This is a genomic window from Pseudodesulfovibrio pelocollis (assembly GCF_030282845.1).
GTDB lineage: Bacteria > Desulfobacterota > Desulfovibrionia > Desulfovibrionales > Desulfovibrionaceae > Pseudodesulfovibrio > Pseudodesulfovibrio pelocollis.
The window spans coordinates 1-51,046 of the sequence record NZ_JASTWE010000026.1; the positions used below are offsets into that span (position 1 = coordinate 1).

46 protein-coding genes and 1 tRNA gene are annotated in these 51,046 nt (G+C 65.5%); 25 read left to right on the top strand and 22 right to left on the bottom strand.

Annotated features, from left to right (window positions below):
- Positions 1-72: 72 nt before the first annotated feature.
- The 5 genes from QQS14_RS10170 to QQS14_RS10190 form a co-directional block, all read right to left on the bottom strand.
- Positions 73-1,857: a YgiQ family radical SAM protein gene (locus tag QQS14_RS10170; protein ID WP_285906926.1), complete on the bottom strand. Its 1,785-nt coding sequence runs from the start codon at positions 1,855-1,857 to the stop codon at positions 73-75.
- Between the two features lie 58 nt (positions 1,858-1,915).
- Positions 1,916-2,731 (bottom strand): hypothetical protein, encoded by an 816-nt coding sequence (locus QQS14_RS10175; RefSeq protein ID WP_285906883.1) that lies wholly within the window; start codon positions 2,729-2,731, stop codon positions 1,916-1,918.
- Between the two features lie 36 nt (positions 2,732-2,767).
- Positions 2,768-4,849 carry a DEAD/DEAH box helicase gene (locus tag QQS14_RS10180; protein WP_285906884.1) on the bottom strand — a complete coding sequence of 694 codons (2,082 nt, stop codon included), beginning with the start codon at positions 4,847-4,849 and terminating at the stop codon, positions 2,768-2,770.
- A gap of 141 nt (positions 4,850-4,990) precedes the next feature.
- Entirely contained in the window at positions 4,991-5,758 is a 768-nt protein-coding gene (locus QQS14_RS10185) for an NAD kinase (RefSeq protein WP_285906885.1), read from the bottom strand.
- A 130-nt stretch (positions 5,759-5,888) separates the two neighbouring features.
- Positions 5,889-7,214: a citrate synthase gene (locus QQS14_RS10190; protein ID WP_425607923.1), complete on the bottom strand. Its 1,326-nt coding sequence runs from the start codon at positions 7,212-7,214 to the stop codon at positions 5,889-5,891.
- Positions 7,215-7,650: 436 nt separating this feature from the next.
- Here QQS14_RS10190 and QQS14_RS10195 point away from each other — a divergent pair, with 436 nt between their 5' ends.
- From QQS14_RS10195 to QQS14_RS10210, 4 genes are all read left to right on the top strand, one after another.
- Positions 7,651-8,694 (top strand): 4Fe-4S dicluster domain-containing protein, encoded by a 1,044-nt coding sequence (locus tag QQS14_RS10195; protein WP_285906887.1) that lies wholly within the window; start codon positions 7,651-7,653, stop codon positions 8,692-8,694.
- Entirely contained in the window at positions 8,684-9,145 is a 462-nt protein-coding gene (locus QQS14_RS10200; protein WP_285906888.1) for a 4Fe-4S ferredoxin, read from the top strand. The genes QQS14_RS10195 and QQS14_RS10200 overlap by 11 nt, the downstream gene beginning before the upstream one ends.
- A gap of 102 nt (positions 9,146-9,247) precedes the next feature.
- A complete protein-coding gene (locus QQS14_RS10205) occupies positions 9,248-9,583 on the top strand; it encodes a tRNA-binding protein (RefSeq protein WP_285906889.1) in 336 nt (111 codons plus the stop codon).
- A 210-nt stretch (positions 9,584-9,793) separates the two neighbouring features.
- Positions 9,794-11,299, top strand: coding sequence for a B12-binding domain-containing radical SAM protein (locus QQS14_RS10210; protein ID WP_285906890.1), 1,506 nt, complete (start codon positions 9,794-9,796; stop codon positions 11,297-11,299).
- A 77-nt stretch (positions 11,300-11,376) separates the two neighbouring features.
- On the opposite strand, the gene QQS14_RS10215 is transcribed toward QQS14_RS10210, so the two are convergent.
- The 5 genes from QQS14_RS10215 to QQS14_RS10235 are packed head-to-tail and all read right to left on the bottom strand — an operon-like array spanning position 11,377 to position 16,793.
- The gene (locus QQS14_RS10215; RefSeq protein ID WP_285906891.1) at positions 11,377-11,976 is read right to left on the bottom strand and encodes a nucleotidyltransferase family protein; all 600 of its coding nucleotides are present in this window, start codon (positions 11,974-11,976) and stop codon (positions 11,377-11,379) included.
- Positions 11,973-12,968, bottom strand: coding sequence for an XdhC family protein (locus QQS14_RS10220; RefSeq protein ID WP_285906892.1), 996 nt, complete (start codon positions 12,966-12,968; stop codon positions 11,973-11,975). Before QQS14_RS10220 ends, QQS14_RS10215 begins: the two co-directional genes overlap by 4 nt.
- A gap of 31 nt (positions 12,969-12,999) precedes the next feature.
- Entirely contained in the window at positions 13,000-13,572 is a 573-nt protein-coding gene (locus QQS14_RS10225) for a cysteine hydrolase family protein (RefSeq protein WP_285906893.1), read from the bottom strand.
- 17 nt (positions 13,573-13,589) lie between these two features.
- Positions 13,590-15,557, bottom strand: a complete 1,968-nt coding sequence (locus tag QQS14_RS10230; RefSeq protein ID WP_285906894.1) for a molybdopterin biosynthesis protein — start codon at positions 15,555-15,557, stop codon at positions 13,590-13,592.
- A gap of 36 nt (positions 15,558-15,593) precedes the next feature.
- Positions 15,594-16,793 carry an aminopeptidase gene (locus QQS14_RS10235; RefSeq protein WP_285906895.1) on the bottom strand — a complete coding sequence of 400 codons (1,200 nt, stop codon included), beginning with the start codon at positions 16,791-16,793 and terminating at the stop codon, positions 15,594-15,596.
- A gap of 136 nt (positions 16,794-16,929) precedes the next feature.
- Between QQS14_RS10235 and QQS14_RS10240 the strand changes: the two genes are divergently transcribed.
- From QQS14_RS10240 to QQS14_RS10260, 5 genes are all read left to right on the top strand, one after another.
- On the top strand, positions 16,930-17,241 hold the full coding sequence (locus QQS14_RS10240; protein WP_285906896.1) for a ferredoxin family protein: 312 nt from the start codon (positions 16,930-16,932) through the stop codon (positions 17,239-17,241).
- Between the two features lie 311 nt (positions 17,242-17,552).
- Positions 17,553-18,389 (top strand): YkgJ family cysteine cluster protein, encoded by an 837-nt coding sequence (locus tag QQS14_RS10245; RefSeq protein WP_285906897.1) that lies wholly within the window; start codon positions 17,553-17,555, stop codon positions 18,387-18,389.
- Positions 18,386-18,751, top strand: coding sequence for a hypothetical protein (locus QQS14_RS10250; protein WP_285906898.1), 366 nt, complete (start codon positions 18,386-18,388; stop codon positions 18,749-18,751). Before QQS14_RS10245 ends, QQS14_RS10250 begins: the two co-directional genes overlap by 4 nt.
- A 15-nt stretch (positions 18,752-18,766) precedes the next feature.
- Positions 18,767-19,387, top strand: coding sequence for a tetratricopeptide repeat protein (locus QQS14_RS10255; RefSeq protein ID WP_285906899.1), 621 nt, complete (start codon positions 18,767-18,769; stop codon positions 19,385-19,387).
- A gap of 133 nt (positions 19,388-19,520) precedes the next feature.
- Positions 19,521-20,231, top strand: coding sequence for a DVU0298 family protein (locus QQS14_RS10260; RefSeq protein WP_285906900.1), 711 nt, complete (start codon positions 19,521-19,523; stop codon positions 20,229-20,231).
- Positions 20,232-20,270: 39 nt separating this feature from the next.
- On the opposite strand, the gene QQS14_RS10265 is transcribed toward QQS14_RS10260, so the two are convergent.
- Positions 20,271-20,591: a DsrE family protein gene (locus tag QQS14_RS10265; RefSeq protein WP_285906901.1), complete on the bottom strand. Its 321-nt coding sequence runs from the start codon at positions 20,589-20,591 to the stop codon at positions 20,271-20,273.
- 200 nt (positions 20,592-20,791) lie between these two features.
- Between QQS14_RS10265 and QQS14_RS10270 the strand changes: the two genes are divergently transcribed.
- The 10 genes from QQS14_RS10270 (at position 20,792) to QQS14_RS10315 (ending at position 31,143) form a co-directional block, all read left to right on the top strand.
- Positions 20,792-20,866 (top strand) — tRNA-Val (locus QQS14_RS10270).
- 275 nt (positions 20,867-21,141) lie between these two features.
- Complete coding sequence (thrS, locus tag QQS14_RS10275) at positions 21,142-23,079, top strand: threonine--tRNA ligase (protein ID WP_285906902.1); 1,938 nt, start codon at positions 21,142-21,144, stop codon at positions 23,077-23,079.
- Complete coding sequence (infC, locus tag QQS14_RS10280; RefSeq protein WP_285906927.1) at positions 23,063-23,611, top strand: translation initiation factor IF-3; 549 nt, start codon at positions 23,063-23,065, stop codon at positions 23,609-23,611. Before thrS ends, infC begins: the two co-directional genes overlap by 17 nt.
- A 40-nt stretch (positions 23,612-23,651) precedes the next feature.
- Positions 23,652-23,849, top strand: coding sequence for a 50S ribosomal protein L35 (gene rpmI / locus QQS14_RS10285; protein ID WP_285906903.1), 198 nt, complete (start codon positions 23,652-23,654; stop codon positions 23,847-23,849).
- A gap of 175 nt (positions 23,850-24,024) precedes the next feature.
- Complete coding sequence (rplT, locus tag QQS14_RS10290; RefSeq protein ID WP_285906904.1) at positions 24,025-24,378, top strand: 50S ribosomal protein L20; 354 nt, start codon at positions 24,025-24,027, stop codon at positions 24,376-24,378.
- A 2-nt stretch (positions 24,379-24,380) separates the two neighbouring features.
- Positions 24,381-25,433, top strand: coding sequence for a phenylalanine--tRNA ligase subunit alpha (pheS, locus tag QQS14_RS10295; protein ID WP_285906905.1), 1,053 nt, complete (start codon positions 24,381-24,383; stop codon positions 25,431-25,433).
- A gap of 67 nt (positions 25,434-25,500) precedes the next feature.
- Positions 25,501-27,909 (top strand): phenylalanine--tRNA ligase subunit beta, encoded by a 2,409-nt coding sequence (gene pheT, locus QQS14_RS10300; RefSeq protein WP_285906906.1) that lies wholly within the window; start codon positions 25,501-25,503, stop codon positions 27,907-27,909.
- A 132-nt stretch (positions 27,910-28,041) separates the two neighbouring features.
- On the top strand, positions 28,042-28,350 hold the full coding sequence (locus QQS14_RS10305; RefSeq protein ID WP_285906907.1) for a MerR family transcriptional regulator: 309 nt from the start codon (positions 28,042-28,044) through the stop codon (positions 28,348-28,350).
- 28 nt (positions 28,351-28,378) lie between these two features.
- On the top strand, positions 28,379-30,598 hold the full coding sequence (locus QQS14_RS10310; protein WP_285906908.1) for an AsmA family protein: 2,220 nt from the start codon (positions 28,379-28,381) through the stop codon (positions 30,596-30,598).
- A gap of 125 nt (positions 30,599-30,723) precedes the next feature.
- Positions 30,724-31,143, top strand: coding sequence for an arsenate reductase ArsC (locus tag QQS14_RS10315; RefSeq protein WP_285906909.1), 420 nt, complete (start codon positions 30,724-30,726; stop codon positions 31,141-31,143).
- Between the two features lie 15 nt (positions 31,144-31,158).
- On the opposite strand, the gene QQS14_RS10320 is transcribed toward QQS14_RS10315, so the two are convergent.
- The 7 genes from QQS14_RS10320 to flgB form a co-directional block, all read right to left on the bottom strand.
- Positions 31,159-32,622, bottom strand: a complete 1,464-nt coding sequence (locus tag QQS14_RS10320) for a FliI/YscN family ATPase (RefSeq protein ID WP_285906910.1) — start codon at positions 32,620-32,622, stop codon at positions 31,159-31,161.
- 2 nt (positions 32,623-32,624) lie between these two features.
- Positions 32,625-33,395, bottom strand: a complete 771-nt coding sequence (locus QQS14_RS10325) for a FliH/SctL family protein (RefSeq protein ID WP_285906911.1) — start codon at positions 33,393-33,395, stop codon at positions 32,625-32,627.
- Positions 33,382-34,380, bottom strand: coding sequence for a flagellar motor switch protein FliG (gene fliG / locus QQS14_RS10330; RefSeq protein WP_285906912.1), 999 nt, complete (start codon positions 34,378-34,380; stop codon positions 33,382-33,384). Before fliG ends, QQS14_RS10325 begins: the two co-directional genes overlap by 14 nt.
- 3 nt (positions 34,381-34,383) lie before the next feature.
- On the bottom strand, positions 34,384-35,979 hold the full coding sequence (gene fliF, locus QQS14_RS10335; RefSeq protein ID WP_285906913.1) for a flagellar basal-body MS-ring/collar protein FliF: 1,596 nt from the start codon (positions 35,977-35,979) through the stop codon (positions 34,384-34,386).
- 56 nt (positions 35,980-36,035) lie between these two features.
- Positions 36,036-36,365, bottom strand: coding sequence for a flagellar hook-basal body complex protein FliE (gene fliE / locus QQS14_RS10340; RefSeq protein WP_285906914.1), 330 nt, complete (start codon positions 36,363-36,365; stop codon positions 36,036-36,038).
- A 180-nt stretch (positions 36,366-36,545) separates the two neighbouring features.
- The gene (gene flgC, locus QQS14_RS10345) at positions 36,546-36,983 is read right to left on the bottom strand and encodes a flagellar basal body rod protein FlgC (protein ID WP_285906915.1); all 438 of its coding nucleotides are present in this window, start codon (positions 36,981-36,983) and stop codon (positions 36,546-36,548) included.
- Positions 36,984-37,394, bottom strand: a complete 411-nt coding sequence (flgB, locus tag QQS14_RS10350; protein WP_285906916.1) for a flagellar basal body rod protein FlgB — start codon at positions 37,392-37,394, stop codon at positions 36,984-36,986.
- A 469-nt stretch (positions 37,395-37,863) separates the two neighbouring features.
- Between flgB and QQS14_RS10355 the strand changes: the two genes are divergently transcribed.
- The 3 genes from QQS14_RS10355 (at position 37,864) to hflX (ending at position 41,036) form a co-directional block, all read left to right on the top strand.
- On the top strand, positions 37,864-38,427 hold the full coding sequence (locus QQS14_RS10355) for a tetratricopeptide repeat protein (protein WP_285906917.1): 564 nt from the start codon (positions 37,864-37,866) through the stop codon (positions 38,425-38,427).
- A 162-nt stretch (positions 38,428-38,589) separates the two neighbouring features.
- On the top strand, positions 38,590-39,186 hold the full coding sequence (locus QQS14_RS10360; RefSeq protein ID WP_285906918.1) for an IMP cyclohydrolase: 597 nt from the start codon (positions 38,590-38,592) through the stop codon (positions 39,184-39,186).
- 242 nt (positions 39,187-39,428) lie between these two features.
- The gene (gene hflX / locus QQS14_RS10365; protein ID WP_285906919.1) at positions 39,429-41,036 is read left to right on the top strand and encodes a GTPase HflX; all 1,608 of its coding nucleotides are present in this window, start codon (positions 39,429-39,431) and stop codon (positions 41,034-41,036) included.
- A 47-nt stretch (positions 41,037-41,083) separates the two neighbouring features.
- Here the strand turns inward: hflX and QQS14_RS10370 are convergent, their stop codons facing one another.
- The 3 genes from QQS14_RS10370 to QQS14_RS10380 all read right to left on the bottom strand — a co-directional run bounded on the left by QQS14_RS10370 (position 41,084) and on the right by QQS14_RS10380 (position 44,778).
- Positions 41,084-42,031 carry a cation diffusion facilitator family transporter gene (locus tag QQS14_RS10370; protein WP_285906920.1) on the bottom strand — a complete coding sequence of 316 codons (948 nt, stop codon included), beginning with the start codon at positions 42,029-42,031 and terminating at the stop codon, positions 41,084-41,086.
- A 7-nt stretch (positions 42,032-42,038) separates the two neighbouring features.
- Positions 42,039-42,629, bottom strand: a complete 591-nt coding sequence (plsY, locus tag QQS14_RS10375; RefSeq protein ID WP_285906921.1) for a glycerol-3-phosphate 1-O-acyltransferase PlsY — start codon at positions 42,627-42,629, stop codon at positions 42,039-42,041.
- A gap of 94 nt (positions 42,630-42,723) precedes the next feature.
- On the bottom strand, positions 42,724-44,778 hold the full coding sequence (locus QQS14_RS10380) for a ribonuclease catalytic domain-containing protein (protein WP_285906922.1): 2,055 nt from the start codon (positions 44,776-44,778) through the stop codon (positions 42,724-42,726).
- Between the two features lie 91 nt (positions 44,779-44,869).
- Here QQS14_RS10380 and QQS14_RS10385 point away from each other — a divergent pair, with 91 nt between their 5' ends.
- Positions 44,870-45,163: a SemiSWEET family sugar transporter gene (locus QQS14_RS10385; RefSeq protein WP_285906923.1), complete on the top strand. Its 294-nt coding sequence runs from the start codon at positions 44,870-44,872 to the stop codon at positions 45,161-45,163.
- 59 nt (positions 45,164-45,222) lie between these two features.
- Here QQS14_RS10385 and QQS14_RS10390 read toward each other — a convergent pair whose 3' ends face one another.
- On the bottom strand, positions 45,223-46,497 hold the full coding sequence (locus QQS14_RS10390) for an IMP cyclohydrolase (protein WP_345782795.1): 1,275 nt from the start codon (positions 46,495-46,497) through the stop codon (positions 45,223-45,225).
- 309 nt (positions 46,498-46,806) lie between these two features.
- Between QQS14_RS10390 and QQS14_RS10395 the strand changes: the two genes are divergently transcribed.
- Together QQS14_RS10395 and QQS14_RS10400 are read left to right on the top strand one after the other, a co-directional pair.
- Positions 46,807-48,543, top strand: coding sequence for a methyl-accepting chemotaxis protein (locus QQS14_RS10395; RefSeq protein ID WP_285906924.1), 1,737 nt, complete (start codon positions 46,807-46,809; stop codon positions 48,541-48,543).
- A gap of 167 nt (positions 48,544-48,710) precedes the next feature.
- Complete coding sequence (locus QQS14_RS10400; RefSeq protein ID WP_285906925.1) at positions 48,711-51,023, top strand: bacteriohemerythrin; 2,313 nt, start codon at positions 48,711-48,713, stop codon at positions 51,021-51,023.
- Positions 51,024-51,046: the final 23 nt, after the last annotated feature.

Genomic DNA, 51,046 nt, shown 5'->3' on the forward strand with positions numbered 1-51,046 from the left:
AAATTTAATTGCGGAACGCAACACTAGTTATCTGGCACAGCCCCAAAAAGATTCTGGTGGAACAGGTTGGGATCAGGAATGTTTCCTGCGTGCCGGGCTTCGTTTGTCGCGCGCCGGGGGCTGGCCTGCGGGCATGAGCAGGCCGTGCTGGCGCAGGCGCTGGGCATCGGTCCGGGCCACGGGGATGGGCTGGCCCGCGAGGTCTGTTCCGGCGTGGAACATGGCTGCTGCGGCCGTGCCCGGCAGGGGGATGAAGCACTGCACCTGCTCGGGCTTCCATCCCCGTTCGCGCAGCCAGCGGCCCAGGGCGCGCATATCGTCGTCGGTGCAGCCGGGGAAGGCGCTCATCAGGTAGGGAATGACGTATTGGCGCTTGCCCGCCTTGGCCGATTCCCGGGCAAAGACATCGAGGAACCGCTCGAAGGTGTCAAAGGGCGGCTTGCGCATCAGCCGCAGGACATGGTCGGCCATGTTCTCGGGCGCGACCTTGGCCTGGCCGCCCACATAGGTGCGGATGAGCCGGGCCAGGGGGGCCATGTCGGTCAGGGCCAGGTCCATGCGCCAGCCGCTGGCCACGCGCACGTGCTTGACCCCGGGCAGCCCGGCAACTCCATCAAGGAGGTCGAGGAAGGCGGACTGGCCGACCGTGAAATGGCGGCATATCTTGGGGGTCAGGCAGCTGGCGCGCTGGCAGGCGGACTGGTCTGCGGCGCAGTGCCCGCCCCACATGTTGGCGCTGGGGCCGCCCACATCACTGATGCTGCCGGTGAAGCCGGGCACCCGGGTCACGGCCTCTGCCTCGCGCAGGAGCGAGGCCCGGCTGCGCGAGCGTATCTGCCGCCCCTGGTGCAGGGCCAGGGTGCAGAACGAGCAGCCGCCCGCGCACCCGCGGTGGGTGGTGATGGAGGTCATGATCATGTCCGCGGCCGGGATGCGCTCGGAGTAAGCCGGGTGGGGCAGCCGGGTGAAGGGCAGCCCGGCCAGCTCGTCGAGACCGCGCGTATCCAGCGGCGGGCCGGGCGGGGTGACGATGACCAGCCTGTCGCCGCTTTGCTGCACCGCGATCTCCCGGTTCTGGTGGACCTGCCTTTCCAGCATGACGGTGGCCCGGATCAGGGCCTGGGGATCGGCCTGGATTTCCTCATGGGAGGGCAGCTCCATGACCGGGGCGAAGTCTGGCACATCGCTGCTGGCCCCGGCGGTGACCACGCCGGGAATGCGGGCCAGGAGCGGGCGCAGAGTTTTCAAGTCCATGCCGTCCGCATTTTCGATGGCGCTGGCCAGGGCCACGATGGAATTTTCGGCCATGCCGTAGGTGATGGCCGTGGCCTTGCTGTCGATGAGGATGGAGCGGCGGATCGAGTCGGTCCAGAAGTCGAAGTGGGCGACGCGGCGCAGGGAGGCCTCGATGCCGCCGAGGATCACCGGCAGGCCGCGAAAGGCGCGCTGGACCACGTTGGCGTAGGCGATGCAGGCCCGGTTGGGGCGGTTTCCGGCCTTGCCGCCCGGGGTGTAGGCATCGTCGCTGCGCTTCTTGCGAAAGGCCGTGTAGTGGGCGAGCATGGAGTCCAGCGAACCGGCCGTGACCCCGGCGAAGAGGCGGGGCCTGCCCATGCGGACCACATCGTCGGGCGCGTCCCAGCGGGGCTGGGCCACCACGCCCACCCGGTAGCCGTGGTGCACCAGCCAGCGTCCCAGCAGGGCGGCCCCAAAGGACGGATGGTCCACATAGGCGTCGCCCGTGACCAGCAGGATGTCCAGCTCGTCCCAGCCCAGGCGGTCCATCTCCTGGCGGGTCATGGGCAGCACCGGGGGCTGGGGCAGGGGCTGGCGGCGGGACAAGGCGGCGGGCGTCATGGCGCGATGATGGCCCATGGGCGCGGATTGGTCCATAGAATTCACCACAAGGCCGGGGTCAGGCGTAGCGCGCCCGGACGCGGGCGAAGAGAGCGGGTTTGCGGTCGTACTGGTGGACGATGGCCGGGATGCGGCCGCGCGCGTTGCGCACCAGCCCCTGTGCATCCACAACCGGTTCGCCCTTGGTGGTGGCCAGGGTCAGGACCGGGCCGTCATTGTCGTGCAGGGTCAGGTTCTCCAGCGCGCCAGAGTGGGCCAGCCAGTTGTGGACCAGCAAGGTGTGGACCAGGATGTTGTGGACGCCCTGGTCGTATCCGGCCATGCGCTCGCCAGGGGTGAAGGGCACCAGCCGCCGGGTCATGGCGTCGAGGTAGGCGAGCATGGTCTCGTGGTCGGCCAGCACCGTGCCCGAGCAGGACACGGGCCGGTCCGCCACCGAGGCCAGCGCCTCCTCCCCCAGGTGGCGGCGCACCCAGCGGCTGTTGTGCGGGCAGGTGCCGATGCTGGTGCCCGGGTCTTCGAGCACGCAGTTGAGGCCGCCAGCCCAGGCCGCGCCAAAGGGATCGGCCTGGAAGACGACGTCGCGCACGTCAGTGAGCAGGATGCGCCCATGGCGGGTGGTCGAGGCCAGCAGAAGGTCCCGGTAGAGGAAATAGCGCAGGGCGTTGAGGGGGAGGGCTTCCAGGCCGACGGGCGGCGACACCGGCAGGAGGGTGACGCCGTGGGCCGCCACCCGGTCCGTGTCGCGGGTGGTGGGCGAGACGAAAAGCACGCATGCGCCCCGGAACCCCGACTCCCCGAGGGAAGCCAGGAAGGGGCGCATGTCGCCGTAATGATAGCCTGCGGCCAGACCGAGGATCAGGTCTGCTGGCATGGTGGAGCGGGCTGGTGGGCCAGCGGGTCGGGCCGACTAGGCGCCCGACGAGGGCTTCTTGCGCCTGCGCCGTCTGGGCCTGGGCCGGGACACGGGTTTGGAATCGTCGTCGCCTTGGGGGGCGCGCGTCTCGATGTTTTCCGCCGTTGACCACTGGTCGTGATCCTGCGGGTGGTCGTGCTCCGGCAGATCGTCGCGCTCCTGCGGGCGGTCGCGCTCGGGCTGCTCGCGCATGACTGCGGGCTCGTCTCCGGGCCCGTTTCCGGTTGCGTTCCCGGGTGTGTCCCCAGGTGCGTCGGGCCTGCGCTTGCCGCGCCTCGAACGCCGCGATTTGCCCGGCTTGTCCTCGTCACCAGGAGATTCACCGGGCTGGCGACGGGGTTCTGCTTCACGTCCCTGATCACGCCCTTGATCGCGCCTGTTTTCGCCCTTGTCGCCATTTTCGCCTTCCGGGGCAACCCGTTGGGCCTCGCGCGGTTCACTGCGCTCGGTCCTCTCCTGTGGCGCGGGCTCGCCCTCGTCGCGACGCTCGGCGGGTCTGCGGGGGCGGTCGCGGTCCTGTTCCTGCCTGTCGTCGCGGCGGGTGTTCGTTTCGCGCGCCGGGGCGTCATCGCGGGGGCCGTCCTGATTGCCGCGTCCGCGACGCTTGCCACCCCGCGACGGGCGTTCGTCGTCGCGCTCGTCCTGACGCCTTTGGGCCGGGGCCGGAGCAGGGGCGGATTGCCTGCCGCCAGCGGGCTCGGCCGCGCGCTTGCCGTGCAGGGCGCTCTGGTAGATCTCGTCCAGGAGCATGGCCAGCAGGCCGAGGGATTCCTCGTTGTCCGCATACTTGCGGGCCAGGGACAGGAAGCGGGCGGCGCGTTCGCGCTCCAGATTGGTCAGCTTGCGGAATTTCTTTTCGAGCAGGGCGGTGAGCCGCTCTTCGATGATTTTGGCCACGTCTTCTTCGGTGGGGTCCTTGATCTCGTCGAAATGGATGGAGAAGCGGGTGGCGATGCGCTCAAGCTCCATGCGCTGGATGACGTCCACCAGGGTGATGGCCGTGCCCGTGGCCCCGGCCCGGCCGGTGCGGCCCGCGCGGTGGACATAGGACTCCGGGTCTTCGGGCGGCTCCAGCATGAAGACATGGGACAATTCCGGGATGTCGATGCCGCGCGCGGCCACGTCCGTGGCCACCAGGAAGCGCAGCTTGCCCGCCTTGATCTGGGCCATGAGCGATTCGCGCTTGGCCTGGGTCAGGTCCGAGGTCAGCCCCTCGGCGTCGAAGCCGAACTGGGCGAGGAGGGCGGCGGTGAACTCCACGTTGCGCTTGGTGTTGGAGAAGATGAGGGCCGAGGTGGGGTTCTCAAGCTCGATGAGCTTGATGAGCTTGCGCTCCTTGCCCATGGCCGGAACCTCCACGAACTGGTGGGCGATGGCCGAGATGTTGGCCTCTTCGCTCGACAGGCTGAGGAACTCCGGCTTGTTCATGAATTCCTCGGCCAGACGCAGCACGCTCTGGGGGAAGGTGGCCGAGAACATGTACGCCCCGCGCAGCGAGCGCGGCAGGTAGCGCTTGACCTCGACCATGTCGGGGTAGAAGCCCACCGAGAGCATGCGGTCCGCCTCGTCGAAGATGAGGGCCTTGAGGTGGTCGAGCGTCAGGTTGCGGCGCACGAGGTGGTCGAGGATGCGGCCCGGGGTGCCCACCACGAGGTGCGCGCCATCGCGGAAGGCGTCGAGCTGCTCCTTGTAGCCCACGCCGCCGTAGACCGCGACCACGCCGATGCCCTTCTCGCCGGAGAGCATGCGGGCCTCGTCGGCCACCTGGCGGGCCAGCTCGCGGGTGGGGACCATGACCAGGGCCTGGCACTGGGCCAGGGCCGGGTCGAGTTTTTCGAGCAGCGGGAGCACGAAGGCACCGGTCTTGCCCGAGCCGGTCCTGGCCTGGACCATGACGTCGCGGTCCGCCAGCAGGAAGGGCATGGCCTTTTCCTGCACGGGCATGAGCTTGGTCCACCCGGCGCGGTCGCAGGCCTGGCGCAGGACTGGGGGCAGGGCGTCGAAGGTGATGATGTGCTGGTCCGAGTCGGTCCCGGGTGTTTCGTCTGTCGGTTCTCTGGTGATGTCGTTTTCCATGGTGTCCTGAAGTGTATGGTGTGGACCCCGGCGGCGGATGCGATGATCTGGCCGGGGCGTGAATGGCTCTTTGGCGCGATAAGCATACACCTTTTCGCGTCGTTTGTACAATGGCTCCTGTTGGAGGGGGCCGACGGGCCGTCAGTGGAGAAATTGCTCGTTGAAAATGCGCTCCTCCAGCGAGTGGTCCGGGTCGAAGAGGATGCGGGCGTGCAGCGACGGGTCCTCGCGCACGGTCACATGCGTCACCGCGCGGACCTGCTTGGAGTCTGCCGACGCATCCACCGGACGGTGCACGGGGTTGAGTATCTCGAATTCCACCTCGGCCGTGTGGGGCAGGAGCGCGCCGTTCCAGCGCCGGGGCCGGAAGGGGCTGACCGGGGTCAGGGCCAGGACGTTGGACCCCAGGGGGATGATGGGGCCGTGGGCCGAGAGGTTGTAGGCCGTGCTGCCCGCCGGGGTGGCCACCATGACCCCGTCGCAGACGAGGTTTTCCAGGCGCTGGCGGCCGTTGACCAGCACCCGCACATGGGCCGACTGCTGGGAGCGGCGCAAGAGGGCCACCTCGTTGAAGGCCAGGGCTTCGTGGCGCTGGCCGTCAATGGTGGTGGCGGTCATGCGCAGGGGGCGCAGCTGGTGCGGCTGGGCGTTGCCGAGGCGCTCGCGCAGGTTTTCGCAGTCGAACTCGTTGAGCAGAAAGCCGACAGAGCCCCGGTTCATGCCGTAGATGGGCAGGCCGGTGTGCAGGTATGCGTGCATGGTCCGCAGCAGGAAGCCGTCGCCGCCCAGGGCGATGATCACCTCAGCTTCGGCCACCGGCACCAGGAGCATGGCGGCAGCCAACTGGCGCAGCCCCTCGCGGGCCTTGGGCGAGGCGGACGAAACGCAGGCGATCCTGTCGAATGGCATGGCGATGCTGTTCTCCTCAGGTGAAGACATCCACATGGGTTTTCTGGAAATCCTATACCGCGTGTCATGCCTGGGGCAAGAAAAACCCCGGCCCTGACGGGCCGGGGGTGTGCTCTTGCATTGCCGTGTCCTACCGCTGGTCGATGGGCACGTAGGCGCGCGGGGTCTGGCCGGTGTAGATCTGGCGCGGCCGGTGAATGCGAGTGGTTCCGTCGCTGTGGGCCTCGTACCAGTGGGCTATCCAGCCGGGCATGCGGCCGATGGCGAACATGACCGGGAACATGTTCACCGGGATGCCCAGGGCGCGCAGGATGATGCCGGAGTAGAAGTCCACGTTGGGGTAGAGCTTGCGCTCTATGAAGTACTCGTCGCGCATGGCCGCGTCGGCCAGTTCCAGAGCGATGTCCAGCAGCGGGTCTTCGTAGCCCGTGGATTCGAGCATGTCGTGGGCCGCCTTGCGCAGGATCTTTGCCCGGGGGTCGAAGCTCTTGTAGATGCGGTGGCCAAAACCCATCAGCTTGAGTTCCTTTTTCTTCGCCCGCTCAAGGTATTGGGGGATCGAAGATTCGCCGTCGCGGATCTGTTCGAGCATGGTGACCACGCCCGCGTTGGCACCGCCGTGCAGGCGGCCCCACAGGGCGCAGATGCCCGCCGAGACCGAGGCAAAGAGGTTGGCCTCGGTGGACTGGACCATGCGCACCGTGGAGCAGGAGCAGTTCTGCTCGTGGTCGGCGTGGAGCAGGAAGAAGAGGGAGAGGGCGCGCACCTGTTCGTCCGTGGGGTCGAACTGCTTGTAGGGGATGGAGTGCATCATGTGCAGGAAGTTTCGGCAGTACGACAGCTTGGGGTCGGGATACATGAAGGGCAATCCCTGGCCCTTGCGGAAGGACCAGGCAGCGATGGTGCGCACCTTGGAGATGATCTTGGCTGCGGCGCGCAGGAATTCGTCCTCGGTCTCGATCTCCAGCAGATCCGGGTGGTAGCAGCCCATGGCGTTGATCACTGCCGAGAGGAGGGCCATGGGATGCCCGGCCGAGGGGAATCCGTCGAAGTGGTGGCGCAACCCCTCGTGCAGCAGTTCCTGGTCGCTGAGCAGGTCGCGGAACTGCTGGCGCTGCTCCCGGGTGGGCAGGGCGTCGAAGATGAGCATGTACGCGGTTTCGATGAAGGTGCTGCTGGCGGCCAGTTCCTCGATGGGGTAGCCGCGGTAGCGCAGGATGCCGTTTTCGCCATCCACGAAGGTGATTGCGCTGGAGCAGGCCCCGGTGTTGCCGTAGCCCGGGTCGTAGGTGATGTGGCCGGTCTCCTTTCTCAGGGAGCGGATGTCGATGGCGTGCTCGTTCTCGCTGCCCACGATGACGGGCAGTTCGTAGGTGGTGCCGTCGAGGATGAGGTAGGCGGTCTTGCCCTTGGTGTCCTTGGTCTCTTTCAACATGCGGTTACCTCTGGAAGTCATGAGTGAAGCCCCCCTCCAGGCGTCGGGTGCAAAAGAAAATTCGGCTGTTCGGACCTGGTGTCGAAGGGTTTCTTCGTCGTCCGCCCCCGGATGGCTCCGGGGGTGCGCCAAAGGGCGAGCCCGCCACAAGGTGCGCCCGGAAATTCGGTGATGCCGATCCGGGCGGAGTGGACTCGGTGTCGTGGTATGGGCATGTATAGTCGAGAGATTCCGCCATGTCAAACTCCGATGGGCGATGATTGCACAAAAAAGTCAACACGCGGGGCACGATGCGGGGGCGCACCTGCCTTGCCGGGTCTTTTGCGACACTACGCCGAACCTGGGCGGGACACAATCCCCGACACAGGGGTTGACAAGGACCAATATACCCCTATAGGGTATGTTGCAGGAAGGGAACAGGCGGCCTGCGCAACCAAATATCAGGAGTGCGGCGATCATGAAGAAATCGGGTGCAACCCAATCCGGCCTGAGCCGACGCGGATTTCTCAAGGCCCTGGCCGTGGGCGGGGCGGGTCTGGCCGCGCCCTCGCTGGCCCTGGCCGCGCCGGGTGAGGCTTCGGCCACCCCCGGGGTCGCGGCGGACGCGGAGCTTGTCACGGTCCTCGACCTGTCGCGGTGCATCGGCTGCGGGGCGTGCGTGGAGGCGTGCCGCGAGGCCAACGAGGAAAAGTTTCCCGAGCCGACCAAGCCCTTTCCGGCCATGTCGCCCGCCCGGCGCGCCAAGCCCGAGGACTGGTCCGGGCGGCGCGACATCGACGACAGGCTGACCCCCTACAACTGGCTCTACATCCAGAGCGTCCGGGTGCGCCATGGCGGCGCGGATCACACCGTCCACATCCCTCGCCGCTGCATGCACTGCGTCAACCCGCCCTGCGCCAACCTGTGTCCCTTTGGCGCGGCCAACAAGCAGACCAACGGCCTGACCCTCATCAACGACTCGCTGTGCCTGGGCGGGGCCAAGTGCCGCACGGTCTGTCCCTGGCATGTCCCGCAGCGCCAGTCCGGGGTGGGGCTCTATCTCCACCTCATGCCGCGCTTTGCGGGCAACGGCGTCATGTACAAGTGCGACCGCTGCCATCAGCGCCTCGATCGGGGCGAGGTGCCCGCCTGCATCGAGCAGTGTCCCGAGGAGGTGCAGACCATCGGCCCACGCCGGGAGATGATCGCCAAGGCGCGGGAACTGGCCGAATCGATGAACGGCTTCATGTACGGTTTGGACGAGAACGGCGGCACCAACACCATCTATGTCTCGCCGGTGCCCTTTGAGCTGCTGGACGCGGCCATTGAGCAGGGCAGGGGCCGCCCGCACCTCAAGGGTGTGGCCGATGTCATGGCCGAAGAAAATTCAGCGGCCACGGCCGCGCTCCTTGCCCCGGTGGCGGGCATCGCCGCCGGATTCCTGGGGATCGGGGCAAGGCTGCTCGGTCCGGGCGAAGACGGCCACGCGACTCAGTCCAAGGAGGGTGACGATGCGCGCTAGACCGTATTCCTCATGGATCAGCCGTCTCTTTGTCGTGTCCGTGGCCGGGCTTGCCGTGACCGGCCTGCTCCAGATGCCGCTGGCCGAGCGCTACGCCCTGACCGAGGTGCCGGGGCTGGCCTGGACCGGGGATTTCTTCCTTGTCCACCGGCTGCACTCCTATTTCGCGGCCCTGCTGCTCTTCACGGCCGGGCTGGCCGCCACCAACTGGCTGCGCGCCTGGCGCGACCGGCTGGCGCTGACGCCGCTGGGCGCGGCCCGGGTGGTCATCCTCGGCGGGCTCATGGTCAGCGGCGGCCTGCGAATGTACCGCAATCTGCCTTCGGTGACCCTTGAACCGGCCCTGGTGGTGACCATCGAATGGGTGCATCTCGGGTTGGCCGTGGCGCTGGGGGGCGCGGCCCTGGCGGCCCTGCTGCGCGGCCCCTCGGCCTATGCCCGGCTGCGCTGATTTTCCGTCACACTCCTTCCTCTGTGTGGGGAGCCCGCCAGGGCTCCCCTTTTCGTTGTGTCCTGATGGTGCTATGGTTCGCCAATCATTGCGGAGGAATGCATGAAAACCATAAGCTGGGACGAATTTGAACAGGTGGAGTTGCGGGTGGGGACCATCACCAGGGTCGAGCCGTTTCCCGAGGCGCGAACCCCGGCCTACAAGGTGTGGGTGGATTTCGGCCCGGACATCGGCGAGCGCAAGTCGAGCGCCCAGATCACCCAGCTGTATGCCCCGGAAGAACTGACGGGTCGCCAGATCGTGGCCGTGGTCAACTTCGCGCCCAAGCAGATCGGCCCCATGCGCTCGGAGTGTCTGATCACCGGCTTCTACCGCGACGACGGCGTGGTCCTGGCCGTGCCGGACAAGCCCGTGCCAAACGGCCTGAAGCTGGGGTGAGGGCGGCTTTGGCCGCCGCAGACGTTTTCCGGCACCCGAGGGCAGTCCCCGGAGGCGATTCCCTTTCACCCCGGGATTTCCAGATCGGTGTGTTTTGTCCTGCCGGGGCGGTCTGTTGCGTCAATCTGACCGGGTATTTCATGTTATAATCTTGTGCTTCCCCTTGCGTTCGTCATTGTGGCTTTTATGGTGGAAAAGAGGTCTTCCGCCATGAAAACACTGCTCGTTTATCCCGCCTATCCAGATACCTTTTGGAGTTTCAAGCACGTCTTGCCCTTTGTCTCGAAAAAGGCGGCCTTTCCGCCCCTGGGCTTGCTCACGGTGGCCGCCATGCTCCCGGCCGGTTGGGAGAAACGGCTCGTGGACACCAATGTCGCGCCCCTGAGCGAGGCGGATCTGGCCTGGGCGGACATGGTCATGGTCAGCGCCATGCTGGTCCAGGCGCCCAGCGCGCGCCAGATCATCGGGCGGGCCAGGGAGGCGGGCAAGCTGGTGGTGGCGGGCGGCCCGGCCTTCGGCACCGGGCGCGAGACGTTTCCCGGCGTCGATCACTTCATCGTGGGTGAGGCCGAGGAGATCATGCCCGCCTTTGTGGAAGACCTGCAAAACGGGACGGCCAGGGAAGTGTATCAGTCGGACCGGCGGCCCGATCTGGCGACCACGCCGATTCCCCTCTGGGAGCTGCTGAATTTCAAGGATTACGTGTCCATGTCCGTGCAATATTCGCGTGGCTGCCCCTTTGACTGCGAGTTCTGCGGCATCATGGCCCTCAACGGCAGGCGGTCGCGGGTCAAGAGCCCGGAGCAGATGCTGCGCGAGATGCAGAGCCTGTATGACGCGGGCTGGCGCGACACCGTGTTCGTCGTGGACGACAACTTCATCGGCAACGTGGCCCATGTGAAGCGGCTGCTGCCCCGGCTGGCCCAGTGGCAGCGCGAGCGCGGCTATCCGTACATGCTCATGACCGAGGCGAGCATCAATCTGGCCAATGACCGGGAACTCATGACCATGATGAGCGAGGCCAACTTCCACAAGGTGTTCATCGGCATCGAGACGCCGTCGGTGGACAGCCTGATCGAGTGCGGCAAGAAGCAGAACGTGGCGATGGATTTCGCCAGCGCGGTCAGGGAGATTCACCGTCACGGGATGCAGGTCATGGGCGGGTTCATCGTGGGCTTTGACCATGACACGCCGTCCATCTTCGAGCAGCAGATCCGGTTCATCCAGGAGATCGGCGTGGTCACGGCCATGGTCGGCGTGCTCAACGCCATGCCGCAGACCCGCCTGTGGAGGCGGCTGGAGCAGGAAGGGCGGCTCTTTGGCGAGGCCAGCGGCGAGAACACCGACGCCTGCCTGAACTTCATCCCGGCCATGGGGCGCAAGGCATTGCTCGACGGGTACAAGCAACTGCTCGGCGTCATCTATTCCCCACGAAAATACTACAAGCGGATCAACACGTTCCTGCGCGAATACTGCCCCACCGCCCGGCGGCGGACCGATCCTGTCGAGCTGCTGGCCCTGGTCAAGAGCATGTGGCATGTCGGCGTGGTCTCGCGCGCCCGATTCAACTACTGGAAGCTCATGATCAAGACCATGCTGACCAACCGCAAGGCCTTCCCGGTGGCTGTGGAACTCGCCATCCTCGGCCTGCACTTCGACCGGGTGGCCAAGCGCGTCATGCACACCGACACGACTTGCGACACCATTACGGTCTGAGGGGGATGAGACCGGATCAAAGGACACAGGAAAGGCTGCTCGCGGGAGCGGCCTTTTCACTGTCTCTCCAGCCCCGGTCAGCCCACCTGCGGCAGCAACCGGGCCAGGGCGTCCTGGTAGTCCCCGGGGTGATTCAGATCAAGCACGGTGCCCGGGTCGTCGAGGTCCAGGCTGGTCGCTTCGTGCCGGAGCAGCACGGCGCGCAGGCCGCCCGTGCCGTCGTGGGCCAGGATTTCCGGCAGCAATGACCGGCTGATGAGGGGCGGGTGGCCGCGCTGTCCCCGAAAGCGGGGGCAGAGGACGGCGAACTTGGTGCGTCGGTACTCGTCGGCCAGCCGGGCGATGGTATCCGGCCTGACCAGGGGCATGTCCACCGGGAGCAGGAAGAAGGCGGCCGTTTCGGGGTCCAGGGCGCGCAGGCCGGTCAGCACCGAGGAGAACATGCCCTGCCCGAAGTGCGCGTTGTGGACCGGGGTCGCTCCGGCCCTGGCCGCCTCGGCCGCCACCGCGTCCCGGTCGTTGCCAGTGACCACGATGATCCGGTCAAGGCCGTTGGCCCGGAACAGGCCGACGCAGTGGGACAGGAGCGTGCCCGGGCCAAAGGGAAGCAGGGGCTTGCAGCGTCCCATGCGCGAGGAGTGTCCGGCGGCCGGGATGATGGCGGCCAGCATGGTCATGCCGGTGTTCCGGCCAGCCTTGCCCGGGCGCTGACCAGTTCGGCCCCGATGCTGATGGCGATTTCCTCGGGCGTGCGCGCACCGATGGACAGGCCGATGGGGCAGTGGCAGCGCGCCATGTCGCCATTGGTGAATCCCTCGGCCAGCAGGCTCGCATAGATCGTGTCCCGCTTGGTCCGGCTGCCGATCATGCCCACATACCCGGCCGGGGTGCGCAGCGCCTGGGCGAGCACGGTCCTGTCGTGCAGGTGGCCCCGGGTGACGATGACCACAAAGGCGTTTTCGGTGATGTCCAGGTCTTGGCAGCACCCCTCGAAGGAGGGCAGGACCACGATCCGGTCCGCCTCGGGGAACCGCTGCCCATTGGCGAAGTCCGGCCTGTCGTCGAGGACCACGGTGCGGAATCCGGCCATGGCCCCGATGCGGGCGGTGAACAGCGACACATGCCCGGCCCCGAAGAGGAAGAGGGGCGGTGCGGGGACAAAGGGTTCCACCAGCCGCATGGCGGAGTCGAGCCGCTCCAGGACAACGGCCCTGGCGGGCGGTGCGTCCGCGATGCCGTGGTCCACGGCCCGCAGCGTGGCCGCGCCTTCCAGCCGGGTGATCAGGGCTGCGCGGGTGCCGCTTTGCAGGCTGTGGTCCAGCCGGGCGTAGGCCGTGGCGCAGGAGCCGCCCGGCCCCGCGACCTCCAGCAACACCGAGAGGCCGCCGCCGCAGATCATGTCCGACTCGGCCGCCAGGGGGCCGGTCATGTCCGCGAAGAAGAGCAGGGCCGCGCCGTCTCCGGCATCGAACAGGGCCATTGCCTCGCGCCGGGCCATGGCCTCGACGAGGCCGCCGCCCACGGTGCCGATGGTGGTCCCGTCGGTCCGGACGATCATCTTGGCCCCGGGCGGGCGCGGGGTGGACCCGGCGCTTTCGGCCACAGTCGCCAGGACCACGGTCTCGCCCTGCGATGTCAACTGACGCACGGAGCGAACAAGGGCTTGCATGGCGGTTATTCCTTCTGGGCGTGTTTGCGGATCAAGCCTGCGGGTCAGGATCGCGCCCGGCGTGTCCGGGCTGGAACCGGACCTCATCCGAGGGCATGACCGTGCAGAAGCGGCGGTTAAGCACCGCGTTGTGGTGGGCGACGATGGTCCGGGCCGGGGCCGCGTCCGTGTCGTAGGTGGAGTGGCCGTCGGCCGCCAGGACGCTCGAATAGCCGTGGGCCAGGGCGCTGCGCACCGTGGTGTCCACGCAGATTTCCGTCTGGAGGCCGCAGAAGACGAGCCGCTGTGCGCCGAGCCCCTTGAGCGCCTTGTCGAGGCCCGTGTCGAAGAAGGCGTCATAGGAATATTTCAGGGAGACGGCGTCGCCGGGGTGCGGGGCGATTGCCGGATGAATCCGCCAGTTGTGCGAATCCTTCTCGAACTCGCTGCCCGCATCGCGGGTGGTGTGCTGGATGTAGACCACCGGCACGCCTGCCGTGCGGGCCGCCTTGATCAGCCCCTTGATGACATCAAGGACTTCTTCCCCCCGGTACAACTCGAACCCTGGCGTCTCGAACATGACGTTCTGGACGTCGATGACCACAAGAGCCGTGTTTGCCGACATGGATAGTGCTCCTTTGCTCAGCCCAGGCCCATGCCCGGGCGCATGATCTGGCCGGTGAGGGTGGTTTCGTAGCCACCCTGGGCGTTGATGGCGGCCTTGACCGTGTCCTTGCGGATGGTGGCCAGCAGGGTGACGATGCGTGGGTCTTCCATGTGCGCGGAGGGAATGACCAGATCGTAGCGCTCGTGGGCCAGGGGCACGAAGTCGAGATCGAGGGCCCTGGCCGCTGCAAAGATGCCCAGGCCGCAGGAGGCCGCGCCCGTGAGCACATTGACGGCCACGGCCATGTGCGTGAACTCCTCGTTGTCGTAGCCGGTCACGTCTGTCGGAATGATGCCGGCGGTCTTCAGGTGGTGGTCGAGGAGGATGCGCGTGCCCGCCCCGCGCTGGCGGTTGATGAAGCGCACGTCGTCGCGGGCCAGGTCTTCGACGCCCCGGATGGACAGGGGGTTGCCCTTTGGTACGATAAGCCCCTGGTGGCGGATGGCGAGGTTGACCACGGTGACGTCCAGCCCCTTGAGGTAGCGCTTGATGAAGGGGAAGTTGAAGTCCGCGCTCTCGGGGTCGAAGAGGTGCGCCCCGGCGAACAGGGCCGAGCCCGCCTTGAGGGCGGTCAGGCCGCCCATGCTCCCGGCGTGGCTCGAAACCAGCCGCAGGGGCTCGGCCAGACCCATCAGCTCGTTGGCCAGCAGGTCCAGCGTGTTGTCGTGGCTGCCTACATGGACCAGGACGCGGTCAAGGTCGGCCATGGGCACCAGCAGTTCGGCGGTGACGGATTCGCCCTCGTCCACGCCCTCTGACGCCTCGGGAATGTAGGCCACGGCCTGGGCCCGGGTCATGGTGGTGATCATGCCCGCCCCACGGGCCAGGGGCGCGGCGACAATGCGCCCGTTTTCGCGCTCGCCGATGCGCCCGGCCGCAAGGCGCAGGGCCTCGCGCATGCCGGGCTTGGAGGGGGTCTTACGGGCCAGCACCACCTGGGCGGTGGCGCGCTCGGGTGCGGTCGCGCCCATGAGCCAGGAGAGCACCGGGGCGAGAATCTTCTCATGGCAGACCACGGCGCTGACCGGATAGCCGGGCGCGCCCACCAGCAGGCGGCCGGGGTGGCCGCTGCGCTCATCGGTGACGGCCACCAGGGTGGGCTTGCCGGGCATGACCGAGATGCCGTGGACCAGCACCCGGCCCACGGACTCGAACACGCGCCGGGTGTAATCCTTGCTGCCCGCGCTGGAGCCCGCGCCGACGATGACCGCATGGTTGCCCGCGTTCAGCCCGTCGAGCACGGCCCGGCGCAGGGTTGCCTCGTCGTCCCTTACCGGTGGGGTGAAACTCGCGTTCACGCCCCAGGAGGCCGCATAGGCCATGAACACCTGGGAGTTGGATTCGATGACCTGCCCGGCCCGGGGTTCGGGTCTGTCCTTGAAGTCGAGCACCTCGTCGCCCGTGGGCACGAACACGGCCCGGACCCGCTCGCGCACCTCGACCTCGTAGATGCCCGCTGCGAGCAGGGCGCCGATGTCGCAGGGGGTGAGTTGGCGGAACTGGGGGATGAGCAGTTCGGTGGCCACGATGTCCTCGCCGATGCGGCGCACATGCTGCCAGGGGAAGGCCGGGGCGTCGATGAGCACCGTGTCCTCGTCCTTCTGGACCACGTTCTCGATCATGATCACGGCGTTCATGCCCTCGGGCAGCGGATTACCGGTGTTGACGAAGACGAACTGCGCGCCGTGGGTCAGGGATGCAGGCCGGTCCTCGCGCGCGGCAAAGGTGGTGTCGGCGCGCACGGCGATGCCGTCCATGGCGGCGGAGTGGAAGGTGGGCGACGAGTAGCGGGCGAAGATGGGCCCGGCCGTGACCCGCCCGGCCGCCTCGTGGGTGGGCACGGTCTCGACGGCCAGCAGACGCTTGCGGTCCAGCGCCGCCCTGGCGCGGCCCACGGCCTCTTCCACCGGGATGGTCTCAAGGTATATGTTGCGTTTGGCCATGGCTTTCTCCCTGCTTTCGCCGCCCGGGGCGGTTCGTCAATACTGGAATTCCCCGTCCTTGTAGATGACCAGCTCGCTGCCGTCGGCCAGGGTGGCGGTGACGGTCTTGCGCTCGGTGCTGACCAGGTCCCAGTGCAGGGCGGAATCGTTGAAGCCCAGTTCGGTCTTCTTGTCCTTGTCCAGGGTGGACTGGTCGCCCGCATAGGTGTCGGCGTAGGACGCGCCCACGGCCACGTGGCAGTTGCCCTGGTCGCCGCCGAAGTTCTCGTCGAACAGGGTGTTGGCCATGAAGGCGCTGATCTTGGAGAAACGGCGGTCGGTCAGGGAGAATTCGCCCAGCCGGTTGGCTCCCTCGTCCAGGGTCAACTGCTTGGCCACGAACTCCCCGCCCACCCGGGCCTCGGTCTTGACGGCCACGCCGTTCTCGAAGGTCAGGCGCACGCCTTCCACATAGTTGCCCGAGCGGTAGGAGGGCTGGTCCGCGTAGTACACGCCCTCGGTGCCGCGCCAGTCGGGCGAGAGGAATATCTCGAAGCTCGGGATGTTGTGGCCCGAGACGCCGAGCCAGCGCCGGTCGCGGCCCGGGGTCACGGTCAGGTCCGTGTTCTCGGAGGTGACGCGCAGCCGCGTGATGTCCAGGCCGTTGAGCCACGCCTTGACCTTTTCGGCCTCGTCGAAGATCTCGGCCCACTTGGCGGACGGGTCCTCGTGGTCGAGGAAGCAGGCGTCCACCACCTGGGCCTTGAACTCGGCCATGGTCAGCCCGGCCGCCTCGGCCATGGCCTCGGTGGGGTAGAGGCACAGGGTCCAGCCGAAGTCGCCGGACTGCTCGCGACGCTCCATGATGTCGCGCATGAATTTGCGGGCCACGGCGGCCAGGCCTATCTTGCTTGGGTCCACATCCTTGAGGTGGGTCAGGGTGGCGGGCGCGATGAGGGAGATGAGTCCGTTCAAGCTCTCGATCAGCTCCCGATCCCCGGCCGGGACAGCCGTGAGCTGGGCGTCGGCTCCCTTGCCGTAGAAGGACAGGTCCATGCCCGGGGTCATGTTCTGCCGGGCCACCGGGTTGAGCCCCTTTTCGATGAGCATGTCGAAGACCGCCTCGGCCAGGGGCAGGGCCGGGGCGTCGAAGCGCAGCAGGATGGTGTCGCCGGGGGCATAGGGTTTGGTGCGGGCGGTGGTCAGGCCCCACCACAGTGTCTGGGCGTATTTCTTCAATTCTTCTTTGGTGAACATGAGTGTCCTTGTCGGTGTTGAGGGTTGTCGTCTGCGGGCACGATAAACGACTCGGCCGCCGGTCACAACACCCGAAAACGCGCCGGGCGGCGGCCGGGTGGTGAAATGGGTTTTCATGTCTTGACACAGGGCGGGCTTGAATATATCTGCAACTCGTGCCCGGCCTTTCGGGTCGGAAGCGTGCAATCACCGCTGCGCATCAGGCGCAGCAAACCAGCCCCGTGAGACGCGGGCATCCCAAATCATTCTGGAGGGAACAATGGGCTACACTATCACTGTTGATCATGACAAATGTACCGGCGACGGCGAGTGCGTTGACGTCTGCCCCGTGGAAGTCTACGAGCTTCAGGACGGCAAGGCCGTTGCCGTGAACGAGGAAGAGTGCCTCGGTTGTGAGTCCTGCGTCGAGGTCTGCGAGGCCGACGCTATCACCATCGAAGAGAACTAGTTCCGAAAGTTTTGCCACGGCTCCGGGAGCGGCGGGTCACCGTTGCTCCCGTTTCCTTTTTCGGCCATGGCCGCAGCGTGGCGGTTCGCGGTCCCGGCTCGGGAGACCGGCGCTCCCTTTGCCCGCCCCGACGGTTTTTGGCCTGCCGACGCCGCCCGTGCGGTTGACGATTTTGATTCGCGACTTACCATAACGGGCATGACGTCGCCCGGCGACGCGACACGGGCCACACATGCAGACTCATATGGCTGGCCAAATGGGCGGGCCAGCCAGACGGGTTCAGACATGCGGGCCAGACGAGGAGCATACACATGGCGCTGGATTTTTCCGAATATTTCAAGCGGTACGAGGCCATAGTCGCCGAGGTCGAAGGGGTCTTCGACAAGTTCGAGGCCGAGATGGGCGATCTGGTCAAGTGTGGCAAGGGGTGCAGCGACTGCTGCCACGCCCTGTTCGACATCACCCTGGCCGAGGCCATCTACATCAACCACAAGTTCAACGAGCTGTTCTCGGGGCTTGAGCGCAGCACGGTCCTGAATCGGGCAGACCAGGCCGACCGCCAGATACACAAGCTCAAGCGCAAGGTGTACAAGGCGAGCCAGGAAGGCCGCCCCGCCTCGGAAATCCTCCTGGAGGTCTCGCGGGCCCGGGTGCGCTGCCCCATGCTCTCCGACGACAACCTCTGTGTCATGTACGAGCACCGGCCCATCACCTGCCGCCTCTATGGCGTGCCCACCTCCATCGCGGGCGAGGCCCACACCTGCAACCTCTCGGGTTTCAAGGGCGGCGAAAAATATCCCACCGTGAACATGGACATTGTCCTTGACCGGCTCATCACCATCGGCCGCGACCTGCAAAAGGGCATCGGCAGCCGCTACATGGAGCTGGGCGAAATGCTCGTGCCCCTGTCCATGGCCCTGGTCACCGAGTACGACGAGGATTACCTCGGGGTGCGCGCCCCGGCCAAGGACACCGGCTCCGCCAAGCCCGCCGCCGCGCCCGTGGAGATCAAGGCGCCGGGCGGTGCGCCGTTCAGGGCCCCGGGCGGGGATGCTGACAACTGTTCGTCATGTACCGAAAGCAAGTCCGCCTGCGAGTCGTGCACCAGCAAGACCATCGTCCTTGGCGGGGACGGAGGGCAGGCATGAGCGATCCCAACAGCTACGAGGAATTCACCCCCGAGCAGCTGGCCGAGCGCAAGCTGTGGATGTACGAGAAGATGTCGCCCCGGCGGCGCAAGTTCGTGGACCGCGTGGGGTTTGAGAACTGGGACCCCTTCGCGGCTCCCTTCGACCCCATAGACATCCGCCGCGACAAGACCGGCCACACCTCGGACCACCTGACCCAGCTCTTCATGCGTCACTGCGGCAAGAACGCCAACCAGGAATACGTGGACGCGGTCAACGAGTTCAACGTCATGCTGGTGATGAATTTCGAGAAGGTCAGACCGGTCTTCGATTACTGCCTCTGGTATGCGGATCATCTGAAAAAACACGGCGTCAAGCCGTAATGAAAGGATAGGCCCATGGAAAAATTCGACAATCTCGACGAGTACATCGCCGACCTCAAGGCCAAGCTGAAGAAGAACCCCCAGTGCGGCAACAGCCACTACAACCTTGGCGTGGCCTATCTTTCGCGCCGCGACTTCATGGAGGCCGAGCGCGAATTCCTGGACGCCGTGGCCCATTCGCCGCGCCTGGCCGAGGGGTATGTGCAGCTGGGCGGCATCGCCTTGCAGCAAGGGGACCTTGAAAGCTGTATGAACTACAACATCCAGGCCACCCAGCAGCGCCCCTTCTTTGCCGTGCCCTGGGGCAACATCGGTTTTGTCCAGCTCCAGCTGGGCGATACGGACAAGGCCCACAAGGCGCTCAAGAAGGCGCTGAAGCTGGACCCCGAGTTCGTCCAGGCCCAGGCCACCATGTCCAGCCTGTACATCACCATCGGCGATTACGAAGAGGCGGACAAGCTGCTCAAGAAGATTCTGGACAAGTACCCCAATTTCGGCCCGGCCTGGAACAACAAGGCCCTCATCCACGCGGCCAGGAAGGAATGGGCCGATGCCGCCACGTGCATGGCCAAGGCCATGGAGAACGGGTTCGACGTGCCCGAAGAATTCCAGAAGGAAGTCGAGGCCAACAACTGACCCCTCGTCCGGCAGCCTTGCGGGCCGGAAAAAAATGATTATCATCAAGGGGACCGTGTCGTGCGGTCCCCTTTTTCGTGGGCAGGGCCGGGGCGACTCCCGGGCGCGCCCTTCACCCCCTGCGGGAGGCGTCATGTCCAGATTCCGCCAAGTGAAAGGAGACCTGCGGGCCATCCTGGCCGACGAAGGCTGGCAGGCCCGGCTGGAAGACCTTGGGGCATGGCCCCCGGGCATCCTCGTGCCGCCCCTGCTCTCGCTGCGCCTGGACCGGGACGAGGCGGTGCGCTGGCACTCGGCCACGGCCTTTGGCCTGACTGCGGAGCGCATGGCCGAGGCATCCATGGAAAAGGCCCGGATACTCATGCGCACCTGCATGTGGTACATGAACGAGGAGTCGGGCAACCTGGGCTGGGGCATCCCCCACTTCATGGGCGAGGCCATGGCCCGAAGCGAGCGTATCGCCCTTGAGTTTCACAAGGTTTTCGTGTCCTACATCTTCTGCGACGAGGCCTGCGACGGCAACTATCTCGATCATCCGGAGCTGCGGCGCGACGTGTTCTGGGGATTGGCCCGGCTGGCCGAGGTCCGGCCCGGGCTGGTGGCCCACGGCGAGCGGTTCCTGGCGGCCGCCCTGGCCGAGGAAGACGCCTTCAACCGGGCCCACGCGGCCCGCGTTCTCGGCCTGATCGGCGCTGCCCCGGCACGCGAACCGCTGGAGGGGCTGCGGGACGACCCCGCGCCCGTGCGCACGTATCTTGACCGGGAGCTGATGGACACCACTGTCGGCCAGATGGCGTCAGGGGCACTGAGCGCGCTGAATGCGCCGGTACGACGGGAAGGGTGATCGGGCCGGGCCGGCCAGCGCGGACGGCCCGGCTCATCGCTAGAAGTTCATGATCTTGTCCGCCTTGCACATCTCGTCGTAGAGAAACTGCATGTTGGAGAGCTTGACCGTGTCTGATTCATCCACGCCGTGGATGGCCATGCACTTGCCTCAGGCGACGAGGACGCCCTCGCTCAAGCTGAAGACTTTGGCCTGCTCGCCGATGGGAAACCGCTCGCTGTCCCCGGCCGACAGGTCCACGGCCGGGCCGTTGAGAAAGAGGGTCACGCCCTCGCCCGCGCTGAGCAGGAAGTTGCCATAGCGCACGGCGTTCCATTTCACTTCAGGGTCCGTGCTGGTCAGGGTGATAAGTATATGCATCCGCCGCAACTCCTTTGTTTTTCGATTGATGATGTCTATAGCAAGGTCGTGGGGAGAGGGCAACACCGCCTGGAAGCCGCAGGCCCCGCGACGCGATGGCACCCCCTCTCCGCCAGCCCGGCAAAAAAGGGAAAAAATGTCCGCGCCGCGCTTGACAACCGGGCGGCTCGCGGATAGATATTCACTCCGCTTCGACGAGAAGGCGCGTAGCTCAGGGGGAGAGCATTTGCTTGACGTGCAAAGGGTCGTGGGTTCAAATCCCTCCGCGCCTACCAGAAATCCCCGGGAAGGGAGGCCAAGAGCCTCCCTTTCATTATTTAGATGGTCGTTGAAAGAATTGAAACGCGCAGGCTGTTCAAAAATGGTTGGATGCTAGGCGCGAAAAAAGTTCAAGGCCGAAGGGTACTTCCTTCCGCGAGGATTTGAACTTTTTGAATAAGCTTTCTGTACGGCTCGAAGAATCGCCTACAGTCGCTTAACGTCCGCAGGCGGCCATTTATCAACAGCCTGCAAGATGGCCCGCGCCACGGCGCGGCAAAGGAGCCTGACAGTGCAGATCGAAGTCTCCGGGAACAGGATCGACGTGCCCGACGGCGCGTCGTGCGCCGACGTCCTGCAACAGGGCGTCTCCAAAAAGCAGTTCAAGAACGTGGTCGCCGCCCGCTGCGGCGAGACCGTCCTTGACCTGACCGCGCCCGTTCCCGGCACCTGCACTACCATTGAGCCCATCATCGCCGACAGCGAGGAAGGGCTCGACATCATCCGCCACTCCGCCGCCCACCTCATGGCCGAGGCGGTCAAGAGGCTCTTCCCCGCAGCCAAGGTGACCATCGGCCCGGCCATCAAGGACGGCTTCTACTATGATTTCGACTTCGAGCGCCCCTTCACCCCCGAGGACCTTGAGGCCATCGAGAAGGAGATGCTTAGTTCCGTAGGGGCCAACAAGGAGTTCTCCTGCCGGGCCATGAGCGCCGACGCGGCCAGGGAATTCTTCGAGGCCATGGGCGAGACCTACAAGGGCGAGATCATCGACGATCTGGGCGGTGACACCTTCACCGTCTATTCCCACGGCGATTTTGCGGATCTGTGTCGCGGGCCGCATGTGCCGCGCACCGGCATGATCAAGGCCTTCAAGCTGCTCTCCGTGGCCGGGGCCTATTGGCGCGGCAGCGAGAAGAACAAGCAGCTTCAGCGCATCTACGGCACGGCCTGGTCCGATCCCAAGGCCCTCAAGAAATATCTCGACAGGCTCGAAGAGGCCAGGAAGCGCGACCACCGCAAGCTGGGCGCCCAGCTCGACCTCTTCTCCACCCACGAGGACGTGGGCGGCGGCATGATCCTGTGGCATCCCAAGGGCGGGCTGGTGCGCACCATCCTCGAGGATTTCGAGCGCAAGGAGCACCTCAAGCGCGGCTACCAGATCGTGCAGGGCCCCCTCATCCTCAAGCGCGAGCTGTGGGAGAAGTCAGGCCATTACGACAACTACCGCGAGAACATGTATTTCACCGAGATCGATGAGCAGGGGTACGGCATCAAGCCCATGAACTGCCTGTCGCACATGCTCATCTTCAAGCGCAAGATCCAGAGCTACCGCGACCTGCCCCAGCGCTATTTCGAGCTGGGCGTGGTCCATCGCCACGAGAAGTCGGGCGTGCTCCACGGCCTGATGCGGGTGCGTTCCTTCACTCAGGACGATGCCCACCTCATTTGCCGCCCGGACCAGCTTCAGGACGAGATCATCGGCGTCTTCAACTTCGTGCGCGACATCATGGACCTCTTCGGCTTTACGTTCGAGGCCGAGATATCCACCCGGCCGGAGAAATCCGTGGGCACCGACGCCGACTGGGAGCTGGCCACCGCCGCACTCAAGGATGCGCTGGACGCGCTGGGCAAGCCCTACGCCATCAACGAGGGCGACGGCGCGTTCTACGGGCCCAAGATCGACATCATCCTGCGCGACTCCCTGGAAAGGCGCTGGCAATGCGCTACAATCCAATGCGATTTTACCTTGCCAGAGCGGTTTGACTTGGTATATGTGGGCGATGACGGTGAACGCCACCGGCCGGTCATGCTGCATCGGGTCATCCTCGGTTCCATCGAACGGTTCATCGGCGTCCTCATCGAACATTTCGCCGGGGCGTTGCCTGTATGGCTGGCTCCGGTTCAGGCGCGTCTGTTGAACGTGACGGACGCCCAGGCCGAATTCACGGAAAAAGCCCGGGCCTATCTGGCGGGAAGGGGTATCCGCATCGAAGCGGACACCCGCAACGAGAAGCTGGGGTACAAGGTACGGGAAGCGCAGGTTGAAAAGATTCCGTACATGTTGGTGGTCGGCGACAAAGAGGTGGAGGCCGGGTGCGTCAATATTCGCTCGCGCGATGGCGAGGACCCCGGCATGGTGACACTGGAAGAGGCCGCGCAGCTCATTCTCGACGCTGCCCAGGCCCCTTTCAAACGAGGAGGCATGCGCTATAGCTTTTCGGGGTAACGACCGCCGAGACCAGAAGAAGCAAGATCTGGTCCGGCGCAACGAGCGGATTCGCATCCCCAAGGTGCGGGTTGTGGATGAAGACGGCGAGCAGCTGGGTGTTCTCGACACTCGTGACGCGCTTGATCGCGCCAGGGAAAAGGGCCTTGATCTGGTCGAGGTCGCGCCCAACGCGGACCCGCCGGTCTGCAAGATCATGGATTACGGCAAATTCAAGTACCAGCAGCAGAAAAAGTTGCAGGAAGCCAAGAAGAAGCAGACCGTCATCAAGATCAAGGAAGTCAAGTTCCGGCCCAAGACCGACGAGCACGACTACCAGACCAAGCTCAGTAAAATTTTGAAATTCCTGGACGATGGTGATCGCTGTAAAGTCACCGTCTTCTTCCGGGGACGCGAGATCGTCCACAAGGACCGCGGGCTCAAGATGCTTGAGCGGGTTGTGACCGATACCGCGGAAGTCGCCAAAGTTGAGAGCAGGCCCATGTCAGAGGGACGGACGATGACAATGATGCTTGCTCCCGTAAAAAAATAGTCGACTCGCAAGGGACCTGTTCCCTTTCAAGGAGGATACGATGCCCAAGATCAAAACCAGACGCGCTGCCGCCAAGCGGTTTTCCAAGACCGCTTCCGGCAAGTTCAAGCGCCGCAGGCAGAACCTGCGGCACATTCTGACCAAGAAGAATGCCAAGCGGAAGCGTCGCCTGGGGCAGTCCACCACCGTGGACAGCACCAACATGAAGGCGGTTCGCCGCCAGTTGCCCAACGGCTAGTTCGTTTCGGGCCGCGCGTCTGCTGCGTTCCCCATGGATTCCGGATGGCCGGAATTCAACGCATCAGGCCGGAGTCGGCCGGGATCGAAGTGTGGATTCGGAAACAATCTAAAGCAATCCGCCTCGTCGGGGGAGTCCGTCCGGCCCGGGAGGTATTAAGCGATGGAGGTTCGACATGAGAGTTAAACGCGGCGTCGCCGCCAAGAAGCGTCACAAGAAATATTTGAAGATGGCCAAGGGCTACCGCGGAGCGGGCAGCCGCCTGTACCGTACCGCCCGGGAACGGGTCGAGAAGGCCCTGTGCCATGCCTACCGCGACCGCAAGGGCAAGAAGCGCGAGTTCCGCAAGCTGTGGATCATGCGCATCAACGCCGCCGCCCGCATCAATGGCATGTCCTACAGCCGTCTGATGGATGGCCTTAAAAAGGCCGGAATCGAGCTCAACCGCAAGGTGCTGGCCGACATGGCAGTGCGCGACCCCCAGGTGTTCGCGAAAGTCGCAGAGGCCGCCAAAGCCAAGGTGAGCTAGACGTGAGTGATGCATTGAAGTCCTTCCTGGAAGGACTCGACAGCCTGGCCCAGGATTGCGAATCGCGCAAGGGCCAGGCTTGTTCGTTGAAGGAGCTGGAAGAGCTGCGCATCGAGTTCCTCGGCCGCAAGGGCAGGCTGGCCCAGTCCATGGGCCAGCTTGGCCGGCTCGATGGCGAGGCCAAGCCCGCAGGTGGCCAGAAGGCCAACGAGGTCAAGCAGCGCATCACCGCGCTGCTCGATTCGTGGCAGGAGGAACTGGCCCATGCCGAGACCGACCGCGCCCTCTCCATGTTCGACCCCACCATGCCCGGGCGCAGGCCCTGGGCCGGATCGCTCCATCCCGTGACCCTGGTCATGGGGGAGATATGCGACGTGCTCACCGGCCTCGGCTTCGAGCACGCGGCAGGGCCGGAGGTGGAGAACGACTGGAACAACTTCGAGGCCCTGAACATCCCGCCCGAGCATCCGGCCCGCGACATGCAGGACACCCTGTACGTGTCCGAGCGCATCGTGCTGCGCACCCACACCTCGCCCATGCAGATCCGCAGCATGCTCAAGCGCCAGCCGCCGCTGGCGGTCATCGCGCCCGGCAAGGTCTATCGCCGCGATTCGGACCTGACCCACACCCCCATGTTCCATCAGATCGAGGGGCTGCTGGTGGACCGCGACGTGTCCATGGGCGACCTGCGCGGCACCCTGACCGCCTTTGTGCGCCAGCTTTTCGGGGCCGAGACAGAGGTGCGCTTCAGGCCGAGCTTTTTCCCCTTCACCGAGCCCAGCGCCGAGGTGGACATCTCCTGCGTCCTGTGCGGTGGCAAGGGGGCCAGGGACGGCGCCGCCTGTCGCGTATGCAAGGGCACGGGCTGGGTCGAGATCCTGGGGTGCGGCATGGTCGATCCCAATGTCTTCAAGTCCGTGGGCTACGATCCCGAGGTCTACTCCGGGTTCGCCTTTGGTCTGGGCGTCGAGCGGGTGGCCATGCTCAAGTACGGCATCGGCGACCTGCGCATGTTCTTCGAGAACGACGTCCGCTTCCTCGAACAGTTCGCGTAGCGCGGTCACGCCCCGGCGGGGCCGGTGCCGCCCGATTGTATAACTTCTCATCGCCAATGGTAGTGCAATGCTTGTCAGCTTAGATTGGTTGCGTGAATTCGTGCCCTTTGAGGGCGAACCCCAGGCCCTGGGCGACCGGCTCACCATGCTCGGCCTCGAACTCGACGGCATCCACGACCCCTTCGAGGCCGTGCGCGATCTGGTGGTGGGCCATGTGGTCGAGTGCGGGCCGCACCCCGAGGCGGACAAGCTCTCGGTCTGCCGCGTGGACGTGGGCGACGAGGTGCTCGACATCGTCTGCGGCGCGCCCAATGTGGCCGCCGGGCAGAAGGTGCCCGTGGCCAGGGTGGGCACCACCATGCCCGACGGGCTGAAGATCAAGAAGGCCAAGCTGCGTGGCGTCGGGTCATACGGCATGATCTGCTCCGAGCGCGAGCTGGGCTTTTCCGACGATCACCAGGGCATCTGGGTCCTCGACGATTCCTTTGCGCCCGGCACCCGGTTGGCCGATGCCCTGAACCTGGAGCGCGTGGTCTTTGATTTCGACATCACGCCCAACCGGGCCGACTGTCTGTCCATCCTCGGCTTTGCCCGCGAGACGGCCCTGGCCTTTGACCTGCCCCTGACCCTGCCCGCCCTCAATCTCCACGAGGCGGGCGGCAACGCGGCCGACGAGGTACGCATCGTCATCGACGACCCCGAGCTGTGTCCGCTGTACAACGGGCGCATCGTTCGCGGCGTGACCACGCGCAAGGGGCCGGACTGGATGCGCTTTCGCCTCCTGGCTCTGGGCCAGCGGCCCATCAGTAATATCGTGGACTGCACCAACTACATCATGTTCGAGCTGGGCCAGCCACTGCACGCCTTTGACCTCGACCTGATCGAGGGCGCGACCATCCGGGTGGCCCCGGCCACGGAGGGCATGAGGTTCACCACCCTGGACGGCCATGAGCGCACCCTGACCGCCGCCGATCTGCTCATCTGGGACGGGGTCAAGCCCGTGGCCCTGGCCGGTGTCATGGGCGGGCTCAACTCCGAGATGCACGACGGCTCAACCAACGTCCTGCTCGAAGCCGCCATATTCCGGCCCGGCACCATCCGCAAGACCGCGCGCAGGCTTGCCCTGCCGTCGGACGCCTCCTACCGCTTCGAGCGCGGGGTGGACCAGGTCATGAACCGTTTCTGTCTCGACCGCGCGGCCCAGCTCATGGCCGAGACCTCGGGCGGCACGGTGGTCTCGGGCGTGGCCAGCGCCGAACCGAAACCCTGGCGCGACCGCACTCACACCTATCGCCACGACCGGTGCATGCGTCTGCTCGGCCTGGACCTGGAGCCGGAGTTCGCCAAGAAGGTCTTCACCCTCGAAGGGTGCGGCGTGGACGACAGCGATCCCGCCTGCTGGACCGTGTCCTCGCCCTCGCACCGGCTCGACCTGGAGCGCGAGGTGGACCTGTACGAGGAAGTGGGCCGCGTCTACGGACTGGACCGCATCCCGGCCGTGCTGCCGCGAGTGGCCAAGTCCCTGGACGGCATCGTCTCCGGCGAGACCGAGTACGGCTTCATCGGCCGGGTCAAGGCCTGGGGCGCGGGGGTGGGCCTCAACGAGGCCATCAACTACAGTTTCGTGGGCGCGGACGATCTCGACCGGCTGGGCCTGCCCGCCGAGGGGCGCGTGTTCATCGCCAACCCCCTGAGCGAGGACCAGAACGTCATGCGCACGGCCCTGGCGCCCGGCCTGCTCAACACCCTCAAGCACAATCTTTCCAAGGGCAACAATCACATCCGTGTCTTTGAGGTGGCCAAACGGTTCGTGGCCGATGCCCAGTCCGACACCGAGACGCGTGAGCACTCGGGCCTGGGCATCCTGCTCTATGGCCCGCGCCACGCGGCCGAGTGGCCCTGGCAGGGCGGCGATGCCGACTACCTGGACCTCAAGGGCCATGTGGAGCATCTGGTGCAGGGCCATCTCAAGCTTTCGGCTCCCCAGTGCGCTCTGGCCGGTGAGCACCCCTTCCTCAACCCGTGCGTGGAGGTGCGGGTGGACGACCGCTTCGTGGGCGTCATGGGCCGGGTGCGCGAGGACATGGCTGATTTTTATCACGCCCGCAAGGAGGTCTGGCTGGCCGAACTGGATCTCGACACGCTGCGCGAACTGGCCACGGCCCACAGGATCGGTTTTGCGCCGCTGCCCGTGTTCCCGCCCAGCCGCCGCGACGTGACCGTCATCGGCTCGGCGACCCTCAAGGCCCAGGCCATCCGAGAGGTCATCATGGGGGTGGGTGTGGACATCCTCGAATCCGTGGAGTTGGTGGCCGAGTTCGTGCCCCAGGGCCAGGAGGCGGGCCGCGAGGAGCGCAATCTTTCTTTTCGGCTCACCTATCGCCATCCGGCCCGGACCCTCACGGACACCCAGGTGGACAAGGAACACGCCAGGATTCTCGAAGCCCTGGCTTCGACCCTGCCGGTCCGGTTCTAGATCGACACGCACCTGTTCCCGGCGCTCTTTCCGGCCCCGTCCCGCTTGAGGGGGCGGGGCCGTGTCTGTTGCGCCCCGGTCGGGTGACGCAAAGCTGTTGTAGGGACCGTGCCGATTTGCTAGAAATGCCAAATGGAAGACTTGCAGGAGTTCAAACGGTACAAGATCGGTCAGGCCGCGCGCGAGATCGGGGTCAAGACCTATGTGCTGCGCTTCTGGGAGGGCGAGTTCGAGGAGATCGAACCCATCCGCACCGAAAGCGGCCAGCGGCTCTACACCGAGGAACACCTGGAGATCATCCGCGAGATCAAGCGGCTGCTCTACGACGAGAAGCTGACAATCGACGGAGCCAAACGCAAGTTGCGCAGTCGCGAGCAGAGCGGCATCCTGCGCGAGATTCATGACGAACTCGTGACCATCAGAAATCTCCTGAGGCGCTGACCCGCCTCGTCCGCACGAGGGCCTGACCATGAACAAGCTGGTGAAACTGGGCGTCATCGGAGCGGGCGTGGCCGTGTTGCTGGGGCTGGTGGCCCTGGCGATCTTCATAGTCACCTTCGACATCAACAGCTACCGAGACACCATCGGCCGCCTCGTGGTCGAGAAGACGGGCCGGGAGCTGACCATTGACGGCGACATTTCCCTGACGTTTTTTCCCCACCTCGGCGTGGGCATGGAGCGCGTCGCCTTGAGCGATGCTCCCGGCTTCGGCGACGAGCCCATGGTGGCCGTCGCCAGGGCCCGGCTCGACGTGCGCCTCCTGCCGCTCTTCTCGGGTCGGGTGCGCTTCGGCCACCTCGAACTCGAAGGGGCCAGCCTGACTCTGCGGCGCGCCCCCTCCGGCCGGACCAACTGGGACGACCTGACCGACCGGGCCACCAAGGCCGAGGCGAAACCGGCCGTGGGGCCGGAAACCGGGGGGGCGGAGCCCGGCTCCTTTGACCTTGAGATCGACGGCGTGAGCATCACGGGCTCCGAACTGGTCTGGGTGGACCGCGCCGGGGGCGCGACCGTGTCCCTGCGCAATGTCTCCCTGACCACCGAAACCATTGCCCGGGGTGCGCCCTTTGGCGTGACCATGCGCTGCGATGTGGGCAGCGAGGCCCCGGCCCTGACCGGCACCGTCGAGTTCGCGGGCACTGTCGCCATTGCCGCTGGTTCGGCAGGGGCGAGCTTCGGGGGAATGGTCCTGAATGCCGTGATCGAGGGTGAGTCCGTGCCCGGAGGCCGGGCCGACATCGCTGTCCGGGCTGACACCGTGGGCGTGGATATGCGCGCACAGGGCGCGGGCGACCACGGCAAGGCCGGGCTGGCCGTGCGCGTGGACGGACTGACGGTCGCGGCCTATGGGCTCACGGTCCGGGCGTCCGGCGCCCTGACCGGGCTCGGCTCGGCCGCCCGGCTCACGGCCTCGGTGGGGCTGGACCGCTTTGATGCGCGCAAGACTCTGGCCGCCCTGGGCGTTGACGTGCCCCGCACGGCGGACCCGCAAGCCCTGACCCGGGCCGGAGCCACGGCCGCGCTGATCGTTGACGCGGGCGGTTTCGAGGTGCGCGAGTTGGAGGCCGTCATCGACGGCACGACCATCTCCGGCTCCCTCTCCCGTCGCGAGCGCGAGGGCGCGGCCCGGGACGTGGTGCGTCTGACCATCGACACCCTTGATCTGGACCGCTACCTGCCTCCGCGCAAGGCTGGCCGCAGTGAGTCGTCCCGGTCAACGGACCAGGGCGGCAGCCGGGATTCGGACCCGATCATCGACGCCGTGCTGCTGCGCGACCTGAGCCTGGACCTGGAGGCCACGGCCCGGTCCCTGCGCGTGGCCGGAATTTCCATGACCGACGTGCAGGTCTCGGCCGGAGCGCGTCATGGGCTGGTCCGCGTCAGCCCGGTCAAGGCGGCGCTCTACGGCGGCCATGCGGCCGTGGGTCTGACCATCAACGCGGTGAGCGACCATCCGGCAAGCGATGTGATCATCGGCGTGGACCGGGTGGACGTGGGCGGCCTCTCGCGCGACGCCCTTGGTACCGACGAGTATCAGGGGGTGCTGACCCTCAATGCCGCCCTGGCCTGCCAGGGGGCGCGGCGCGAGGCGATGCTGCGCAGCACGAACGGCCGGTTCACCTTGAACCTCGCCGATGGCGTGTTTCCGGGCGTGGACCTGATGAGCATGGCCCGCACCACGCATGAGCAGCGAAACCGCGCCGACGGCACCGTGGAGGCGGCCCGGACCGATGCCACCCGCTTCGGCTCCATCACGGCCACGGGCGTTGTCACCAACGGCGTCCTGCGCAGTCGCGATCTGGAGGTCAAGGCCCCGGGTTTGCGCGCCGATGGAGAGGGGAGCGTTGACCTGCCCTCGGGCCGCATCAACGCCCTGGTCAAGGTCAAGCTGGCACCCACGGCGCAAGGGCAGGGCGGCAGGTCCTCGGACGATCTCTACGGGGTCATGGTCCCCCTCCGGGTGACGGGCACCTTGGAGCAGCCGCGCTACCGGGTCTCCATCGAGGAATACGTCAAGGCCCTGGGCGGCGCGGTGCTCGACACGGCTGGAAGCGTGCTGGATACGGCAGGAACCGTTGTCGAGGGGGTGAGCGATGTGCTCAAGGGGGTCGGCAAGGCCGTGATGGGCGGTGACGATGCCAAGGAGCCGGAGGGAGAGAAGAAGCGCGGCTTCTTTGGCCTGTTCTGATCCACTCCCTTGAAGCGCAGGCGTCACGGCAACGTCACGGGATTGTCGATTCGCCGGAATGAGCCAGGGACAGGTCCGTGCGAGGATGAACCATCCGCACCATCAGAAATATCGAGGAGTCTTCCATGAAAATACTGTACCTGTGCACTGGCAACTCCTGCCGCAGCCAGATGGCCGAGGGATGGACCCGCCACCTGCGCCCGGACATCGAGAGCTGGTCGGCCGGGGTGGTGCGCCACGGCATGAACCAGGACGCGGTGCGTGTCATGCAGGAGGCCGGGGTGGACATCTCGGCCCAGACCTCCAAGACCGTGGACGATCTGCCCGAGGTGGAGTTCGATTACGTGGTCACCCTCTGCGGCCATGCGGCCGAGAACTGCCCCTACTTCCCGTCAAAAGCCAGGCGCGTGCATCGCGGGTTCGACGATCCGCCGAGCCTGGCCGCCAGCCTGGCGACCGAGGAGGAGCGGCTGGCCGTGTATCGCCGGGTGCGCGACGAGATTCGGGCCATGGTCGAAGGGCTGCCGGGCAGTCTGGAGGACTGAGCCGGGCTGACCCTGCTATGAGCGGGTCACGGGAATGGCTGACGGCGGGATGGGAACCCGCTTGATCTGCTGGGGCTTGCCGGGCTGGGGCTTGTTGGTCTGGAACTTGGGGGACTGGGCCTTGGCCTGCTGGCCAGGCTGGGCTGCCTGGGCACCGGGCTGGTTCTTCTTTTCGCCGCCCGCCACCAGGGTGTGGAGCTTGTCCATGGCCGAGTCGAGCGGCTCGCGCTCGCCCACCTGCTGGCGCAGGAACCCGTTGATGGGCGCGACCATGGCGATGGCCTTGTCTACCTCCGCGTTGGCCCCTTTCTGGTAGGCCCCGATGTTGACCATGTCTTCCACGCGCTTGAAGGTGGCCATGTGGCGCAGCAGCGCCTGTCCGTCGGCCTGGGCCTCGGACGTGACAATGTCATTGCGCAGTCGGCTGATGGATTTGAGCACGTCGATGGCCGGGTAGTGGCCGAGGTCTGCCAACTCGCGGGTGAGCACGATGTGGCCGTCGAGGATGGAGCGGGTGGAGTCGGCGATGGGCTCGGTGAAGTCGTCGCCGTCCACGAGCACGGTGTAGATGCCGGTGATGGACCCTGCGGCGCTCTTGCCCGCGCGCTCCAGCAACTGGGGCAGATGGCTGAAGACGCTCGGGGTGTAGCCGCCACGCGTGGGCGGCTCGCCCGCGGCCAGCCCCACCTCGCGCCCGGCCATGGCGAACCGGGTGACCGAGTCCATCATCAGCAGCACATCCTTGCCCTGGTCTCGGAAAAATTCCGCCACGGAAGTGGCCGCGTAAGCCGCGCGCATACGGATCAGCGGGCTCTTGTCCGAGGTGGCCACCACCAGCACGCTGCGGGCCATGCCCTCGGGGCCGAGGTCGCGCTCCATGAATTCCACCACCTCCCTGCCGCGCTCGCCCACCAGGGCGATGACGTTGATGTCCGCCTTGGTATAGCGGGCGATCATGCCCAGCGTGGTGGACTTGCCCACGCCGGAACCGGCCATGATGCCCACGCGCTGGCCCTTGCCCAATGTCAGCAGGGCGTTGACCGAGCGGATGCCCACATCCAGCGGCTCGTTGATGCGCGGCCGCTCCAGGGGGTTTGGCGGCTCGCGGTGCAGGGGGACAAAGGCTTCGGGCGTGAAAGGTCCTTTTCCGTCCATGGGTTCGCCGAAACCGTCCACGGCCCGGCCGAGCATGGCTGTGCCAACAGGCATATGGGGCGGGGTGGCCGCGTTCTGGATGAGGCTGCCCGGCCCGATGCCGCGCATGTCGGAATAGGGCATGAACAGGCAGGCTCCGTCGCGGAAGCCGACCACCTCGGCCGCGATGGGCTTGGCGTTTTCGGGAATGAGATAGCAGACCGAGCCCAGGGGTGCCCGGATGCCGTGGCCTTCGGCGATGAGGCCCACCACCTTGGTCACCTTGCCAAAAGCCTGGCAGGGGTCGAGCTGCTCCAGCAGGCTGAGCCTGGACTGTGAAGCCACGGCTATTCCCCGCTGCCGCCAGCGGCGGGTTCGTCGCGGGTGACGACCTCGGCGAGCTGGTCCAGGAGGGCTTCGACCCCCTTCCAGCGCGTGGCCACCGAATTGTCCACCTTGGCGTCGTCCGCCTCCACCACCACGCCGCCCTGGGTCAGGGCAGGGTCGGGCTTGACCGTCCACTGCTTGAGCGCGGGGTTGCGCGCCTGGATGTCCTTGAGAAAGGCGTCGAGACCGGCCGCGTCCTCCTCGGCGCAGCGGATGACCAGCTGCCGACGGGATTCGATGCGCTCCAGCGCCTCGCGCATCAGGGATTCGAGGGACGCCTTGCGGCTTTGGGTCATCTCGATGCGCAGGGTCTTTTCCACGGCCAGCCGGATCAGGGCCGCCACATCGCGCCTGCGGGCCTCGAAGATGTCCGTGCCGTGGGCACCGAGCCGGGCCAGGAGCTTTTCCACCTCCTGGGACATGACCAGGGTGTGCTGCTCCACGTCGGCCTGGGCCTGGGCCAGCCCCTCCTCGTAGCCCTCGTGGCGGGCCGTGGCCCGCAGGGCCTCGGCTTCCAGCTCGGCCAACATGATGATTTCCTTGGCTTTCTCCTGCGCGCGTTGGCGGACCTTGGTCAGGTATTCCTCGTTGGTGGAATCGTCCCAGATGAGCTGGCGCTTGCCTTCCAGCTCCTGAATGGTCATCTCGTCCGGCCCGGGCGAGCTCATGCCGATGATGACCTTGCCGGTCAGCGGGCCTCTGGTCGCGCTGTGGGGTCTAGACAAAGACATCGCTTCCACCTCTGTTGATGGCTATCTTGCCCTCGTCCTCCAGGCGGCGAACGGTCTTGACGATGTTCTGCTGGGACGCCTCGACCTCGGAGAGCTTCTTGGGCGGCATGATTTCCAGGTCTTCCTTGATCATGGTGCTGGCGCGCTCGGAGAGGTTCTTGAAGAACTTGTCCTTGAGTTCGTCGCTCGCGCCCTTGAGGGCGATGGTCAGGTCCTCGTTGGAGACCTCCTTGAGCAGTTCGCGGATGGCGATGTCGTCGATGCTCTTGATGTCCTCGAACACGAACATGAGGTTCCTGATGTCCTCGGCCATCTGGGTGGACTCCTCCTCGATCTCGGAGAGGACCTCTTCCTCGGTGTTGCGGTCCACCGCGTTGAGGATCTCGGCCACGGCCGAGACGCCGCCGACCTTCTTGCCTTCCTTGCCGCCCATGGCGATGAGCTGGCTTTGCAGTACCTTGTCCACTTCCATGAGCATCTCCTCGGCCACGGCTTCGAGTTTGGCCAGGCGCATGAGCACCTCGGCGCGAACGCCGGAGGGCAGGTTCTGGATGAGTTCGGCGGCCTGATCGGGGTGCAGGTGGCCCAGGATGAGCGCCAGGGTCTGGGGATGCTCGTTTCTGAGAATCTGCGCCAGGATGCGCGGGCTGACGTTTTCCAGCTCCTGGAAGGGCGTGGGGCCGGTATCCAGGTCCAGGGAGTCCATGATGTACTTGGCTGTCTCGCTGTCCAGGGATTTGGTCAGCAGCCGCTTGACCGTCTCCGCGCCGCCCATGAGCAGTTCCGCGCCGTAGGCCAGGGCCTCGTTGTACTCCTTGAGCACCTGGAGCACCTGTTCGCGCGGGACGGAGTCGGTATCGAGCATGGCCTTGGACACGGCCGCGATCTCGTTGCGCTCCATCCGCTTGAACACGTCGCCGGTGAACTTCTCGCCCAGGGCGAGCAGCACGATGGCTGTTTTTTGCGGTCCGGTGAAGTTGGACATTCCCTATGCCTCCTGGGCAAGCCAGCTCTTGAGCAGGTGCACGGCCTGGTCCATGTTGTCGTCGGACAGCTGCACCGCGTGGTTCTTGGCGTTTTCGAGGCGTCTGGACATGTCCATGGCCTCCTCGTCGATCTCGTCCTCTTCCAGGGCGAGGCGCTGGGAGCCGGGCAGGCCCGCCATCTCCTCGATCTCCTGTTCGGCCACACGGGGGCGGATCAGGGCCATGATCACCGGCCGCACGACCAGGATCAGGAACAGGAAGATGAGCAGGCCGTTGAGGAAGGGCTTGCCAAGCCGCTGGGCGTATTCGAGCATGGTGCGCATGAGCGAGTCGCCGTCGTACAGGCTCGGCTCGCCAAAGGAGATGTTGCTCACCTCAATGGAGTCGCCACGCACGCTGTCAAAGCCCACGGCTCCGGCGATCAGGTTCCTGATGCGGTCAAGCTCCTCGGCCGAGCGCGGCACATACACGGCCTTGCCGGTATCCTCGTCGGTCTGCCACGTTCCATCCACGATAACCGCAACGCTCAATCGTTTCAACTCCCCAACCGGGGCTATGATGTTTTCTTCCTGCCTGTTGATCTCGAAGTTGGTGGTGCGCGATTCGCGGGTGGAGTCCTGGGTGGTGCGCGTGCCGGTGAAGCCGTCGCCGCGGAAGTTGGCGTCCGGCTCGCCGCCGGCCAGGGAGGCCGCGCCCGCCGTGGTTTCCTCGCTGCGGGTCTCGGAGCGGACCACCGAGCCGTCCGGGTCGTAGCTTTCCCTGCGGATGGTCTTCTGGCTGAAATCGAGGTCTGCGTTGACCCGGGCGATGACCTTGTCGGGACCGACCACCGGGCCGAGCAGTTCCATGATCCGGCGCTGGGTGGTGTTTTCCATGTCGGCCTTGAAGTCGAGCTGGGTGCTGGACAGGGCCAGGCCAGAGGAATCGTCCTCCGGGGTGTACAGGGGGCGGCCCTTCATGTCGGTCACGGTGATGTTCTTGGGCTGGAGTCCCTCGACCGACATGGACACGAGGTTGACCACGCCCTGCACCTCGTTGGGCGCGAGCTTGGTGTTGTCGCGAAGCTGAAGGATGATGGCCGCCGAGGGGGGCATCTGGTCCTCGATGAACAGGCTCTTCTTGGGGATGACCAGGTGCACGCGGGCCTGATCGATCTGCGGAAATTCCGATATGGTGCGGGAGAGTTCGCCCTGGAGGGCGCGCTGGAAGTTGATGTGCTGCACAAAGTCGGTCTGGCCGATCTTGACATCGTCGAAAATCTCGAAACCGATGCCCTGGCCGTGCAGGTTGCCCTCTCCGGCCACCTTCAGGCGGATCTCGTAGACGCGGTCGGCCGGGACCAGGATGGTGCGGCCGTTGTCGTCGATCTTGTAGCGCTCCTTGGCGGACTGGAGCATGCTCACCACCCTGGAGGCGTCCTCGGGGTAGAGATTGGTCATGAGCACTTTGTAGTCGGGCCTGTTCATCCAGTAGATCATCAGCGCGAAGGCCAGGACCACGGAAATGGCCAGACCCGCGATGAGGATGCGCTGGGCCGTGGTGCGGTCCGACCATAAGCCATACAGCTTGGACAGGTAATCGGTGATGAAAGGAGGCATCTCTTCTTCTCCCGAGGAAAGTGGTTGTCCCGGTTATGCGTTGATCGATGCGGCCGCTAGAGCGGCATCTTCATGATTTCCTGATAGGCGGTCATCACCTTGTTGCGCACCGCGCTGGTCATGGACATGGCCAGCCCGGCCTTTTGCATGGTGATCATCAGCTCGTGGACGTTCTGCTTCTTGCCCGAGGCGAATTCCTCGATCATCAGCTTCTTTTCCGACTCCATGTCATTGACCTTGACCAGCGAGTCCTTGAGCGTGTCGTTGAATCCCTGGGCCGGGGGTGTCGGTTTTAGCAACCGGGCGGCCACGGTGGAGTCCACGGACCTGCGGCGCATGTCCATGGCGTTTTGATAGGCGTTGATGGCGACGCTTTTGATGACCATTGCTGTGCTCCTTGATCCTTAAGAGGCTGTTGAAAAACGGCGATCTGCGTCGTTGCTTCAAAAAGTCCAAACCCTCGCGTACAGGAAGTACGCTTCGGCCTTGAACTTTTATCGCGTCTAGCATCTCACCATTTTTGAACAGCCTCCATGTTTTGACTTTTTCAACGGTCTGTTAAAATGCTACACGCCGATTTGCAGCGCCTTGTTGAACATCTGCTTGACCGATTCGATGGTCTGGACGTTGGCCTCGTACCCGCGCGTGGCGTTCATCATGTAGGTCATCTCCTCGACCACGTTGATGTCCGGGTAGTAGACGTAGCCAAACTCGTTGGCGTCCGGGTGGTGCGGCTCGTAGACCTGCTTGAAGGGCCGCTGGTCTGCCGTGACGCCGAGGACCTTGACCCCGTGCAGGTCGCGGTTGAGCTGGCTGTGCATGGCCTCGTCAAAGGGCGAGTAGACCGGGCTGGACTCGAACGACACGGATTTCCGCTGGTAGGGGCCGCCCTCCAGGGTTTTGGTGGTCCGAATGTTCGCCATGTTCATGGAAATGACATTGAGCGTGGCGCGCTGCGCCTTGAGGCCGGACGCGCCGATGTCGAGTGCGGTCATGAAGTCCATTTACTTGCCTCCTTCGGCGATGACTTTCTGCAAGCCCTCGAAGTTCTTTTTGATGACACTGGCCAGGGCGTTGTACATGAGACCGTTCTTGCTCATGATGGCCATCTCCTTGTCCATGTCCACGCTGTCTTCGCCGTAGACGTGGCGGGGTTTGAACTCCTGGAGTCCGTCGCCCTGGAAGCCGTCGGCGCTGAAGACCGCGGGCATGTGGCTTTTCTGGGTGCGCGTCATCTTGCCGCGCGCGTCCAGATTGAGCGCCTGCTGGAGCTTGTCCTCGAATTCGAGGCGGCGGGCCTTGTAGTCGGGCGTATCGACATTGGCGATGTTACCCGTGACGAGATTTTGACGTTCGAGCCGCATGTCCAGCACCCGCGACGTCAAATGGATGTGGTTCCCGAAAAGTCCCTTCATGCCTTGATCCTCCTGCGTTTCCCCGGCTTGGGGTTGGTGGCGGGCATTTTTTTCCGCCTTTCCCGCGATGGGGTTAGCAACTAGCGTTCCAATTATGCAACTATCTGATTAATAAGGATATGTGCCAAAAATGCACGTCTTGAGCCTCTTCGCCGGGTCAGAGAGAAGATCGGAAGGGTCTTTGCTTTTCCATAGTAATGGGCCGCAAGGCGTCGCCCGGGGGGCGGCCCGGGGCGGCCCGGGGCGGGTCAGGGCACATGTTGCCGGTTTGGGCTGAAAGATTTTTTATTGCGGGGTGTTAACATGGGCGTTTGGGGGCGCATCTGGCCGCTGTAGGCCGCGTTTCTTGATGAAAGGTGAATGTTGTCGCTGTTGGCACAGGGATTGCTTGGCACCAGCGCGGGCCAAGTGAGCCCGGACGATTTTTTCGACCCGGCCGCCGGGTAAAGGAGAAACGGAGGGGAACGACATGAGTGGACATCTGGATTACGAAATCAACAAGGAACTCGGCGAGTGCTACCTGTTCATGGGTGAGCTCGACAAGGCCGAGGAATACTACAGGAAGGCCGTCGGCTCCAACGGAGTCCACCCGGACCCGTATCTGGGGCTGGCCACCGTGGCCGTGCAGCGCGGCAATCTGGCCGACGCGCTGGTCATGTACGAGAAGGCCCACAAGGTCGCGCCCAGCGACAAGAGTCTTTCCGGGATCGCGCTCATCCGGATGGAGAACGGCGAAAAGGAGAATGCCTATTCCCTGTTCGTCGAGGCCGTCAGGATGAACCCCGAAAACATGGTCGCCCTGTTCAGCCTGATCAGGCTCGGCCATGAACTGGAGCGTGTGGCGGACATCATTCCCTATCTCCGTAATTACCTGGAGATAGATCCGGCCAAGCACGAGGTTCGCTTCTCCCTGGCCGGGTGCCTCATGTGTGCCGGGCAGGAAGACGCGGCCCGGGGGGAGCTTGAGAAGATTCTCGAAGCCAACCCCGAGTTCGCCGCCGCCAGGGAATTGCTCGAACAGCTCCAGGCCTAGAACCACGGTCTCCCCTCCCCGTTGATTTCCCGTCCCGCCCGTTTTGGCGGACGGGGCGGGAAATCAGCATCTCCCGGGATGCCGGGGCGCGAGCCCGGACGCCGCTTGCCTTCGACCGGCAAATCTGGCACAGCCTCTCAAAACACCAAGAGAGGACTGTGCATGAACCTGTTGCCCGTCAAAAGAGCGATCCTGTCCGTCACCGACAAATCCGGCCTGGCCGAATTCGGCGCGTTTCTCGTGGAGAACGGCTGCGAACTGGTCTCCACCGGCGGCACCAAGAGGATGCTTTCCGAGGCCGGGCTGCCCGTCACCCCGGTCAGCGACGTGACCGATTTTCCGGAAATCCTGGGGGGCCGCGTCAAGACCCTGCACCCGATGATCCACGGCGGCATCCTGGCCGACAAGGACGACCACGGCCACATGGAGACCCTGCGCGACTTCGGCATCGAGCCCTTTGATCTCATCTGCGTCAATCTCTACAATTTCGCCCAGGCCGCGGCCAAGGGGCTGGGCCTCAAGGACGCGGTGGAGCAGATCGACATCGGCGGACCCACCATGCTGCGCGCCTCGGCCAAGAATTTCCATTCCATCCTCGTGGTGCCCGATCCGCAGCACTACCCCAGGATCATGGCCGAGATCGCCGAGTCCGGCGGTGTGTCCCTTGCCCTGCGCAAGGAGATGGCAGCCCTGACCTTCAGGCTTGTGTCCGAGTACGATGCCATGATCGCCAGCTATCTGGCGGAAAATGACGCATGACAGGCTGTTGAAAAATGTCCGATTGCTGCGTTGCTTCAAAAAGGTCAAATCCTCGCGTACAGGAAGTACGCTTCGGCCTTGACCTTTTTTCGCGCCTTGCACTCGAACCTTTTTGAACAGCCTGAGAAAATGACATTTTCAACACATAAATAACAGGCCGACGCGGGCGAGGCCTCGGGCTTCCCCTCGCGGCCTCAAAGGAGCGGGCCATAGCCCAGAAACCAAAGGGCAACCTGCAAGGGTTGAAACCCAACCAGATCAAACGTCTTGTCCGGCTCTCCCAGCGGCAGTTCCCGCCGGACGCCAATTACACCACCGAGCAGGCGCGCGAACTGGCCGAGTTGAGCGCCGACACGGGTCGCCAGATCGGCCTGCTCGTCGACCGCCAGGGCAAGGTGGAGATGGTCCTGGTGGGCGACAACCGCTCCATCTACATCCCCGAGCTGCCCCGGGCGCGCATGAGCTCGGGCAGGCTGCGCGGCCTGCGCCTCTTGCACACCCATCTGGCTGGCGAGGCCCTGTCCCAGGAAGATCTGATGGACATGGTCTTCCTGCGCCTTGATTCAGTCACCGTGCTGACCGTGGCCGAGGGCACCCCGCATTCCGCCCAGGTGGCCCACCTGCTGCCGCCCAATCCCGATGACAAGAGTTACGAGGTCTTTGATCCGGTCCGCTGGGACAGGCTCGATACTGATCTGGCCGGGATCGTGGAGGCGCTGGAGGACGAGTTCGGCCGCCAGGACGATGCCCGCGACCTGGACGGCGGCGCGGAGCGCGTCCTGCTCGTCAGCGTGGACGACACCCCGCACGCCGTGCAGACCCTTTCCCTTGAGGAACTGGCCGAGCTGGCCGACACGGCGGGGCTCGTGGCCGTGGGCACCATGGTCCAGCGCGTGCGCAAGAAGAACCCCAGGTTCATCATGGGCAAGGGCAAGCTGGCCGAGCTTGAGGTCAAGGCGTTGCAGACCAACGCCTCGGTCATCATCTTCGACCAGGAGCTTTCCCCTACCCAGATCCGCAACCTGGCCGAGGTCACGGAGCGCAAGATCCTGGACCGCACCCAACTCATCCTCGACATCTTTGCCCAGCATGCCACCAGCGCCTCGGGCAAGCTCCAGGTGGAAATGGCCCAGCTCAAGTACACCCTGCCGCGTCTGGTGGGAAAGAACCGGGCCATGTCGCGCCTCATGGGCGGCATCGGCGGGCGCGGGCCGGGCGAGACCAAGCTCGAGATCGACCGCCGCCGCATCGACGACCGGCTGACACGGCTCAAGAAGGAGCTGGACCAGGTGCGCAAGCGGCGCACCCAGACCCGCGAGCGTCGGGCCAAGGCCGGGCTGCCCATCGTCTCGCTGGTGGGCTACACCAACGCGGGCAAGTCCACCCTGCTCAATACCCTGACCCAGTCCAAGGTCCTGGCCGAGGACAAGCTCTTCGCCACCCTCGACCCCACCAGCCGCCGCATCCGCTTTCCCCAGGAGCGCGAGGTGGTGCTGACCGACACGGTGGGCTTCATCCGCCGCCTGCCGCCGGATCTGAAGGAGGCCTTCCGGGCCACGCTGGAGGAGTTGGAGTCGGCGGATCTGCTGGTGCTGGTCTGCGACGCCTCCCACCCCGAGGTGGAGGAGCAGGTGGAGGCCGTGCGCGCCATTCTGGCCGACATGGAGCTTGACGCCATCGCCTCCATCCTGGTGCTCAACAAATGGGACCGCCTGGACCAAGAGGCGCGCGAGGCCATGCGCAATGTCTATCCCGAGGGCATCCCGGCCTCGGCCGTGGAGCGCTCATCCCTGGAGCCGGTGGTGGAGGCCATCCTGGCCGCCATCCCCTGGGGCCGACTGGGGGACTGAGCCGTCCGTACTTCTTGGGCGGGTAGTGGCGACGTGAAAGGCCGGGCTTAGCGAGTCCGGTCTTTTCCGTCCGTGGGCACACTCGCCTCGCACATGCCGCCCACTTCCCTGCCGTCATAGGACGAGTCGCATTCCAGCGGCTCCACATGGATGGTGACCTCGGTCCTGCCCAGGGCCGCTTCGATCTCGTCCTCGATGACCCGGCACAGGTCATGGGCCTCCTGCACCGAGGTCTGGCCCGGCACGAGCAGGTGAAAGTCGATGAACCGATGGCGGCCGGATTTTCGGGTGCGCAGGCCGTGGAAGGTGGCGCTATCCCCCTGGTGCTTGCGGATGGCCGCGCCGATGCGCTCGATCTCGTCGGGCGGCAGGGCGTCGTCCATGAGCCCGCCCACCGAGCGTCTGACGAGGCCCGCGCCCGTGCGCACGATATTCGCGGCCATGACGATGGCGATGATCGGGTCGAGGATCTGCCACTGCGGCGCCACCAGGAGCACGGCCAGCCCGGCCACCATGCCCACAGAGGTCCATACGTCGGTGAGCAGGTGTTTGGCGTCGGCCTCCAGGGTGATGGAGTCGAAGTGGGTGGCCGCCCGGAGCATGACCCTGGCGGTGAAGAAATTGATGGCCGAGGCGAGCAGGGCCAGGCCGAGGCCCGGGCCGAGGTTGGTCAGTTCCCGGGGGTTGAGGAACCGGTCGATGGAGGCGTAGGCAATGGCCAGCGCTGCCGCGACGATCAGGACTCCCTCGATGCCGCTTGAGAAGTATTCGGCCTTGCCGTGGCCATAGGCGTGTTTGCGGTCGGCCGGGCGCAGGGCGATGGTGATGGCCGTGAGGGCCAGCACCCCGGCGGCGAGGTTGATGACGGATTCCGTGGCGTCCGAGAGCAGGCCCACCGAGCCGGTCATGCCCCAGGCTCCGAACTTGAGGCCCAAAGTGATGATCGAGGCGATGATGGAGTAGACGGCGAACCGCCTGGGGGACGCGCCGTTCATGGCCGGTTCACGCCTTGGGCTTGGTCCAGGGGTTTTCCTCGCCGCGCGCCAGCCTGCGGATGTTCTCCCGGTGCCGCCAGAAGAGCAGGACCATGACCACCAGGGCCACGGGCACGAAGGCCACGTTGCCGGTGATGAGCATGAACACGGGCAGGGCCAAGGCCAGGGTCAGCGAGCCCATGGACACATGGCCCGACAGGCCGACCACGGCCAGACACATGGCCGCCGAAAGCAGGGTGCCCCAGAAGGAGACGGCCAGGAACGCGCCCACGGTGGTGGCCACGGCCTTGCCGCCCTTGAAGCGCAGGAAGCAGGAAAAGGCGTGGCCGAGGATGGCCGCCAGCACCACCAGACTCAGGCCGAGGTTTGACTCGATCCAGGCCGAGGCCATGAGCACCGGCACCAGCCCCTTGGCGATGTCGAGGACCAGGGCGGCGATGCCGAATTTCATGCCGCAGAGTCGGGCCACGTTGGTGGCGCCGATGTTGCGGCTGCCGTCGGTGCGCGGGTCGATGCCGCACAGGGATTTGGCCACGACCAGTCCGAAGGGGATCGAGCCGATCACGTAGGCGATGATGAGCCAGAGGATGAGGGACATGCGGGGTACTCCTGATGCCGTGCGTGTAGTGCTGTGTATGTATCGCTTTTGAGCCGCGATTGGAAGGGGCGGATGCCCGGACCTGTCGCGGTGGTCAGTCCTCGAAGACTTCCGCCAGCCTGATCTCGTTGGTCAGCGGGTCGATGCGGGAAAAGCTGACCTGAAACCGCTGGCCCGGATAGAGCTTGTCGCCCAGCAGCTTGCGCGGGGCGCGGACATTGATCTGATACTGGGGCATGGCCAGAGTGGCCATGGGACCGGTGTCCTCCACCAGCACGGCCGGGTGCAGCGACTTGCGGTGCCGGGCCAGATAGACGAGCTTCCAGTAGCGCGGCCAGAAGCGCTGCACGGCGCTCACCGCCCTGATGCGCGTGCCCAACTGGATGGCGAGGTGGTCCAGGGCCTCGGTATCGAGGCGCGGTTGTCCGGTCAGAAGCTGGCTGCTGACCTGGGACATGTTGATGAAGTCCGTGTAGCGGCGCAACGGCGAGGTGATGGGCGCGTAGGCCGGGACGGCCAGGGCGGCGTGGCGCTTGGGCGCGGTCTCCAGGGCCGGGGGCAGCAGCAGCTTGACCGAGCGCAATATCTCCGCCGGTTCGGTGAAGATGCCCGCCGCCTCCTGGGGGAGGGCGATGTCCTGGGTGCGATGGAGCAGCGGCACGCCATGGTCCCTGGCCCAGAGGGCGAGGCCGGAATTGGCCAGGATCATGAATTCGCTGATGACCAGCTCGGCCAGGGGGCACGGCTCCTTGAGGGTGATGTCCACCACGGCCTGGGCACCTTGGCCCGTGACCGTGACCACTGGCTCGGGCTTGCGGATGACGCAGGCTCCGCTCTCGATGCGCCGGTCGATGCGCTCTTTTGCCAGCCGGTGGGCCAGGACCAGCATCGGGTCCGCCTCCTCGGCAATGGCTCGGTCGGCGGCCTCGTAGCTGACGTTGGCCCTGATGGTGGCCCAGGTCAGGCGCGGCGTCACCGAGAGCAACTCCCCCCGGGCGTCCAGGCGGAAGAGGGCGATGAGCACCGGCCGCCGCTCCCCGGCCAGCAGGCTGTACAATCCGGTGCCGAACCGCTCGGGCAGCATGTGGGCCGTGCCCTCGGGCAGGTAGAGGCTGGTGGCACGGTCGGCCACGGCCCGGTCGAGCGGCGAGCCGAAGCGCCAGTGGGCGTCGGGCCGGGCCAGGGCGATGGACAGGGCGAAGCCGTCGCCGTCCGCTTCGATGTGAAAGGCGTCGTCGATGTCCCGGGTGGTGGGCGCGTCGATGCTGATCAGGTCCAGGGAGGATTCTTCGGCGGCCTCATTGAAAAAGTCCGCTTCTATCGCTTCGATTTCGCTCAGGAATGATTCCGGCCAGCTGTCTCCCCACACATAGCCTGCCTCGTCGAGCAGGTGGTTGTGGTGATGGGGGAGCACGCCCCAGGTCTGGGCCAGAAGCAGCGGCAGGTGGGGGGTGTCCGGCAGCCCCTTGGAGATGGCCTGCCAGACCTTGGTGCCGGTCTCGTCCAGGGTGGAGGCGATGGCGTGGCGCAGCAGGCCCTCGATGGCCCCGGCCAGTTCGCGGTCCAGGTCCGGCGGCTGGGGCTTGCGGCCCTGGCTGTAGGCTGCCCACAGCTCCTGGAGCAGGGTCTGCCCGGCCGAGGTGACGGCCTCGCGTTCCTTTTCCTCGGTCTTTTCGCGCAGTCGCTGCTCGACCTTTTCGGCGGGCCATATCTCGAAATCCGGGGGCCGGAACTTGAAGTGGGTCTTGGCCGAGAGCATGGCCCGGCCAAGGGCGGCCAGTTCGTCCGGCCCCGGGTCGTCAAAGAGCAGGTCGGCGAACCAGTTGAGCGGCGCGCTCTCCATCTCGCCCTGGGCCAGGGCCCACAGCTCCATGACATCAAGCCCGGCCTGGATCGCGCCGCGCCGGTCCTGGTGCTCGTTGAGAAAGTCCTGTATTTCCTGTCTGTTGGCGTCTTCGTTGTGGGTCGGGCCGGTCCAGGGCAGGATGCGTGCGGCCGGGAGCTTCATCTCCCGCTTGGTGATGGTGAGGAGCCTGAGCCTGCCCGAGGATTCCTCAAGCACCCAGGCCAGCTGGGGATGATCGCCCTGCATGAACTCCACCACCGTTCCGGGGCGGATGACTGGGGCGAAAACGGATTTCTTGACCATGTAAGCTACTTTGATCTGCGGTGAGCGTCGGGTGTGACGTATCTATCATGAATCGGTTGTCAGCGTAAGTGGGGCGGAGTAAAGGGTCCGCATGGAACGTGAAATCGTCGAGATCATCGGCATCGTGGCCGGGTGCTGCACCACGGCCTCCTTTGTGCCCCAGGTAATCCGCACATGGCGGACCCGGTCCGTGGCCGACATCTCGCTTCGGATGTATCTGCTCCTGTGCCTCGGGGTGTCGCTGTGGCTCGTCTATGGTGCGCTCATCGGCTCGCCCGCCGTGCTGCTGGCCAATGCGGCCACCCTGCTCCTGGCCGCCGCGATTCTGGGCATGAAGCTCGTGTTCGGACGCGCAAAGGGCCGCCCGCCCGGTCCGCGCCGATGAATCCAGGACTCCGCCGGAGCGTCCGGCCCGGCCGAGCCCCGTTCATTCATTTAAGAATCCTAATGCCTGAAGGACCGCTGGCCGGTAAAGACCATGGCCACCTGCGGAACCGCCTCGTTGACCGCGGCAATGACCTCGTGGTCGCGGATGGAGCCGCCGGGCTGGGCGATGGCGGTCACGCCCTGGTCGATGCACAGGTCCACGCCGTCGCGGAAAGGGAAGAATCCGTCCGACACCACCACCGAGCCGGGCAGCCCGCCCTTGGCCTCGGCCGTGCGTCGTTCGATGTCCGCGAGTTGCGCCTTGGCTTCCGAATCTTTCAGCGCCTTGAGCTTGAGCTCGAAGATGGACAGGCCAAGCTCCTTTGACGAGAGCAGGTCCGCGTACTTGGTATAGGCCTTGGTCACGGCCAGGAGCACGCAGCCCACGCGGTCCTGCTCGCCGGTGCCGATGGCCGTGGTCACGCCGTCCTTGACGAAGAGCACGGAGTTGGACGTCACGCCCGCCTCCACGGCCCAGGCGAAGAGCAGGTCGTCGGCCTCCTGTTTGCCCGGGGCGCGGGCCAGGAAGACGTTGCCGTCCTTCTCGGCCTTGGCCGGGAGGAAGTCCCCTGCCTTGAGAATGGCGTTGCGAAACGAGAACTGGACCACCAGGCCGCCGTCGGACAGGGACTTGATGTCCAGGAACGGGGTGCGGACGAGGCTTTCCAACCCGGCGATGCCGGGAATCCGGAGAATCCGCAGGTTTTTCTTTTTCTTCAGTTCGGCCAGGGCGTCTGGGTCGAAGTCCGGCGCGGCCACCACCTCGAAATAGGCGGAATTGATCAGCTGGGCAGAGGCCAGATCAAGGGTGCGGTTGACCACCACGGCCCCGCCGAAGGCGGCGATGCGATCCGCCTCGAAGGCGCGCCCCAGGGCCACTGCCACGCCCTCGTCGGTCCAGGCCGCGCCGCAGGGATTGTTGTGCTTGAGGATGAGTGCCGCGGGCTTGGCCGACAGGTACTGAAGGATGTTCAGGGCGTTGTCCACGTCGGTCAGGTTGGTCTTGCCCGGGTGCTTGCCCGCCTGGAGCATGTGCTCCTCGGTCAGGGCCGAGACGAGCCCCTGGCCCGCGCCGATGAACTTCACGCCGCCCACTTCCAGGCAGCCGCTCTTCAATTCGTAGAGGGCGGCGGGCTGGTCCGGGTTCTCGCCGTAGCGCAACCCCTTGGTCTGGCCGTCGATCTCCCAGGTGCGCTTGCTGAACGTCAATTCCTGGTCGCCCAGAACCAGCTTCAGATCGGCCGGAAACGGGTCCTCCTGAAGCGTGGTGTACATTTTCTTCAGATCACTCATGGCGTTACCCCTTGCGGCTTCCTTGGCCAGTTGCTTTCTACGGTTGCGTTCCGGAAGGAGGCGGTCATAGCACAGCTTGCCCCGGCGGGCAAATCCGAAGGGCGATGCGCCCCGGCCCGGCCTCAAGCGATGTGGCGAAAAGAGTGTGCCGTTCTGCGTCCGGCAGGGGATTGAGCAATCGATCAGTCGAAATGTAACAAATAATCATACCTCCAGGCAGAAAACTGTGGCAGAGTGGGGACAAAGTCAGAATCTGCGTCCCGGGGAGAATGGTGAACCATTGGGCGCAGCCAACGAATCGGAGGCAATATGCGACGTTTCAGGGATTGGGGGATGCGAAGCAAGGTGTTGAGCCTTTTTCTTGCGGCAGTCATCGTGGTGCTTGGGGGATTGCTTGGGTATTTCATCCCTGTGGTGGGTGACTCGCTGATGGATGAGAAGCGCGTGGCCACCCGCAGCGCGGTGGAGACGGCTTACTCGATCATGCAATACTACGGCGAGTTGGCTGCCGCAGGGACCCTGGATCAGGCCGAGGCTCAGGATCGCGCCAAGGCCGCCATCGGGGCCATGCGCTACATGGGCGACAACTACTACTGGATCAATGACATGGGTCCGACCATGATCATGCATCCCATCATTCCCGACATGAACGGGAAGGACCTGTCCCAGAACAGGGACCCGGAAGGGCGTCCCCTGTTCATGGACATGGTCGAGGTCAGCAGGACCGCCGGTGAAGGATTCGTGCCCTACATGTGGCCCAAGCCGGGGTCCGACAGGCCCCAGCCCAAGATTTCCTATGTCAAGCTGTACAAGCCCTGGGGCTGGATGGTTGGCAGCGGTATCTATGTTGATGACGTCCAGGCCCAGGTGTCCACCCTTCGCTGGCAGATTCTCCTGCCCACCGTTCTCGTCATGGGCCTGATCATTGCCGTGGTGATCTTCGTGGTCCGCGGCATGGTCATGCCCCTTGAGGAGGCAGTACAGGTGGCCAACCGCATGGCCGGGGGAGATCTGAACATCAAGGTGACGGTGCGCAGCCGCGACGAGGTGGGGCAGCTCTCAGGGGCCATTGCCAACATGGTCGAGGAGTTGCGGCGCGTGGTGGGCGAGGTGCGCTCGGCCAGCGAGCAGGTGGCTGCGGGCAGCGAGGAACTGGCCGCCTCGGCCATCGAGCTGTCCCAGGGGGCCACCGAGCAGGCGGCCAGCGTCGAGGAGGTCTCGGCGTCCATGGAGGAGATGACCTCAAGCATCGGCCAGAACGCCGAAAATGCCCAGACCACCAACTCCATGACCAATCAGGCCGCCCTGGACACCGACAGCGGCGGTCGGGCCGTGGCCAAGACCGTGGAGGCCATGAAGCAGATCGCGGACAAGATCCTCATTGTCGAGGAGATCGCCCGCCAGACCAACCTGCTGGCGCTCAACGCGGCCATTGAGGCGGCCCGGGCCGGGGAGCACGGCAAGGGATTCGCCGTGGTGGCGGCCGAGGTGCGCAAGCTGGCAGAGCGCAGCGGCGCGGCCGCAGCCGAGATCAGCGAGCTGTCCACCACCAGCGTCAGGGTGGCCGAGGAGGCGGGCGGCCTGCTCGCCAAGATCGTGCCCGACATTCGCAAGACCGCTGAACTGGTTCAGGAGATCGCGGCAGCCAGCAACGAGCAGAACGCGGGCGGCGAGCAGGTCAACAAGGCCATCCAGGAGCTGGACAAGGTCATCCAGCAGAACGCCTCGGCCTCGGAGGAAGTGGCGTCCACGGCCGAAGAGCTGTCGAGCCATGCCGTGCAGTTGCAGCAGAGCATCCGGTTCTTCAAGGTGGGGGATGGCGACATCTCCGCGCCCCTGGCACGTGGGGGCAAGGGCACGAAGGCCTATGACCCGACCAAGGGCAAGGTGGTTTCCAAGGCGGGGGGCAAGAGTGCGCCAGGGCCGGTGGTCCGGCGCGCAAGCCCGGCAAAGCCCCTGCCTGCGGCCAAGGCCGGGCGCGCCCCGGATTCCGGCAGCGGGGTGGATCTCGACATGGACGACGACTCCGGATTCGAGCGGTTCTAGCGGCCGCGAACTGACACCATCAACGGAGCCGTTCCCGGCCGGGAGCGGCTCCGCCGTTGTGTTTTGGCAGGCGACCATGTATGGTTGCCCATGACTCCCGTCAGGTCCGGCGGCGAGAGCCAGTCGTCCCGGTCCGCACCTGATTTCCCATCGCTCGGAGGAACCCCGTGAACATCTCGTTTCGTCTCATCGGATCCATACTCATAATTTTCTTCATCATTGTCGGCATGTTCGCCGCCACTTGGGTGGTCACGTCGAGCCAGGAGAGCGACAGCCTAGTACTCAACATCGCCGGACGCCAGCGCATGCTCGCGGAAAAGCTCGGCAAGGAGGCCCTGGCCTTTGGCGCAAGCGGCGACGCGGCCCTGCGCGGCCAGATCGAGACGACCATGACCCTGTTCGAGTCGTCCCTTGCTGCGCTCGACGCCTCGGGCCCCGTGCCCCTGACCCTTGATCCGCGCGGCCCCAGGGGCCAGTTGCCCGAGGCGAGCCGGGAGGCCCGGGCGCAACTGGCCAAGGTGCGCCAGCAGTGGGACGCGTATCGGGCGCTGGTGGAGCAGGGCGTGACCTCGGGCAAGCCGGACGTGGCGGGCATAGCGGCCCGGAGCGCGGCCGTGGTCGCGGCCATGAACGAGGCCGTGGTCCTGCTGCAGCGCGAGTCCGAAGGCCGGGTGACCACGCTGCTGGTCAGCCAGGCGGCATGCGTGGGCATCGGCGTGATCATCGTGCTGCTGGTGCTCTACAATCTGCGCACCAAGCTGACCCGGCCCCTTTCGCATCTCAAGGAGTACGCCGAAGCCGTGGCCGGGGGAGACCTCAAGGCCGTGAGCAAGGGTGAGTACACCGAGGAATTGCTCGACCTGAAAACCGCCATCGTGACCATGGTCGATGCCCTGGGCGAAACCATGACCACGGTGGAGACCCGGGGCCGGGAGGCCGAACGCAGCGCCGAGGAGGCGCGCCGCGCCGTGGCCAAGGCGGACGAACAGCAGGCCCAGGTGCGCGCCCTGCTTGAGACCATGAGCCGGGCCGCCACCAAGGCTAGCGACATTTCCCGCGATGTGGCCGCCTCGGTGACCCAGCTGGCGAGCCAGGTGGACGAGGTCAACCACGGCACGGACGTGCAGCGTGACCGCATGGCCGAGACGGCCACGGCCATGGAGGAGATGAACGCCACCGTGCTTGAGGTGGCGCGCAACGCCTCCAACGCCGCCCAGTCGGCCGACCGGGCCAGGGAGAACGCCAGGACCGGGGCCGAGGGAGTCCGCGCCGCCGTGGCCTCCATCGACGCCATCAAGGACCAGATCCTCGAACTCAACGAGAGCATGGGCGAGCTGGGCAAACAGGCCGAGAACATCGGCAAGATCATGAACGTGGTCACGGACATCGCGGACCAGACCAACCTGCTGGCCCTCAACGCGGCCATCGAGGCGGCGCGGGCGGGCGATGCCGGACGAGGCTTTGCCGTGGTGGCCGACGAGGTGCGCAAGCTGGCCGAGAAGACCATGCAGGCCACCAAGGAAGTGGGCGACGCCGTGTCGCGCATCCAGGCCCAGGCCCGGGCCAACATCCAGGCCGTGGAAACCTCGGTGCAGGATATCGTCAAGTCCACGGCCGCGGCCAACGAGTCGGGCCAGTTCATGGCCGAGATCGTGTCCATCGTGGGCGAGACCGCGGCCCAGGTGGAGTCCATCGCTACCGCCTCGGAAGAGCAGTCCGCAGCCAGCGAGGAGATCAACCAGGCCGTCACCGACGTCACCCGCATCGCCTTCGAGACGGCGCAGGGCATGACCCGGGCCGCCCAGGCCCTGGACGCCATGGCCGCCATGGCCGCCGACCTGGACGCCGTGATCCGCGACATGACCGGCGACGAGTCTGCGGCAGGCCGGATGGCCGGGGACGATGCACAGCCCGCCCAGAAAGCTCTCGCCCAAAAGGGTATCGCCCAAAAGGTTCCGGCCAAGGGTGTCACGGCCAAGGCAGCCCCCGCAGCCAACGGCCGGGCGAGTGCGCCTGCGGCCAAGGCCGCGCCCAGGCAGTCCGACCGTTCGGGCCTCAAGGCCGAGGACAAGGACGGCATCATGCAGTGGGCCGACGACCTGTCGGTCAACATCCGCGAGGTGGACGAGCAGCACCTGCGGCTGATCAACCTCATCAACAAGCTCCACGCGGCCATGCGCTCGGGCAAGGGCATGCAGGCCACGGCCAGGGTGCTCGACGAGCTCAAGGAATACACCGTGTTCCATTTCTCAAGCGAGGAGGCCCTGTTCGAGGAGCACGGGTACGCGGGGCTGGTCAATCATGTGGCCGCCCACAAGGCGTTTGTGAACAAGGTGCTCGACTTCGAGCAGCAGATACTTTCGGGCAAGTCGTCGGTGACCATGGAGGTCATGAACTTCCTCAAGGACTGGCTGGTCAAGCACATCAAGGGCGTGGACAAGAAGTACAGCGCCTTCTTCAACGAGCGCGGGATATACTAGTGTTGCGTTCCGCAATTAAATCC

What these genes read in the sequence shown, in the direction of transcription:
- QQS14_RS10305 (WP_285906907.1), top strand. Translation starts at nt 28,042, where the DNA reads ATGGAAGACTTGCAGGAGTTCAAACGGTACAAGATCGGTCAGGCCGCG.
- QQS14_RS10210 (WP_285906890.1), top strand. Translation starts at nt 9,794, where the DNA reads ATGAAAACACTGCTCGTTTATCCCGCCTATCCAGATACCTTTTGGAGT.
- rpmI (WP_285906903.1), top strand. Translation starts at nt 23,652, where the DNA reads ATGCCCAAGATCAAAACCAGACGCGCTGCCGCCAAGCGGTTTTCCAAG.
- flgC (WP_285906915.1), bottom strand. Translation starts at nt 36,983, where the DNA reads ATGGACTTCATGACCGCACTCGACATCGGCGCGTCCGGCCTCAAGGCG.
- QQS14_RS10255 (WP_285906899.1), top strand. Translation starts at nt 18,767, where the DNA reads ATGGAAAAATTCGACAATCTCGACGAGTACATCGCCGACCTCAAGGCC.
- QQS14_RS10205 (WP_285906889.1), top strand. Translation starts at nt 9,248, where the DNA reads ATGAAAACCATAAGCTGGGACGAATTTGAACAGGTGGAGTTGCGGGTG.
- QQS14_RS10325 (WP_285906911.1), bottom strand. Translation starts at nt 33,395, where the DNA reads ATGTCTTTGTCTAGACCCCACAGCGCGACCAGAGGCCCGCTGACCGGC.
- QQS14_RS10190 (WP_425607923.1), bottom strand. Translation starts at nt 7,214, where the DNA reads ATGACTTCCAGAGGTAACCGCATGTTGAAAGAGACCAAGGACACCAAG.
- QQS14_RS10395 (WP_285906924.1), top strand. Translation starts at nt 46,807, where the DNA reads ATGCGACGTTTCAGGGATTGGGGGATGCGAAGCAAGGTGTTGAGCCTT.
- QQS14_RS10200 (WP_285906888.1), top strand. Translation starts at nt 8,684, where the DNA reads ATGCGCGCTAGACCGTATTCCTCATGGATCAGCCGTCTCTTTGTCGTG.
- QQS14_RS10260 (WP_285906900.1), top strand. Translation starts at nt 19,521, where the DNA reads ATGTCCAGATTCCGCCAAGTGAAAGGAGACCTGCGGGCCATCCTGGCC.
- fliF (WP_285906913.1), bottom strand. Translation starts at nt 35,979, where the DNA reads ATGCCTCCTTTCATCACCGATTACCTGTCCAAGCTGTATGGCTTATGG.
- QQS14_RS10370 (WP_285906920.1), bottom strand. Translation starts at nt 42,031, where the DNA reads ATGAACGGCGCGTCCCCCAGGCGGTTCGCCGTCTACTCCATCATCGCC.
- QQS14_RS10170 (WP_285906926.1), bottom strand. Translation starts at nt 1,857, where the DNA reads ATGACGCCCGCCGCCTTGTCCCGCCGCCAGCCCCTGCCCCAGCCCCCG.
- QQS14_RS10250 (WP_285906898.1), top strand. Translation starts at nt 18,386, where the DNA reads ATGAGCGATCCCAACAGCTACGAGGAATTCACCCCCGAGCAGCTGGCC.
- QQS14_RS10355 (WP_285906917.1), top strand. Translation starts at nt 37,864, where the DNA reads ATGAGTGGACATCTGGATTACGAAATCAACAAGGAACTCGGCGAGTGC.
- QQS14_RS10195 (WP_285906887.1), top strand. Translation starts at nt 7,651, where the DNA reads ATGAAGAAATCGGGTGCAACCCAATCCGGCCTGAGCCGACGCGGATTT.
- rplT (WP_285906904.1), top strand. Translation starts at nt 24,025, where the DNA reads ATGAGAGTTAAACGCGGCGTCGCCGCCAAGAAGCGTCACAAGAAATAT.
- fliE (WP_285906914.1), bottom strand. Translation starts at nt 36,365, where the DNA reads ATGGTCATCAAAAGCGTCGCCATCAACGCCTATCAAAACGCCATGGAC.
- QQS14_RS10230 (WP_285906894.1), bottom strand. Translation starts at nt 15,557, where the DNA reads ATGGCCAAACGCAACATATACCTTGAGACCATCCCGGTGGAAGAGGCC.
- QQS14_RS10185 (WP_285906885.1), bottom strand. Translation starts at nt 5,758, where the DNA reads ATGCCATTCGACAGGATCGCCTGCGTTTCGTCCGCCTCGCCCAAGGCC.
- plsY (WP_285906921.1), bottom strand. Translation starts at nt 42,629, where the DNA reads ATGTCCCTCATCCTCTGGCTCATCATCGCCTACGTGATCGGCTCGATC.
- QQS14_RS10245 (WP_285906897.1), top strand. Translation starts at nt 17,553, where the DNA reads ATGGCGCTGGATTTTTCCGAATATTTCAAGCGGTACGAGGCCATAGTC.
- QQS14_RS10390 (WP_345782795.1), bottom strand. Translation starts at nt 46,497, where the DNA reads ATGAGTGATCTGAAGAAAATGTACACCACGCTTCAGGAGGACCCGTTT.
- QQS14_RS10220 (WP_285906892.1), bottom strand. Translation starts at nt 12,968, where the DNA reads ATGCAAGCCCTTGTTCGCTCCGTGCGTCAGTTGACATCGCAGGGCGAG.
- QQS14_RS10225 (WP_285906893.1), bottom strand. Translation starts at nt 13,572, where the DNA reads ATGTCGGCAAACACGGCTCTTGTGGTCATCGACGTCCAGAACGTCATG.
- flgB (WP_285906916.1), bottom strand. Translation starts at nt 37,394, where the DNA reads ATGAAGGGACTTTTCGGGAACCACATCCATTTGACGTCGCGGGTGCTG.
- QQS14_RS10180 (WP_285906884.1), bottom strand. Translation starts at nt 4,849, where the DNA reads ATGGAAAACGACATCACCAGAGAACCGACAGACGAAACACCCGGGACC.
- fliG (WP_285906912.1), bottom strand. Translation starts at nt 34,380, where the DNA reads ATGTCCAACTTCACCGGACCGCAAAAAACAGCCATCGTGCTGCTCGCC.
- QQS14_RS10235 (WP_285906895.1), bottom strand. Translation starts at nt 16,793, where the DNA reads ATGTTCACCAAAGAAGAATTGAAGAAATACGCCCAGACACTGTGGTGG.
- QQS14_RS10385 (WP_285906923.1), top strand. Translation starts at nt 44,870, where the DNA reads ATGGAACGTGAAATCGTCGAGATCATCGGCATCGTGGCCGGGTGCTGC.
- QQS14_RS10315 (WP_285906909.1), top strand. Translation starts at nt 30,724, where the DNA reads ATGAAAATACTGTACCTGTGCACTGGCAACTCCTGCCGCAGCCAGATG.
- QQS14_RS10175 (WP_285906883.1), bottom strand. Translation starts at nt 2,731, where the DNA reads ATGCCAGCAGACCTGATCCTCGGTCTGGCCGCAGGCTATCATTACGGC.
- pheT (WP_285906906.1), top strand. Translation starts at nt 25,501, where the DNA reads ATGCTTGTCAGCTTAGATTGGTTGCGTGAATTCGTGCCCTTTGAGGGC.
- QQS14_RS10310 (WP_285906908.1), top strand. Translation starts at nt 28,379, where the DNA reads ATGAACAAGCTGGTGAAACTGGGCGTCATCGGAGCGGGCGTGGCCGTG.
- QQS14_RS10380 (WP_285906922.1), bottom strand. Translation starts at nt 44,778, where the DNA reads ATGGTCAAGAAATCCGTTTTCGCCCCAGTCATCCGCCCCGGAACGGTG.
- QQS14_RS10215 (WP_285906891.1), bottom strand. Translation starts at nt 11,976, where the DNA reads ATGACCATGCTGGCCGCCATCATCCCGGCCGCCGGACACTCCTCGCGC.
- QQS14_RS10360 (WP_285906918.1), top strand. Translation starts at nt 38,590, where the DNA reads ATGAACCTGTTGCCCGTCAAAAGAGCGATCCTGTCCGTCACCGACAAA.